Source organism: Enterococcus sp. C76 (genome assembly GCF_040886985.1).
In the GTDB taxonomy this organism is placed as follows: Bacteria; Bacillota; Bacilli; order Lactobacillales; family Enterococcaceae; genus Enterococcus_B; species Enterococcus_B lactis.
The window spans coordinates 1-57671 of record NZ_JBFOEY010000006.1; the positions used below are offsets into that span (position 1 = coordinate 1).

A 57671-nucleotide genomic window follows, 5' to 3' on the forward strand; every position below is an offset into this window, starting at 1 on the left:
TAAATATGCGCCCATAGCTCAACTGGATAGAGTGTTTGACTACGGATCAAAAGGTTAGGGGTTCGACTCCTCTTGGGCGCGTCGATACGGAATAGTATATTCCGTATTTTTTTTTGTTGATTCTAAAGGATTTATTTAACAAAAAGCGTTCTTCTTTCTTTCTATTACCAAATTCGTTATAATTAAGGTCAATATTAGTCAAAGGGAATGAATAAGATGGCACATCAGAATACCTCGGATTTAATTGAATCATATATAAAGAAAATTCTGGAAAATAGTGAAATGATCGAGATTCGAAGGATTGAAATGGCAGACCTCTTTAACTGTGTTCCTTCTCAAATCAATTATGTGATTAATACCCGTTTTACCATCCAACGCGGTTATTTAGTAGAGAGCAAACGCGGGGGTGGCGGTTATATACGAATTGCGAAAGTAAGAATTTCAGATAAAAAACAGTTACTTGAGCAGATAAATCAGTTGTTTGATGATACAATCAGTGAGAAAAATGCTTTTGCTATTATTCAAAAACTTTATGAAGACCAAATAATTACAAAAAAAGAAGGAAACTTGATGTTAAGTGCAATTGCAAAAAACACATTGAATTTCAATGAATTTGAAGATCATACACGTGCTCGGATTCTCCGAGCATTTCTGGAACGTTTAAGTTATGAAGATGGGAAGTGAGATTAGATGGAAGAACTTTTTACTGAAAGAGCCCAAGCGGTATTAGAAATTGCACAAGAAGAAGCAAAACGATTGAAACATCAATCAGTTAGTTCAGAGCATGTTTTACTAGCATTAGTAGTTGAACAAAATGGAATTGCTGGAAAAGTATTACGTGAAATGGATTTGAATGAGACAGAAATTTATGAAGAAATTGAACATCTGATTGGTTATGGCGGTATCCGTTCTTACCCTAAAGGAGTCTTTCTTCCATATTCTCCAAGAATGAAACAAGTTTTTGCTTTAGCTAGCAGCGAAGTAAAGAAAACGGGTTCTCAAAAAGTTGGAACAGAACATATTTTGATGAGCTTATTAAAAGATGAAAGTATCATGGCTACTCGAATCATGATCAACTTAGGTATCAGCCTTTCAAAAGCCCGACAAGTTCTGAAACAAAAAATGGGACTAGCTGGTGATTCGGGTGGAAAGGGAATGAATCGTCGTAGAAATATACAAGATAAACGGCAAACACCGCAAGGAACACCTACACTGGATTCATTAGCACGCGATTTGACGAAATTAGCAAAAGAAAACAAGTTGGACCCAGTTGTTGGTCGTTCTAGAGAAGTCAAACGGCTTATTCAGATTCTTAGCCGACGGACAAAGAACAACCCTGTACTGGTGGGCGAACCTGGTGTAGGTAAAACAGCCATTGCTGAAGGACTAGCGCAAAAAATCATTTTAGGAGAAGTACCAGAAGACATGCAAGAAAAGCGCCTGATGATGCTTGATATGGGATCTTTGGTTGCTGGTACGAAATATCGCGGTGAATTTGAAGATCGAATGAAAAAAGTCATCGACGAAATCTATAATGATGGTCAAGTAATCTTATTCATTGATGAATTGCATACCTTGATTGGTGCAGGTGGAGCAGAAGGAGCAATTGATGCTTCGAATATCTTGAAGCCGGCGTTAGCTCGAGGAGAATTACAAACGATCGGAGCAACGACCCTAGATGAATATCAAAAATATATCGAAAAAGATTCTGCATTAGAGCGACGTTTTGCACGAATTCAAGTAGATGAACCAACTCCTGAAGAAGCGGAAGAGATTCTTCAAGGATTACGTTCAAGATATGAAGAGCACCACGGGGTAGAGATTACAGATGAAGCTGTGCGGGCAGCAGTGAATCTTTCTGTTCGTTATATCACTTCTCGTCAACTACCTGATAAAGCTATTGATTTGATTGATGAATCAGCAGCGAAAGTCCGTTTGGATCAAACCGATCACTTAACAAAATCAACTGTAATCAAATTAGAAATTGATGAATTAGTACAAGAAAAAGAAGCAGCAATCCAAAAACAAGACTTTGAAAATGCTGCGCAATTACGTAGACAAGAAAAAGCACTACGTAAAAAGCTACAAAAAGTTTCTGCAATCGAAGCAAAACAGGAACAAGGATATGCTGATCGTGTAACAGAAGAAGATGTTGCTACAGTTGTATCGGAGTGGACTGGTGTCCCTCTACAGCAGTTGGAGAAAAAAGAAAGTGAACGTTTGTTAGAATTGGAAGGTCTCCTGCATGAACGTGTGGTTGGTCAAGATGAGGCTGTCAAAGCAGTTTCACGCGCCATCCGTCGTGCACGAAGCGGCTTGAAAGATCCTGACCGTCCAATTGGGTCATTTATGTTCCTTGGACCAACTGGTGTCGGAAAAACAGAATTGGCCAAAGCACTTTCAGAAGTCATGTTTGGAAGCGAAGATGCCCTGATCCGTGTTGATATGTCAGAATTTATGGAAAAATACAGTACAAGCCGATTAATCGGATCTCCTCCAGGATACGTAGGGTATGATGAAGGTGGACAGTTGACAGAAAAAATTCGTCAAAAACCATATTCAGTGATTCTCTTAGACGAAGTGGAGAAAGCACATCCAGATGTTTTCAATTTACTTCTGCAAGTATTGGATGATGGTCATTTAACAGATTCTAAAGGTAGAAAAGTGGACTTTAGAAATACGATCATGATTATGACTTCAAATATCGGAGCGACACAAATCCGAGAAGAAAAAAATGTCGGATTTAATGTCCAAGATGTCACGAAAGATCACAAAGCCATGCAAAAACGTATCTTAGAAGAGTTAAAGAAAGCTTTCCGACCTGAATTCTTGAATCGAATTGATGAGACTGTCGTCTTCCATTCATTGAGTAAAGATGAAATCCATACAATCGTCCAAATCATGAGTAAAGCGATTATCAAGCGATTGAAAGAACAAGATATTCAAGTGAAAATCACCCCATCTGCAATCGATGTGATCGGGAAAGCCGGATTTGATCCTGAATATGGTGCACGTCCAATCCGTCGCGCACTTCAAAAAGAAATTGAAGATCGATTGAGCGAGGCGTTGCTTGGCGGAGAGATTCGTTTAGGTGACCACGTAACAGTAGGTGCTTCAAAAGGAAAGATCACATTGAATGTTCGCGGACCTAAAAAGGAAACAGTAGGTTCCCTATAGGTACTTGGTCTAGGTAGCTGAATTTTTATAATAGTAAGACTTGATTAAGAGGTTGTGACAAGTTTTTTGTCACAATCTCTTTTTATATTTGGACAGAATATATCGAACTTTATTTTGACTTTTTGTGAAATAATTTTCAAAAATCCGACTTTAAATAGAAGAAGTATTGGAAAGTTTTTAGAGCTATGCTACTATTATGAAGTTGTAGGAGGAGGAAATTATGATCGAACTCATAACCACAGTAGAGACTATCAAACAAGCAGAACAGTTGCTTGCTGCAGGTGCAGACACACTATATTTCGGTGAAGAGCAATTTGGATTGCGTCTGCCTGCTTCATTTACACGAGAAGAACAGCGACAATTAGTAGAATTAGCACACAAGCATGGTAAAAAAGCAAATATTGCTGTAAATGGGATCATTCATCCTGAAAAAATGAAAAATGTACCTGAATATTTGGCTTTTTTAAAAGAAATAAACGTAGATGTGATCACAGTTGGTGATACAGGTATCATTTATACGATGAAAAAAAATCCTGAATTGCGTATACCGTATATTTATGATGCTGAAACATTAGTAACGAGTGCACGTCAAATCAATTTTTGGGCGAAAAAAGGCGCAGTTGGCGCAATACTTGCTCGTGAAGTTCCTTTTGAAGAGATGAAGGCGATGGAAGAAAAACTCGACATCCCTGTAGAAATCCTTGTGTATGGTGCTACATGCATCCATCAATCCAAACGTCCACTGCTACAGAATTACTATAACTATACGAAGCAAGACGAACAAAAAGATCGTGAAAGAGGTCTTTTTATCTCGGAACCTAAAAAAGAAGAGACACATTATTCTATTTATGAAGATAGTCATGGCACACATATTTTTGCCAGTAATGATCTAAATCTCTCGAATGAATTGAATGAACTTTATCAGCATCATTACCGTACATGGAAATTGGACGGGTTATTTACTCCAGGCGAAAATTTCGTGAATATCACTCAACTATTCGCCGAAGCAAAAAAACAAATTTTAGAAGGCAGCTGGGATCAAGCAAAAGCAGAAAAATTGACGAGCGAAATCAACAAATTACATCCTGAAAACCGTAAATTAGATACAGGATTCTTTTATATTGATCCTTCTGCTATCAAATAAGGAGTATGATGAATGAAATGACAGTAAAAAGAAAATTGAAACGTCCAGAAGTCTTAGCGCCAGCAGGAACACTGGAAAAGTTAAAAACAGCGATCCATTATGGAGCAGATGCAGTATATATTGGCGGAAATGCGTATGGTTTAAGAAGCCGTGCAGGCAATTTTACTTATGAAGAAATGGCTGAAGGGGTTGCTTTTGCAAAAGAACACGATGCAAAAGTGTACGTGGCTGCTAATATGGTCACCCATGAAGGAAATGAAGAAGGCGCTGGGGAATTTTTCCGCAGTCTGCGCGATGTCGGTATTTCTGCAGTGATCGTTTCTGATCCAGCTTTGATCGAAATTTGCGCGACAGAAGCTCCAGGTCTGCCGATCCATTTATCCACTCAAGCTTCAGCAACCAATTTTGAGACATTGGAATTCTGGAAAGAGGAAGGGTTGGAACGTGTCGTTTTAGCTCGTGAAGTTTCAATGGAGGAAGTGGCAGAGATCCGTAAAAATACGGATATCGAAATCGAAGCATTTATTCATGGAGCCATGTGTATCTCTTATTCTGGTCGCTGCACATTGTCCAACCATATGTCAATGCGGGATGCGAATCGTGGCGGATGCTCTCAATCTTGTCGCTGGAAATATGGATTGTTCGATATGCCTTTTGGTCAAGAACGAAATAGTTTGACTGATACAGGAGAAATTGAAGAAGAATTCTCGATGAGTGCAGTTGATATGTCCATGATCGAGCATATTCCAGAATTGATTGAAAACGGCGTAGACAGCTTCAAGATCGAAGGAAGAATGAAATCGATCCATTATGTATCTACAGTGTCAAACGTCTATAAAGCAGCTGTAGACAGCTATATGGAAGATCCTGAAAACTATGTCTGCAAACAAGAATGGATCGACGAGTTATGGAAAGTGGCACAACGAGAGTTAGCTACAGGCTTTTATTACAATACACCAACTGAAAACGAGCAATTATTTGGTGAACGTCGTAAAATCCCAGTATATAAATTTGTCGGTGAAGTATTATCTTATGATGAGGCAACACAGATTGCTACGATACGTCAGAGAAACTTATTCTCTGTGGGGGATGAAATCGAATTTTATGGTCCAGGATTCAGTCATTTCAGTCAAACAGTCGAAATCATGCATAATGAAGAAGGCGAATCCATTGACCGAGCACCAAATCCAATGATGGTTTTGACCATGCCAGTCGCACAACCAGTAAAACCTGGAGATATGATCCGGAAACGCAAATAAAGAAAAGCTGATACATCCTTGTTTCAAGCATCTTCGCATACAAAATCCAAGAAAAGTGTTACACTTGTTTTCTGTAGAAAAAGGATCGTTAAATAAAGGTTTTGATTGATCTCTTCAATAAGGAGGAACAAAATGCAAATATATGATTACATCGTAATTGGTGGCGGCTCTGGCGGTATTGCTTCAGCAAACAGAGCAGGGATGCATGGCGCAAAAGTTTTGCTGATTGAAGCAAATGAATTAGGCGGAACCTGTGTCAATGTCGGTTGTGTACCTAAAAAAGTCATGTGGCAAGCAAGTACGATTTTGGAAACAATTGAACGTGATGCTCCAAGTTACGGCATCCAAGCAGATTTAAAAAGTGTCGATTTCGCCGGTCTAGTAGAAAGACGAGAAAAATATATTGATTTTCTACACGGTGCTTACCAAAGAGGATTAGATAGCAATCATGTCGAGGCTATAAAAGGATATGCTACTTTTATCGATAGTCAAACGATCGAAGTAAACGGTGAAACTTATCATGCGCCTAAAATCTTGATTGCAACTGGAGGCCGTGCAAGCAAGATGAGCATTCCTGGTGGTGAGTACGCCATTGATTCAAATGGATTTTTTGAATTAAAGGAATTACCTAAGAGAGCAATTGTTTTAGGTGCTGGATACATCGCAGCTGAACTTTCAGGTGTATTTCGTGGTTTAGGTAGTGAAGTCATGTGGGCATACCGAAAAGAACGTCCACTTAGAACGTTTGATAACATGCTTTCGGACAATCTGATCCAAATGTACCAAGAAGCTGGGATCAAGACTTACGCACATCATATTGCTAAAGAAATCACTAAAAATGATGACGAATACACGGTGTTATTTGAAAATGGCGAAACCTTAACTGGCGATTGTGTCCTTTTTGCAGGCGGGCGTGTACCGAATACTGAAAATTTAGGTCTGGAAAATACAAATGTCGAATTGGACGAAAAAGGATTTATTAAAGTAGATAAATACCAAAACACAACGGATGAACATATTTTTGCGGTTGGTGATGTAATCGGTAAATTAGACTTGACTCCTGTTGCAATCGCAGCTGGCCGACGTTTGTCGGAACGTTTGTTTAATGGGAAGAAAGATTCTTATCTGGACTATAATCTTGTTCCGACAGTTGTCTTTACGCATCCACCAATTGCAACGATTGGATTGACAGAAGAAGAAGCATTGGAAAAATACGGAGAAAATGACCTGAAAGTTTATCGTTCACGCTTTACTCCAATGTACTTTGCTTTGAATGAATATCGTCAAAAATGCGAAATGAAATTGATTTGCGTCGGAAAAGAAGAAAAAATTGTCGGCTTGCATGCTATTGGTGTAGGTGTCGATGAAATGCTACAAGGTTTTGCTGTGGCTATCAAGATGGGCGCAACTAAAGAAGACTTTGATAATACAGTAGCCATCCATCCAACAGGAGCGGAAGAATTCGTAACGATGCGATAATTTAATACTAGCAGTTCCAGCAGCTTTTTATTGAATAAACCAATGTAAAACCAGAAAATCAGTATACTGATTTTCTGGTTTTTTGTTTTTTAACTATTTATGTAAGATTGCTTCGATATTTTCCCAAAACGAATAAGTAGGGAAGTTGGATATTTTGATCATCTTCGTATTCAGCTGGTTCCTATCTAAAGGAAAGTCAGTCAAAACCAAATCATATTGATTGATCAACCGATAGTTCAAATCAAAAAAGCTATCCTGATATTCTTTTATTTCTTTTATCTCAGGAAATTTTTTAGTTAACAATTCCTTATATAAGAAACAAACTTTCGGTTCTTGAGAAGAAAGGATCATGACTGTATATGTCTTTTTTTTTGGAATGATTCGATCAATAAGAGCTGGAGACAGCAAAACCAGTTCTTCCAGCAATTCTTCATATAATAGACGATTGGTTAGAATAAACGAATAATTTTCTTCCACCAATGCTTGTTCATAAAAAGAAAGAATGAGTGGATCCGATTTCAAGACGATCACAAAGAATTGTTTAAAGGAATTGGGTAGAAAAGGTAAAAACTCCTTCTTGAAAGAAATCAAATGATACAAGTAATTTAATTGCTGATCAGATAACATCGTATCAGTAGATAAAGAACGATAGAAATTTTGTGACAAGTTTCTTAATTTTTTGATTTCATGAGCTGGCGCCTTTACAGAAGCAAAATGGATCATTTGGCTGATTGGACGCAAAAGTTCACTAGCTGTTTCTTTAGTTAAATAGAAATGATAATTTTTCTCCATAACGGAGCAAAATGTAATGTTATTTTTCGTTCGCTCAAAAAATAAATCAATATCCATTTCGAGAGGTTGGCTTTTCAACTGATCGGATAATTTATGTTTCTTTCCGATCCGGATAATAGAAATCAAAAAATAATAAATCAAAAACAGCTGTTTGTGGCCAGATAGTTTGTTTAATGGAGGATAAAGTTTCATGTATCGTTTGATAGCTGCAGACAATATTTGGTAATGAGGAAGTTGATCCGGTGTATAGATCTCCTCAAATAAACTGCAGTAAAAAAAACGTATTTGTCTCTCCTCACCTTGAATATGTACATATGGAGTAGTGTGGATTCTAAAAAGAAATCCTCGCTTTTGAAAGGATTCATTCAGAAACATAATGATTCTGCGAATACTTGCTGTACTTAGAAATAACTGATCAGCTAGTTTAGCAATACAAGGTTCTTGCATCAAAATGATTTTCAACAATTGTATATGGCTTGAATGTTTTAAGATAGTACTCGTGATGCTTTCTAAATTATATTCACAAGTTAATCTCAAAGAAACTTTCTGATGCTCGTTGATATGAATAGATGCCGGAGAATGAACAAAATTAAATGCAGCAATATCAGATAAGAGTGTTTTTTTTGTTACAGCAATTTTCTTCGCTAAGTCTTCTAAATAAAATGAATCCATACTCAAAAGCATGGCTAATCTTAACTGTCTTTCTGATAATTTTTCAAGCATAGTTATATCTTCTGTCATATTTCCATCTGCGTTTTTTAAGAAATAATAGATAAAACGCTCCTTCACTTCCTTTCTTTTCGGTCGTTCTTAATTATTATCCCATGTTATAGAGAAAATTGATTCATTTGTATGTTTGTTCAACAATTTTAAGCAACAGGCAGAATAAACAGCAAAAACAGAATGCTTTTACCTCGTGTTTTTGTTAATTAAAATAACTAAATAACCATAAAATAAATAGTTTGATATTTTGTATTTTAGTTATTTTTAATTATGTATTTATAAATCCTTATTGTACTCTCTATATTTACAGTAAAAAAATAAAACATAAATAAAAAGCTTAGATAGAAATATCATGCTTATGTTCTTTAGATTATTGTTATTTAAAATAGCAAATATAACTACTAAATGAAAATTAAACCAACTATACTTTTAATTATTTTATATAAAATTGTTTTTTTATTTATATCTTCGAGGGTTGAAAATGATATTTCAAGGGAGTTGCTCTTCATTCGATTTTTTGTTTCCGAAAATAAAAGATCGTTTTCTTTTATTTTTTTGATACATACTCCCTTAGATATAGTTATTTATACTGTTTATCCAAAAATAATAATTATAACATACAAAAACAGTTTTTAAGAAACAGGTTTTCCAAAATAGAAAAAAAATAATACTAAATTCTAGCGTAAATAACTGTAGGATAGATTTAATAGCAAACGAGAAAAGGGGAAGTAAAAAATGGTAGGATTTTTGGAAAAACAACTAGAGAGACAAATCATGCTGATCTGCTTGTTAAGCATGGATATGGCTGAGATCAACGACCTTGCGGAAGAGCTAAAAGTGACGGATAAAACAATTATTGCAGATATTGATAATTTTAATTCTTCTTGTTTTCCTGCGTACATCGAGGTCAATCAGTATAAAGAAGTAACGTTGAAAATACCCAGTAACCTCAATTTAGATGATATTTTTATCAAGATCCTAAATAATTCTATCTATATAGAAGTCTTAAAATACATTCTGATTTCAGAACCGTCTTTAACTGAGATTTCAGCTAAATTATTTTTGAGTAAGACAAGTGTCAGGAGAATCATTACCAAAATAAATACGTACTTTTCAAAAGAAAGATTAGATATACAAATCATCTTAACCACCAGACTACAAATCATCGGTGATGAAATCTATATTCGCAAATTTTTCTCAAGTATGTTCAAAGAAATCTGCAAAGAAAAAGATCTTCCTTATTTTGAAATGATTTATAAAATGTTGAAACGCTGTTTGATCAAGCAAGGACGGGATGCTAGCTCTTCTAAAATCATTTATACAGTTTATTATATTTTTACTTCGATCATTCGAATCGGGAACGACCATCTGATTCCCAAAGAGGAACTGGCAGATCGGCCAGCTGTCGTTGACTCAATTATGGAAACGATCAAGAGCGATACCGTCTTCTGCACGCTTATCAATCAAAATTATAAATTTGTGATCAGTAGAGAAAATATAGAAAATATTTTGAGCCCATATCTCAGTCTGCTTTTTACCAATCCAGCTGAAACAGATGAGTATATGCTCAGAAGAGTAGAACTGTTTCTTAAACATTTCTATTATCTTTCCAATATCAATGAAACGGTCACACCTGAAAAGGTTTTGCATTTTACCAGTTTTATTACCTTTTATAAAGAATTGACTTTTTTCAAAGTCAGCTATGCAGATATCTTTTATAAGAAAATCCTGAAGAAAAAAGTCCAGATTTGGGAAGCTTATCAAAGTGCATTGATCATCTCTAACTTATCCTCTGTACGGAAAAATGAACTTTTGTTAAAAGAATTACTGTTGGAGCTGATTGTCTCTTCGAATGAATTACTGCATCGAGTGGAGCCAAAACTAAAAGAACGGTCTATTTTGTTATTAAGTTCACAAGAAATGGGACTTCCTATTTTATATAAGAACTTGATTTTGAATAAGTACCCTTCTTTTAAGAAAGTCGATATTTATGAAAAAGATGTTTTTTCTTTAGACTATACACTGATCAACCAATATGACCTAGTATTGACCGATGTGAATTTGAATTTGAATCGCATATCTTCTGCCATTCTGAAAATTTCTAAAGTACCGACGGATGCTTTCTGGCATAATTTGGAAACGTTTCTTCATTCCACATGAGAAAAGAGTTGCCAATAAATTATTATTTCGGAAAAAGTAGGTGTGGTATAGACAATTTTCAGCGTTAAGATAAAAATAAAAACACTGGAGGAACGAAAATGAAAGAGTTAATCGGTTTATTTTGTATTTTATCCTTTACGTTCAGAATATTGGCCTCAATGATCAAAGCATTGTATTACGTGGCAAGAACCCTTGTTTTATTACCAGTTGCAGGATACAAGTGTTACAAAGAATGCAAAGCCAACAAAAGAGAGAGTAATCTTTCAGCTATTTCATCTACATCATCAAGGGAAAGCAATAGACAATATGGGACTATTGCCAATCGGATATCAGATGCTTCCAAGGATGCAGACAAGACAAATAAGTTAAAAAACGAACCGATTTTACCCAAGAACAAGCAATTTGTCGTTAACCACAACAATATATAGAGTAAAAATCTGAGAGGAAGTAAAAAAGATGCTTACACCAATCAATCAAAAGTTATTTGAACTTCTGGAATATGACCTAAAAGACGAAAGATTTACAAAAGATCTGTCTATTATCGACAAAGAACAACGAAGTAAGACCACTAATATCGATATTGATATCAACGGGTTGAACGAATCCCTTTCAATAGCAATTAACAAAAAGTTCGAAACTCTAACGGAAGAAAAAAAGTTATATGGTTATCTTTCAGAGGAAAAGAAACTTCAAAGCATCATCAATAAGATAAATGAAAAGCCATTCGTTGAGTTGGAGCAAGAAAGAAAGACATTCGAGGAGAAGCTTGAAAAAGTCACTGGCCATCAAGAGAAGATCAAGCAAGAAAAAGGCACGGTTGTTTATACATCCGATCAAACGTTTAACACCGAAACCTATCAGAATGAGAAGCTGATTTTGTCTCGAATAAATGTGACAGAAAACAATCGTCTGATCGGCAACATAAATGATTCTATCCTAGCAGCTGAAAAAAGAGTAAACATACTAAGAGAGGAATCGAGGAAACTAAAAAACCATTTATCTCAAAATTTAGAGGTAATAGAACAGAAAATTAAAGAACTTAAACCTATGCTACTCCCAACACCTAAAGAAGAACGGCGAAAAAGTTGGGAAATAAATAACGATGTGGTAATTGTACAGCTCGAAAAACTAGAAAAAGAAAAAACAGTAATTGAATCACAAATCAAAACCATTGATGTTGCAACTTCACGAACTGTTCCTATCGCACAAGTAGAATTCTCCAAAGATCTGCCCAAAAAGGAAGATATCCCAAAAGAGCAGCCTAGCCAAATAGTCAAAGAAAGTGTACCTTTTCATCGAGCTGATAGTGAAAAGGTGCAGCCGAGGATTCCAGTGCCACCACCTATGCCACGTGATCCATTATGGCAGAGACAAGAAACACAAAAGTCAGAGAAAGCACCTCATCCTATTGAGCCGAACGTTATCATTCAAGAGCAACCTAGCCAAAAACGGGAAAATGGACCTCGTCCAAGAGCTGCTAGCGATCCTGGAGAGTCTCGGACAGACGTACCAGATAGTGGTAAAAAGACGCAAGATACACCTGAAAGAGACAAGAAAGAGGAGCCGGATAAATCAACTAAAGATGCTTTACATACAGCAATCGGCGAAAACTTAAAAGCTAGACAAGAACTGCTCCAAGTGACGATTGAAAAACAAAGAGAAATACTTGGTATCATTCCTAAAAAAGCAAAACATTTACCAGAATTAAATGCGATAGATAAGAAGATCCAAGAAAATGAAGCCGAACTCGCAAAACTGAAGACCCAGTTAGATGACCCTAAAACGTGGAAGCCCGAAATGATCCAACTGCCAAAGGGGCAATCCGCTACTGTTGAAAATATCAAAGCAGATACTGACAAGATCAAAACAGATATCGAAAAGATCAAAAGCATGGATATCAAAGATTTAAAAAAAGAACTATTCCCACATTCTAAAAAAATGCGTTGGCTCCGCCGAGCGTTGCATCTATGGCCTTTGGCGGCATACCCTTTATTTGTGAGTTGGGCAGTGATGATTTTACCAGCTCTGACGGTTAGTCTCTATGCGGCACCAGTTGCGATTACTGCTTTTTCTTTCTTTTGTGCCAGTTATTATGTCCCTAAATTGATCAATTATGCGAGGAAAAAAATAGCCAATCGACGCGAAGCTCAGAAAGATAAAGAAGAACTAAATAAAGGACTGACAAAAGAAAAAGAGCAGCCAGAAGTAACAAAAGAAGTAACAAAAGAAGCAGTCAAAGAAACAGAAAAAGAAGCAAAGAAAACAGATATAACGACAAATGAAAAAGGCAAAGAAACGCTTAAAGGAGAAAAAACGGCAGAACCAAGTCTAGAACCTTCCACGAAAAAAGATTGGAAAGCCAAAACGAAAGATTTCTTGAAGAACAATTGGAAGACACTAGCGATCATAGTAGGCGGAAGTACGTTGATTGCAGTAGCTTCTGTATTCCTCATGCCAATCATCGCACCAGGACTAGTTGGGGCCGGTATATTTACCCTTGGAACTGTAGCGTTGATGGGGACTTCTGTGGGTATCGGGGCGCAACTGATCGACAAATTTGGATTGAAAAAAGTAGAAAATCATTTGAATAAAAGAGAAGAGAAAAACTTTGATCAAAAATTAGAAAAAGCACTTCGTACATTTGACCTCTCGAATCAAAAAGAAGAGAAAGTGAAAGAGGTACAAGAAGTAACTAAAGATTCAAAAATGAAAGAAGCAAAAGAACAAGGCATCTCGTCAGATATTTCTCGAACAAGCCTAGTAGTTTCTCAGGATGCTTTAGGTGCCAAAAGAAGCTCAATAAGTTCTCAAAGTTCTCAAAGTTCTCTTGGATCCATAGACTCCAACTTGTTTGCATACTCAAAAGATAACCAACAAGTAAAAGAACCTAACAAAGTAATTCCTATAAATCAAAAATTGACAGAGAATAATCGAAATGCGTCTTCTCAAGTTTCACCAGTAACAGGGTCACGTCAATTTCAAGATTTAAAACAAGATGCAGTTGTTAGGGCAGGTAATCAAAACGGAAAAGATGATAGCAATAGAAACAGCCCAGCACGTACCAGAAGCAACAGTCAACCAACTCCAAAAAAGGAGCAGATAGTCCATTAAATGAAACAGAAGAAAAAATGAAAAGGAGAGTCATGTGAAAAATTCACGCTTTATAATTTTTAGCCTCCATCTATTGGTCTTTAGCATACTTTTTTATTTTGGAAATCGGATCGTCTTTCTGTTCTTAAGTGAAGGATTTGCTTCATTGGAGCTAGCAGATAGGATCATGGAAGCAATCAATCAGAGCTTTGCAGAAATAGCGGAATTCACCATCCATATCGAATTCGCACAAATGTCATTACTGTCAGGCTTTGTGTTTGGGATTGCTTATATATTGCTCGTTTTATATAAGACATTTGATAGTAAAAATACCAGACCAAACGAAGAATATGGAAGCGCGCGATGGGGGAAGCCTGGAGATATCAGACCATTTATCGATAAAAAGAAAGACTTCAATATCTTATTGACGAAAACAGAAAGTCTGTCTTTATCTGGTCGAATGAAGATCACAAAAAGAGACAACTTCAACCGTAATAAAAATATCGTCGTGGTAGGAGGAGCCGGAAGTGGTAAAACGCGGTTCTTTGTAAAACCTAATCTGATGCAGATGCATTCTTCCTATGTTGTCAGTGACTCCAAAGGATTGTTGTTGATGGAGACAGGAAAAATGTTTGAAGAAGCGGGGTATAAGATCAAGATTTTTGATTTGATCAACCGGAAAGCAACCGACTACTATAATCCTTTCAAATATCTCAGAAATGAAGATGATATCTTAAAGATCATCAACAACTTGATCAAGAATACAACTGATCCGGATAAAAAAGGTGGAGATGGATTCTGGGAAAAAGCAGAGACGGCTTTGCTGATGGCCATTTTTAGTTATCTGATCCAAGAGGTCGTGGAGGAAGATCGTACATTAGGAAGTGTGATCGAATTAGTCCGATTAGCTGATATTGATGAAGACGTACCAAACTTTGTCAGTCCGTTAGATGTTTTATTCCAAGAATTAGAAGAAAAGGACCCGCAGAATTTTGCTGTTGCACAATACAAAATCTTTAAATTATCGGCAGGAAAAACAACGAAAAGTATTTTAGTCAGCTTGGGGGTCCGTCTGGCACCATTTGACATACCAAGTGTCAGACAGCTTGTTTCCAAAGACACACTAGCATTGGATACGATTGGAGATCAGAAAACTATCTTGTATATCTTATTACCAGATACAGACACGAGTTTCAACTTTCTGGCCAGCATGATGTACCAGCAGTTATTTGACATGCTAGTTTACAAAGCAGACAACGAATACAAAGGACGGCTGCCTGTTCACGTACGCTGTATTCTTGATGAATTTGCCAATATCGGTCAGATCCCAGATTTTGAAAAAGTGATATCTGTTGTCCGAAGTCGGGAAATCTCGACAAGTGTGATCCTGCAAAATATCAGTCAGCTGAAAACATTGTATAAGAACACATGGGAAACAATCATCGGGACAAGCGATACCTTCTTGTACTTGGGAGGGATGGAACAAAGCACCCATGAATATATCTCTAAATTATTGGGTAAAGAAACGATCGAACAACGAAACATCAGTGTGACGAAGGGGGCAAATGGCTCATTCAATGAAAGTTTCCAAAAACTAGGAAGAAACCTGATGGACCCTGATGAAGTCGCAAGTTTGAAAGGTCAAGAATGTATTCTGAAAATTCGAGGAGCCCATCCGTTTCTATCTTCAAAATATGACATCACTAAACACAAGAATTATAAAAAACTCGGAGACGTCACAGAGAAATATATGTATACGCGAGATTTTTCCGAGCAAGAGGAGCAGTTGCTTCCTGGACAAGAGGAGTTGCCTTATGAGTCAGATGAACTGTTGCTCTCAGACTTTGACGAGACATTATACGAAGCAGATGACACGATTGATGAGGAAGCTGATTTGTATGATGAGTATCAAGAAGAACATGACGATAACTATGACGAGGAAGCCTTGAGAGAGACAGTTTGATTATGAGAGAGGTTGTGACAGAAGTGGTAAGCTTCAAGAAATAAGAAGGTACTTCTGGAACTCTTTCCTCATGTGAAAATGACTAAGAAAGGTGTTTTCTGAAACGTTCCAAAATTTTCTGAACTTAGAAATAACTGTGAGAGAGTAAGGGAAAATTTTAGCTATACTGAAATTAGGCTTTAAAAATAAAAATCAATTAGCAAAGGAGATTGTAATTATTATGGATTCAGGATTATTACAACAGGTATTTACATTAGTTTCACGTTTTACTTTAGTTGGAGGCGGTTTGTGGCTGATTTGGGGAACAATTATTTTGGCAGGTGCCTTAAAAGATAAAAATGGCCCTCAGCTACAGCAGGGAATTTGGCAAATTGTAGGTGGCGGTTTGATCTTAGTGGCTGCAGGCTGGTTTGCTACATCCTTTGATATGAGTTCTTTGTTGCCATGAGTTTGAATACAATGAGGATGATAGGAGTTTAGCGTATGCACACAGCGATAATGAGTCTCTTCAATCAGATTATTACTTATCTGAATGGAGATGATTTGCAAGCTATGTTGAGTCAGGATCTGCAGTCTTATATGTATGATGCATACAGTTTGGTTATGCGGCTGCAGCAACATGTAGTAGGACCGATTGCCTTATCAATATTGGCTATTTTTGTTCTTTTGGAGTTCCAGAAGATCTCAATGAAAGTAGAAGGGGCAGGTGGTGCCCCTATGCTTGGATTCGAGATGATTATGAAAGCACTGATTAAATTCGTGCTTTGTTACATAGTAATTTTAAGAATTCAAGACATACTAGATGGAATCATCATTATTACCAGCAACTTGACTGCCAGAGTGATCGAGATCGGAAATGATGGTGTACTGAATAATGTGGCAGATCGGGTAAGTTCAGCAGTCGCCGACCTCTCATGGTGGGAACAACTAGTTATTCTATTAGTCATGTGTATCATGTTTTTGGTTTCACTTGTTGTGCGAGTGTTGATCCAAGTGACGATCTATCTAAGATTCTTGGAACTTTATATTTTTTGTGCGATGGCACCAATCCCGATGGGGGCACTTCCAAACCAGGAATTTTCAGCAATGTCGAAAAGCTTTTTCAAGAATTTTGCGGCCACGGGACTACAAGCAACATTTATTGGCTTGGTCTTAGTTATCTATCCGCTTTTGTTTATAAAAATCATGGAAGAAGTCGGTAGCGGAATCTGGGGGATCATCATGGGATTGACCATTTATATGCTTGCTCTACTGCTTTCAATCAATAAAACAAAAGGATGGGCAAAAACATTGCTCTCTGCATCATAAGGAGGATTTATGGCTGTCGAAGTAAAAGTACCAAAAGATATCAAAGAATACAAAGAAAAAGTAATCGCTGGTATGACTTTAAAGCAGTTACTTTGCCTAAGTATCGCTGCTGGAGTAAATATCGTGATCAGTCTGATTTTCATCGCGTGGTTGAAGATCCCGATGGAAATCACCAGTTGGTTGATGATCCTTTCATCGATACCAATCGTTTCGTTTGGCTGGTTCAAGCGCAATGGATTGACTTTTGAAGTATATATCAAACAGTTCTTCAAGTACCATTTTTCACCCGGTGTGAGGCTGAAGCAGGAGACGAAAATGGGAGAGAAAAGCAAAAAAGAAGAGAAAGAACAAACTGGAGAAGCAAATATAGAAGCAAATATAGAAGCAAATAAAGATCTAGGCGGACAAGAAACATGATGAAGTTGAAGTCACTTACTCAAACGAGGAAATTAAAGAAAAAATTGAAGAACAATGAACCAAAAACACAAAAAGGCGGGAAGAAAACAAAAGAAATAAAAGAGACAGATCCTTTGCGAGCTACTTTTACGTTTCAGGAAATCTATCCTAGTGGCATTTGTCAAATCGACGAGATTACCTTTTCTACAACGATTGAATTAGAAGATATCAATTACCAGTTATCTTCAGAAGAACATCAAATCGAGATTTTTTCTCAATACTGTGATTTTCTGAATTCTTTAAGTAGTAAAACCAAGTTGCAACTGACAGTTTATAAAAAGAAACGTCCTTTGGCAGACTTGCAAAAAGTCCTTTACTATCAGGAAAAAGGTGATTTTTTAGATGACTATCGATCAGAAATGAATGAAGTCATCTCTAGAAAATTGGACGAAGAAAAAAATGGGTATCGAAAATGTATTTTGTTCACTTTTGTCCAGAAACATACAAGGATAGAACATGCAGAAAAAGAATTAGAAATGGTGGCTGATCGCTTTGCAATGTTTGCCAGTCGATTAGGAAGCAAGATCAAGCGCATCGAAAAAACAGAATTATTGACAATCCTCTCAGAGATTTTAGGGACAGATGACAAAAGAGAAAAGCAAAGGGTCGAAGATGTATTGCCAGAAGTCATTGAGATAAAAGAAAACAAAAACTATCTAAAAGTAGATACGCATTATGCAAAAACGATTTATCTCCAAGAATATCCATCTGAATTAGCTGATACATTTTTATATGAACTACTGGAGATCCCTAAAGAATTAGTGATCACTCTTCATATCGACCCGTTAGAACAAGATGAAGCTTTTGATTTGGTAAAAACAAAGCTAGCCTTTATGGAACAGCAAAAAGTCGATGAACAAAAAAAGGCACTGCAAAACGGATATGATTACGAAATGCTTTCTTATGACCTTTCGTATTCATTAACAGAAGCAAAAGGCTTGGTAGATGATTTGCAAAATAGAGGTCAGAAGCTTTATGCGATGACAAGCTCGATTCATTTTCGGGCAGGAACAACCCAACAGCTGGCGGAGATCCAAGACGAAGTGAATGCAGTAGGACGTCGTTTTGGATTCAAGATCATTGAATTAGAATTTATGCAGGAGAATGGACTAAATGCGACACTCCCGCTAGGAATAAATTCGATACCGCTAGATCGTACGCTATCAACAGCCAGTACAGCGATTTTTATTCCTTTTACGATCTCTGATTTGATCCAAGAAAACGGGAAATATTATGGAGTGAATGCTATTTCCAAAAATATACTCTCACTAGACAGAAAGCTATTGAAAGCTCCTAACGGCTTTGTGCTAGGTACACCAGGGTCAGGAAAAAGTTTCTCAGTCAAGCGTGAGATCGTGAATGTCTTACTGCGAGATGCAGAAGATGAAGTCATTATTATTGATCCAGAGCGGGAGTATTCGGTCATCGGTCAGAATTTCAATGGTGAGATCATCAAAATATCCAGTGATTCTGCAACGACTATCAACCCCATGGACATCAATGACAATTATGGAGATGATACTGATCCGGTTGTATTAAAATCAGAATTTTTGATTTCTCTTTTCGACTTGATCATTGGAGGGGCTCTAGGCTTGAGTTCAACACAAAAAACGTTAATCGACCGAGTCTGTCGTAGAACGTATGAATTAATGAGCGGTGATACACCCACTTTTGTGGATTTCTATAACATATTGAAAGAGCAGGAAGAAGAGGAAGCGAGACAGCTAGTCATGGATTTGGAGATTTATATTGAAGGAAGCTTATCGGTATTTTCTGCAAAAACCAATGTGGATATAACCAAACGTCTTGTGATTTACGATATCAAAGACTTAGGGAAACAATTAAAGACAATGGGGATGCTGATTGTTTTAGACCAAGTATGGAATCGAATCACGGAAAACAGGGAACGTGGTGTACGTACGTGGCTGTATATCGATGAAATGCAGTTATTGTTCACCAATGAATACTCTGAAAATTATTTCTTTGAATTATGGAGCCGGGCAAGAAAATGGGGGGCCATTCCAACAGGGATTACTCAGAACGTGGAGACATTGCTGCTATCGGATCTTGCACGAAGAATGCTGTCTAACAGTGACTTCGTTATGATGCTCAATCAGGCTAAATCAGACAGGACGCAGCTCGTTCGATTATTCGATATCTCGGAAGAACAGGAGAAATACGTAGTCAATTCTCCAGAAGGCTATGGATTAATGGTATTTGGGGATACCACTCTCCCGTTTTATGATCATTTTCCGAAAGATACGAAGCTGTACAAAATGATGTCGACCAAGCCTGGAGAAACATAATAAAGCAAAAACAAGCAGAAAGGATATGTGATAGTGGCTGATTTGGAAAATCCAAGAGGAAATATTGAACTGGATAACGAAAGAGAGGATGAGAAAGGAAGCATCTCCACTTCCAAGTCTAAAGCAGAAAATATTATTTTAAATAGAAACGGTGAGAAATCATCAAAAACAAAAGTCTTCAAAACGAGTAGTGAGAAAAAGAAAAACATTCGGTTGAAGAAAAAAAACGGGAAAAAAGTAAAACTGATAACTTCGAATACGCGTAAAAAACGCCTTCGTGCCATGCTTCTCGAAAAAAGAATTGTCGCAGTGCGCAATCCAAAAATCGCGAAACAGCAAAAGTTATTTCGAAGAAGACAATTACTTTTAAAATCAAAAAAAGAGCTAAAGTTGGAAAATGCTCGCCAAACGAACCAACAACATATCATCCAACGGGAAAAACCGAATGAGCAGACTTATCGGAATAGTGTGATTTCTGATAAAAAAAGCACGCAGACAACACAAACGATTATTCGTAAGCAAAAGTTCCGTAAACAAGCTTTACAAACAGACCTGTCATATAAAGGCTATGTCAGTGAGGCGCAAAAAGCTTCTTTGAAGCAAAATCAGACTAAAATCAACAGACAGTCCAAAACTGCTCAAACATATAAGAGAAAACATCAGCGTTCGACTCTCTCTGCTCAATCGAAGCAAACGGGTCAAACCAGCCAGAAATATAAGAGACAGTCTGGTCGAGCAAGCACATACAGTGTGAAAAATCTAAAACATAAAGTAGACCGTTCATTACAACGAAATATTTCGCCTAAAAATCGTTTTCGTTCACAGATAAAGGAATTAGTGATCGATAAGGTAGGACGAGATGGGGACGGCAACTTGAATTTAATCGGGTTATTGATTGCACTGTTTATTTTAGTACCGATATTGTTGAAACTGATTATCATCATAACCATCGTGGCAATAGTCATTACGGTCATCACTGTAATTATCACGATTTTCATGTTTATTGCTAGTTTATTCGTCGTGAAGACAGAAGATATGGCGTTGGAAGAAGCTTATCGCTATGTCACTCAACTAGATGCTCTTAAAAATAGAAATGTCTACAATGCTTACCAAAATTTGATCAATGACGAAGCATTCGATGAAGTATACTTCCATGTCAACGGTGTCCAATCTGATCCAGAAACATTTTTATACTCATCAAATGGCGACAGTTACTTATACTATTTGAATGCAAAATTCGAAGATTACGATATCGATGAATTAGCAATAGCGAAATATCGGGAAAGAATCGGGCAAAAAACTGGTCACTGGATTCCTTGGACTAGTCGAGGAACTATCTATGCCATATTCAAAGATGCCCCCCATCCATTGACGCAAGAACCAGTCCGTGTCAATCGAGTCAGAGATGAAATCCTTGCTATCCATGATATGGTATATAACTACAGTACGCTTGCTGAACTAGGAAAAGAAATCGAAACAACAACAGTAACGATTGACGAAGAAACTGGGGAAGAGAAAGTCGAAGTCAAAAGAGAAACAAAAAATATCGTGACGATCAACATCAATATCCAGACATTAGGGGAAATGCTAGATTCAGACCCGGAAGTAGATGTCTATACCCTGCGAGGAATGTTCCCTTCCGATGATGACCCTTATTATGGTAGGGTATCTGCATTCGATGAAGAGGAAGTTGATAAATATTATCCAATCAGTGATTTAGATCGCTTTGAAAACAAAATCTTTTTACTTAATCCATTCGGGGCCACTCATTACGCAAGTGTAATCGAAAATTACGGATATCGTGGACGAAATCCAGACGATCAACATGTAGATATTGTCTTGGAAGCCGAGCCTGGCACACCTGTCTATGCGATGGGGGAAGAAACCATCGGTAGTATTTTAGGAGACGGAACTGGTTTACGCACGTGGGTTTATATCAATGAATTCTCATTTTATCTGCATTATCGAAATATCGATCTTGTACCTGGACTACGTTCAGGGCAGCGATTATCTGCAGGTGATCTTATTGGATATACTCGTTCTGATAATGGTGGTAATTTGCTTATGGATATGGAACTTTATCGTTTCTGGCACGCAGATCCGCCACTATATCCAGCAGTATATATCGATAATCTTTCTTTTGCTCATGAGACGAATCTCGGTTATTTCCGCAGTGGCGGAGGGTTGAGAGGGGAACTGATCAATCCACCAGCTTCTGTTACGAAATGGCGGGAGAAAGTGGCTGAAGAAACAAAGAAGAATGATATCGAAGGGTATGAAAATGCGATTTTATCCATTATCTGGGTAGAAACAGGCGGGAATGAGAAAGAATTTCCTGATATCATGCAAGCCAGTGAATCACAAGGAAGACCGCCAAATTCCATTAGGAGTCCAGAAGAATCCATCGAAGTTGGCGTACGTTATTTTGCTCGTCTTCTGAAAAAAGCACAGGAAAACCAGAAGAATGAGCGAGCTGCCGTCCAGGCATATAACTTTGGAGAAGGTTATTTAGATGACTTGATCCGAAGAAATAGTGATTACTCCTTTGATGACAGCAGAATCTTTGCCCGAGATAAAAGTAATGGAAAAACCGTTCCGTATCACAATCCTACTGCGTTGCTGTTTGGTTATACGTGGCGATATGATTATGGAAATATGTTTTATGCGCAACTTGTAACGAATAATATCATGGTCGAGAGTGGACGGATGGTAGAAATAGCTAGAGAAGAGTTAGGGAATTTGAATGGTGATAAATATTGGCGCTGGTTTGGTTTTGAAAATCGTGCAGAATGGTCTGCGATGTTCGTTTCATGGGTAGCAGATCAAGCAGGTTACATCAGTCAAAATAAAGTATTGAAGACGCCAAATGTATTAGCGATGAGAGACTGGTTCTACGAAAATGAAAAATTCAAACGTCATGATGAAGAGTATTTACCACAATCTGGTGATCTTATTTTCTTTGATTGGTCAGGTGGAAGAACTGGCAAGGATTTTGTCGGAATTGTGGAATATGCAGGGGGCGGAATGGTCCAAGTCATCGAAGGAAATTCCGACAATCGAGTAAGAAGAAGAACCTATGCTTTAGATAGCATAGCTATCTCGGGGTATGGCACCCCATAATCTTATTTTTAGGAAAGGTGCGAAGATGCTTAAAAATTTTTTAGAGACAAAAGCTGGAAGAAACATCATTATAGGTATAGCTGTTCTAATCGTGGCAGTAATTACTCTTGTCACTTATTCACTGATGAGTGGAAAACCAAAGGAAACAGCCCAAGCAAATGATAAGACAGAACAAACTCAAGAAAGCAAAGAAACGATCGGACGTTATAACGGAACAATCTACAGCGGAACATGGTATTCGAACCGTTCGGATGATATGTATATCGAGTTAGATGCAGATGGAACTTACTGGGCTTCTTCCTGGATTCCTAAAGGCGAATACTACCTCAAGGACCAAAATATTATGGTTTTAGAAGCAGAAGATGGAAAAACAAAGGAGTTCCAGTTACAAACACGGATGGGTAGCACAGTGATGTATCTGAAAGAAGGAGAAGAAGAGATCTTCTTATATCCGAATGAAGACATCAAACAAAAAATGGAATCAGAAAATGCAGAACAAATCGAAGCGGCTGAAAAAGCAGTGAACCAAATGTGGTCTGATATCCTGACGCAAGGTCACTGGGAGAACAAAAATTCAGATCGAACATTCAAGCTGGAATTCAAAGATGGAGAATATATTCAAACGAAAATCGAAGGTGATGATCAGGAAACGGAGACATTCCAATATACCATAACAGGAATAGTTACGGAACAAAGCGGAGCTACTGTTTCATTAAGCCGAACAGACGGAAATGATAGAAAACAAGATATTAATTTTAAGATAACAGAAGAAGGATCAAAATATATCTTGGCAGGACCAGTAGGGACCTTCAAGTGGAACTCTTACTATGAAAAAAAATATGACGATGTCACACTAACGCAAGATGGGGCAACACGCGACGATTTGCCCGAACGGACGATAGAGACAACAGATGAAGAAGGGAACAAGGTCATTATCACAGAAAGAGATGTGACGAACTGATGGATGGAAATAATGCTGCGAAAGATAAAGAAGTAGAACTCACGGAAAGAGGGTTTCTCTATCTCGCTAAAAGCACTCCCCGTATTTTATTATTTGCCGTGAAGTCTCTATATAGAATTGGAAGAGGAACGATCAATCTTGTGAGAAAGAAAAGTTTTCGCGAGACTATTAAAAGCCTACCTCGTGTTCCAATAGTTATGTTTAAACTTTTATATAACGCTAGAACAAGAAGTATCGATTTTGTGGAAAAGACGCGTGGAAAACAAAAAGAAGCCAAACAAGAGAACAAAAAAAATGTAGCAGTCCAAAAAGAGAGCCAGACCCAAAACCATGACTTGAAAGGCAAAACGGTGGGATTATCTGAAAAAGCACATCAAGCATCTAGACCCACATTTAAAATCAATGCTAAAAGAGGAATAGCTAGACCTAGAAAAGTCAAAACGCCAGAAATTACTGTGAACCGGAATATCGAAACCAGAGAACTAGGATCGGCATCGCAAAAATCAGGTACAAAAGCAGAGAGAAATGAACGAACAAGAAGTAACAAAGCTGCTAGATCTCGGGGACGAAGCCAACAAATGCAAAGCAATCGTATTGCTCCAACTCGGAAACGTCAACGTTCATTAAGTGAGATTACAGCTTCCGCAACTAAGGTAGCCAAACAAATGAATGAAAAAGTGCTTAATGAGAAAAAAATTTCAGCACCGTCACTATCTAGATAAGAGAAACAATCGAAAAAGCTTAGGAAGAACGAGATTTCCATCTCTTCCTAAGCATTTTCTAAATCAAGCGTATAACAGTTTGTATCTCAAGAACAATAGACAAATGAAACAAGACGCAATGGTCAACAGCGCATGACTCGATTTAGTGAATAAAGCGGAGGTTCATGATGGATAAACGAGAAAAAGCTTATTTACGCAGTAGTAAGAACATACTGAATAATCACTTTACTTATATTTTAGATAACGTCAAAAAAATAGAAAAAACGTTAAACAAACAACAGAAGGAAATGACGAAAAGAATGATTGATCCTCCTAAAAAGCAAGTGTTGTTTAATGAATATAATCAAACAAAAGAAACTTATAAGGTATGGAATCAAAGATTAGCGGATGTCGAAGAACAGATTCTAGATGTAAGAAAACTATTGAATGACAAAAATGATTATCAGTATAAAAGCAAGACGATGAAAAGAAAAGGATATGTGGTGGGCACAGCCAAATCTTATTTAAGTCATAACGTTGAACGATCAATGAATGATATCCGGAAGACAACAAATTTTGGGATTAAATTATACAAGCAACAAGTGAATAAAGAACGCCCGCCTAGTAATTTTCAAATCACGTTAGAAGACATTATTAAAGCTAGAGCAGCCCTTAAAAGTACCCCAAATAATCCTAGAGAAAATCAAGTCATAAAAAAAAACGGTTGTCGGTAAAACAGCAAAGCCAACATGTAGGCTTAATAAAACAAAAAGCGAGGTCTGAAAAAATGTCTAATAAAAAGGACTTAAAAAAAGAAAAAGAATTGCTGAATGAGAAATTCAAAAGTGTTTGTGAAGACTGGCAATCAATATACAAAGAACTGATTAAGGGACAAAAAGAAATACAGAAGGAAGGGGTAGCTCTAGAAAATCCTGAGTACAGAAACGAATTTAAAAAAGCTTTTCAATCTAACGAATATAAAAATGGAATGTCGATTTATAATCAATCTGTAAAGCTAATTAAAGATTATCAGAACAATTTGATTGATTATGGAAAAATTTGTCATCAAATGCATGATCTTGAGCAACAAATATATGGAAAAAGAAAAGAAATCAAGGATAAACCAAGTTATATAAAAAGCAGTAAAACATTTAAACGGTTGAACTATAAAGAAGGATTTGCTGTAAAAGCTTTAAAAAACAGTTATAAAAAATTTTACCCTAACGAAGTATCATCTGTTATCAGTACGATCAACGATCTTGCTGATACTGCAAATGTCAAGTTACACCTTCGCAGTGCAGAAAAAATGTCCAATGAATTGAAGGAATTACTACCAGGTGTGCGTAGAAAAGGAGAGATTATTAAAGATAGTGAAACCTTAACCGTTAAATTAAAACAAGCTGAACAGAAAGTTGAGCAAAAAAATCAAAAGCTACCAGTTCAAAAAAGTCCTCATCCAGTTCGCTGATACGAATCAAAAAAAATAAGGGGCTGTGACAAAAGTCTTGTCACAGCCCTTATTTCCGAATAAACGGTGTTCCAGAAGTAGCTTCTTCGGAAATAAGCCAAAATTTCACAAAAATTTGAGAAGCAATTTTCGTAAACTCCTTCTTATTTCTTGAAGCTGACTACTTCTGTCACAACCTCTTCAAGTCGTTAAATGGCTTGTACAACGATCGTTAGTAATAAACCCAATACATAGCTAGCATTGAATAAGACCATATTTTTGATGGAATAGCTGAAACTGATAGGTTGGGGTAATGTTTGCTTGAATTGATCTAAATGCTTCTTCACAATTGGAAAAGTCAAGAAGGTGACTAAGATCGGCCATTCATAGATACCACTTAACAATCCCATCAAAATCACAAAATAGCAAGCATACATCAATAGCTGGAATAAGACTGTTCCTGCTGGGCGTCCGATATAAAAAACCAGTGTATAGCGATGATTTTCAATATCGCGGTCAAGATCTCGCAAATTATTAGCTAACATGATATTGGCAATCGTAAACACCAGGGGTAAAGAGGCTAAGACAATTGCTGCTATAGCCCAAAGGTTTCCTACCAAAGCAAATTGCCCGGATGAAAAGTTGATCGTCAGATCATAGACATCCGAACCGAATGTATTGACATAAACGACCATGGCAAAAATCCCAAGTCCCATAGTCACCCCGCTGAAGATTTCCCCTAAAGGCATTCGAGACAAGGGAATGGGACCGAATGTATAGAATACTCCGATAAAACAACAGATAAATCCCATCAAAAGCAAAAGCCAACCCGTATTGATCGTTAAAATAATGCCAATAACAAAAACAAATGCGATCATCGCTAAAATCATGTTTCGGATCAATACAGGGGATAGATTTCTGCGACCAATGACGTTTTCTTCATACTTATATACTTCAGAATGAGCTTTTTCATAATCCATGTAATTATTGATCGCGGTAGTCGCTAAATCAAAAACTAGCATCCCAATAAAAAATAAAAAAGTGTTTAGCCAATGTATCTCGTGAAAAAAAGCGATAGAGAATAATACCCCTACCGCAAAAGGAAATACACTAGCCACCTTTGTTCGTATTTCAACTACTTCTAAAAAGATTTTTAGTGTCATGGTTCGTGCTCCTTATTTTAATTCAGAACGGTCACCCATCGTGTAATGGGAATCCTCAGATAATTGGAAAGTGTCTTTAATTGGATCGGTCACATATACTTTATCATCTTTCGTTACGAAGATTGCTTCCGTCCCATTGTTCAATTCGCTTTCGACATATTCCAGACCTTTTTTCACACCCATTGAAAAGACTGCTGTAGACAGACCATCACCATCGATCGATTTATCTGTTATGATCGTGACACTTGCGATATCGTTGTCGAACGGGTAACCCGTTTTTGGATCGAACAAATGATGGTATTTTTTGCCATCTACTTCTAAATAGCGCTCGTAAATTCCAGAAGTAACTAACGTTTTGTTCCGTTCTTTGATAGAACCTAGAACAGAGCCACGAGCCATATTTGGATCTTGGATGCCAACTGTCCAGTCTTGATTTTCGCCTCTTGGGCTGTGTCCTAAGACATAGACATTCCCACCTAAGTCAACGATAGCAGTAGTCACACCTTGTTTTTTCAAGACTTTCACTACTTCGTCCGTAATGTAGCCTTTGGCGATTGCACCTAAGTCGATGATCATCCCTTTTTCTTTTAGATAGACCGTTTTTTCTTTGTCATTTAGTTCGATCTTATGATAATCCACTAATTTCAATGCCTGATCGATTTCTTCTTGTGAAGGTTTTCTGGCGTCATCAAAACCGATTCGCCATAATTGAGTGATCGCACCAATTGCCATATCGAATCCGCCTTGAGAATCTTGGCTGTATTCATAGGCTCGTTTGACTAACGTGTAGACGTCGTCAGAAACTTTTACTGGTTTGATACCAGCTTGTTCATTCACTTCATCGATCTCGGAACCTTTTTGATTGATCGTGATTTTATCACCAAGTTCTTTTACTCGATCAAAGGCAGGTTTCAATGCTGATTCTTTGCCTTCATCATACACACGGATACGAACGTAAGTCCCTAACAAGAACTGTTCATCAGAGTACGGATCTTTTAAGATCTTGGTAGATGCTGAACTTTCAGTAGTTGTATTTTTTGCTGAATTAGTGCAGCCAGTTAGCACCATAAAAGAGATGCTCAGTGTGATTAAGGAAAATAGTAGTTTTTTCCGCATTGTTTTCCTCTCTTCATTTTGAAAGGTGAGACGACTGCCTAACCTGGCTATCGTCCCACCCTCCAACTTTTATTCGTATGATTATGTGATTATTTTTCTGTTACGATATTATCTACTTCGATTGTTTGAGTGTCGCCTTTTTCAGCTGCATTCACTAATTGTTGTGCGTACATGATGAATGAATGTGAGCTGTGTGTAGCACCTGTAACAACTTCTACATCAGCTGGTGAGCCGTCTTCTTCACCCATTGCTTTGACGAATTCATCGTTAAGAGTAGGGATGTAAGTTTTTGGTTCTGTCCCGCTTTTGGCTTTCATGTTTTCATTGTATTCTGTATCATCTTGTTTTGATTTACCGTCTTTGTCGATATAATCAAAGTTTGATTCAGTTACTTTGCCGCCAGCAACTGTCATTTCGAATTGCACACGGTAGCCGTTAGAGTAGTTCTTTTCTTCTAGCTTGTAAGTGCCGTCTTTCAAATCAGCACCATTGTCGATTTCGATTGTATCTGTGTTACCAGCTTGAGCAGCTTGGATCAATTGTTGTGCGTAGTTTTGGAAGCTTTCAGATGAGTGAGTAGCTCCAGTTACGACTTCCACACCGCTTGCGCTTTGTGCTTTTAAGAATTGGTCATTCAACTCAGGAATGTATTTTTCTGGATTTGTGCCAGATTTAGCTTCCATGTTTTTGTTGTATTCTGCATCTTTTGTTTTTGATTCGCCGTTTTCATTGACGTTATCATATTTTGATTCAGTGATTTTGCCGTCTTTTACAACCATTTCAAAGACTGCGCGGTAACCATTTGAATAATTTTTTTCTTCTAATTTATATGTGCCGTCTTGCAAGTCTCCGCCAGCAACAACTTTTGCAGATGATTCCGTTGTGCTTTTTGCAGTCGAAGATTGTGCTGTAGATGATTCAGAAGAAGAATTTGAACTTCCGTTGTCATCTGCGCCGCAAGCGCCTAACACTAGAGCTGAAAATGCTAACACGGCAAATCCAGTTACAAAACGTTTTTTCTTCATTTTAATACCCCACCATTCCATTTTTAGTCCACAATTTTTCTTTGTGATTCATTATACATTCTAATCTTTTTAGCCTATAAGTCAACTATTTTCGATAAATAACCCATGTAATATTTCAAACGTTTTCTTTCAGCAAAATTCGTGAAAAAACGCTTTATTTTAAAATTTGAAAAAAATCCAAAAGGAGTTAGACAAAAGAACAGAACATCTATATAATATATGGAGATTGTGTAATAAGTATCAAACTAAAAGAATTATCATATATTCATTATATAGATAGTCTATAAGGAGCGGATGATCAATGGCAAAGCAAAATATTGTCGTTGTAGGAGCAGGATATGCCGGTGTTTCAGCTACAAAATACTTGGCAAAGAAACTGAAAAAAGAAGATGTAGCAATTACTCTGATCGATCGTCATTCGTACCATACTATGATGACCGAGTTGCATGAAGTAGCTGGCGGACGTGTAGAACCAGAAGCAATCCAATACGATCTGCAGCATTTGTTTGCTCGTCAAAAGAATGTACAGCTTGTCACAGACACAGTTGTCGGTATCGATAAAGAACAGAAAATCGTCAAGACCAAATTAGGTTCCTATCCTTTTGATCAGCTGATCCTTGGAATGGGCGGAGAGCCGAATGACTTTGGTACACCTGGTGTCAAAGCACACGGATTCACTCTTTGGTCATTTGAAGACTCTGTAAGGATTCGTGAACATATTGAGAAAACAGTAGCAAAAGCTGCATTGGAACCAAATGATGAGTTGCGTAAAGCCATGCTGACTTTCGTTGTCTGTGGTTCTGGGTTTACCGGTATTGAAATGATTGGGGAACTGATCGACTGGAAAAATCGCTTAGCCAAAGATTATAAGTTGGATCCAAACGAGATCACACTGATGGTCGTAGAGGCAATGCCAACGATCTTGAATATGTTAGACCGAAATGATGCTGCAAAAGCTGAACGCTATTTGCGTAAGCACAATGTAGAATTATTATTGAACGCACCAATCGTAGAAGTGGCTGCGGATCATATCAAGCTGAAGGATGGACGCAATATTCCGACCCACACACTGATTTGGACAGCTGGTGTTAAAGGAACTTCTGATGCTGCTGATTTTGGATTAGAAGCAGCACGCGGACAGCGGTTGATCGCCAATGAATACATGCAGGCAAAAGGCTACGAAGATAAAAACATCTATATCATCGGTGATTTAGTCTTTTATGAAGAGTTCCCAGGAACACCGACACCGCAGATCGTCCAAGCTGCTGAACAAACAGGACACACAGCCGCAGCGAATATCGTGGCTTCGATCAAAGGCGGAGAAAAGCATAAATTTAAAGGGAACTATCAAGGATTTATGGTTTCTATTGGTGCCAAATGGGGGGTAGCTAACCTATTTGACAAGATCCATCTAAGCGGATTTTTAGCTATCGTAATGAAACATATCGTGAATTTGAAATACTTCTTTGATATTCGTTCTGGTTATTATATGTTCCAATATTTAATGCATGAGTTTTTCCATATCAAAGACGATCGCAACGTGACTCGAGGACATTCTTCTCGTTACGGCAACGTCTTATGGAGTGTGCCACTTCGTATTTTCTATGGTTTAGTTTGGTTCGTTGAAGCTTCTAAAAAAATCATTGGGAATGGTGAAGTGTTCAAACCAAGTACATGGTTTGGTGAAGGATCATGGTTCACTGGAAACAGCGTATTCCCTTGGACATGGGAATATAATGTAACAGATGTTGCCAGTGGTGCTTCTGCTGCTGGAGACGCAACGACAGCTGCTAGCGGAGCAGGGGCAAGTGCCGGAGAAGCAGCGACTCATGCTGCACATTTCGGTTTGAGTTATGCATACGGAGAAGAACCAATGGCTGTGATTGAGAAGTCACCAGACTGGTTCACAAAGATCATGCAAGTGATCATGCCAAATAATGATGTAGCGATGTTCTTCCAAAAATTCATGGTATTCTTTGAAATCGCCTTGGCATTAGCATTGATTGCTGGATTATTCACATGGCTATGCAGTGCGACAACGATCGTATTAGTGGTCACGTTCTGTTTATCAGGTATGTTTTACTGGGTAAACATTTGGTTCATTTTTGTTGCTTTCGCATTGATGAACGGTTCCGGTCGTGCGATTGGTTTGGATCGCTGGGTGATTCCATGGCTACAACGTACACTAGGCAATTGGTGGTACGGTAGACCAAGTGCCCAATACGGCAAGAAATAAATAGATAAAAATAAATGAACAACGTTACTTGAATGCAAGATTTCAATAGAAAGGGGCTGAGGCAAACCGTCGCAGCCTCCTTTTTATGTAAAATAAAGGAATAAGATGCCCGAGATAAGCCTCCACGCTTAAAGCAAGGCGCAGATGTCATAACCTCTGATAAACGGTATTCCAGAAGTAGCTTCTTCGGAAATAAGACGAAATTTCACAAAAATTTGAGAAGCAATTTTCATAAATTCCTTCTTATTTCTTGAAGCTGCCCACTTCTGTCACAACCTCTTGATATAAATGGTGTTCCACCTGCTGCTTCTCGGTAATAAGCCCTAAGAATCAGAAAACATGGAAAGCTGTTTTCTATTCTTCGTTCTTATTACTCAAAGCAAGGCGCAGGTGTCACAACCTCTTGTTTTTATGCTAAAATTGGGTGAGTTAATCTGGAAAAAGGAGAACAAAAATGAGCCTTAAAGAATTTGCTGAAAAAAGTCTGCTCAAACCTTGGGATGTTTTTATAATTTTTCTTTTGACTGTTCTTTCTTTTTTACCAGTCATGATTTTTGGTCTTCAGCAAAACACCGCAACAGCAGAAAAAGAAGCGGTATTGCGTGTGGATGGCACAGAAATCAAAACATTCCCTTTGATGGCTGGAGAAAAGAGCTACACATATACTTACAAAGATAAACACGGAGATTATAACTTGATTGAGATAGATGGCGATCGAGTACGGATAAAAGAAGCAGATTGCGATGACCAGATCTGCGTACGTCGAGGCTGGGCAACGAAAAATGGCGAAACCATTGTTTGTTTACCACATAAATTAGTGATCGAGGTCCGATCAACAGATGGGGGTGACGAAGACAGTCTGATTTATTAGACCTTCACACACCATGAGCAAATTACAAAAAATGATTTATATTTCGCTACTTGTTGCACAAGGAGTGATCATTGGCTTACTGGAAAATATGATCCCTTATCCTTTTGCTTTTGCGCCTGGGGCAAAACTGGGATTAGCCAACCTGATCACGATCGTTGCGATTTTTACCATGAAAAAACGGGACAGCTTCTTGTTATTGTGGCTGCGACTATTTCTGACTACCTTGCTAGGTGGAACGATTTCTACGTTCCTTTATAGTATGAGCGGTGCGCTGCTTAGTTATTTTGGGATGTTATTGGTCAAGCAATTAGGTCCCAAACGTGTCAGTATCATCGGAATCAGTGCGGCCGGCGGGTTCATGCATAATGTCGGTCAGCTTTTGATGGCCTCTTTCATTGCGCAATCATGGACAGTCATGCTGTACTTGCCAGTCCTTTCCGTTCTGGGAATCTTGTCAGGAATCGCTATCGGGATCGCGGCGAATTATCTTTTACGACATGTGCAGACACTGCAACGATTCCAAAAAGATTATGAGCAAGGAACCAAACAACAATGGAGCCCGATGTTTACTAAAAAATAATCGTCACACAAGGAGTTTTTTTATGAAGCTACATCCAATGTGGGAAAACTATCCTGCTTTAAGTAAAGAATTGACAGAAACACTAAAACGGATGGAAGAAACTGTCCGTCTGAAAAACAAACCTGTCGAACAAGCAATCAAAGAAACGATCCATGCCGGCGGAAAACTGTTGCGACCTGCCTATCAGCTACTGTTCTCACAATTTGGACCAGAGCAAGACCGGGACAAAGCCATCGCTTTGGCAGCTTCCATCGAAATGCTCCATACGGCCACACTGATTCATGATGACATCGTTGATGAAGCAGATCTGCGGCGTGGTCAGCCTAATATCCGTAGTCAGTTTGGGAATGTCGTTTCTGTCTATGCAGGAGATTATTTATTCGTCTGCTGTTTTAAACTATTGTCTGATTACTCGACTTCCCTGAAAAGTCTTCAATTGAATTCTCGCAGTATGGAAAAAGTATTGAACGGCGAATTAGGGCAGATGGATGATCGCTATAATTATGAACTTTCTGTAAAAGAATATTTGGAGAATATCTCAGGTAAGACAGCTGAATTGTTCCAACTAAGTTGTTCTGTTGGCGCTTTTGAAAGTGGAACAAGCGAGCGTTTCGCAAAAAAAGCAGGAGATATCGGACTTTCTATCGGGATGGCCTTCCAGATTATCGATGATATTTTGGATTATACAAAAGAGAGTCAGGAAATCGGGAAACCTGTACTAGAAGACATGCGTCAAGGAGTCTATTCTTTGCCATTGATCTATTCTTTGCAAAAAAACAAACAGAGTTTACTGCCTTATTTAGAGAAGAAAACGGAAATGACAGAAAAAGATGTTGAAGCCGTACGCAAAATCGTTGAACGTACAGGAGGTGTGGGAGAAGCTAAGAAATTAGCAGCAGCCTACACCGAAAAGGCGTTGAAAGAAATCAAGAAATTACCTGATACCTCTCTTCGAACGAGAGAAAACCTTTTTTCCCTTACTCAATTGATTCTAGACCGCAAAGACTGAATAGAATTTGGTGCAACACGTGGATAAATTCCTAAGGATGAAATCTGCGTGTTTTGGATTACTTGAAATGGATTTTTTGATGTTAACAAGCAAAAATAAAGAGCAACGTCGCTAACTGACGTTGCCCTTTATTTTTTATCTCGGATCATTTTTTTTATCTTTTCGACTTCTTATGACTCATGAAAGTGATTCTTAAACCGATTACAAGTAATATAACGCCTGCGACTGTTATCCAATTATTTGATTGACTTCCAGTTTTAGGAAGTACTTTTTTTGATTTGTTTAAATGATCATCGCTTGTTTTATTAGTTAAGTTGACGTTCGTCTTGTTATCCGAACTTGTTCTTGGGAAAGAGACACTTGCATGACGACTATCACTTGTGATAAATGTTGTATCTGCCGTATCGGTACTGTCACTTATTGTTCGAGTAGTATCTGAGCTATCGCTTGTAGTCGTTGTACCTGTACCATCACTTGATGTGGTAGTTGTCGTATCTGTATTGTCGCTTGAATCTGCCGTATCGGTACTGTCACTTGAAGTGGTAGTAGAATCCGTGCTATCGCTTGTAGTATCAGTACTATCACTTGTTGTTCGAGTTGTATCCGTGCTATCACTTGAAGTTGTTGTGTCAGTACTATTACTTGTGGTAGTTGTATCTGTGCTATCGCTTGAAGCAGTTGTGTCGGTACTATCACTTGTGGTAGTAGTATCTGTGCTATCGGTTGTAGTCGTTGTGTCAGTACTATCACTTGTGGACGTTGTATCCGAGCTATCGGTTGTAGTCGTTGTGTCGGTACTATCACTTGTGGTAGTAGTATCTGTGCTATCGGTTGTAGTCGTTGTGTCAGTACTATCACTTGTGGACGTTGTATCCGAGCTATCGCTTGTAGTTGTTGTGTCGGTACTATCACTTGTTGTAGTTGTATCTGTACTATCACTTGTTGTAGTTGTATCTGTACTATCGCTTGTAGTCGTTGTATCTGTGCTATCACTTGAAGCAGTTGTATCTGTACTATCGGTTGTAGTCGTTGTGTCGGTACTATCACTTGTGGTAGTAGTATCTGTGCTATCACTTGTAGTTGACGTATCGGAACTATCACTTGTTGTAGCAGTTGTATCCGTACTATCAGTTGTAGTCGTTGTGTCGGTACTATCACTTGTGGTCGTAGTATCTGTACCGCCTGTACCATTGTCGCTGATAAATATTTCGTTAGGATCCCAACGATTGGTAGCCGCATCTAAAATCACATTTGTCCCTATAATCGTACCGTCTTGGTTTTGAGTAATGTGAATAGTGGCATTAGGCGCAAGTATCGTACCTTGAAAAGGAGCACTGATTGTCAAATCAGTCATCTCATTTCCGAAATTCCAAGAGATATTCGCATCCGAAAAATCTTCTGTTTCATGATTGGAACGATCGTTGTATTTGATTGGCGACTGTACGTTCAATGCAGAAGAACTGTTGATGACATTGAATACGACTACTTGATCACTTGGATTAATGATTTGAAGTGGCGTATTCATCGTTAACACTTCTGCGTCGATATTTACCAATAAAAATCGAGAATCTGATAGACCAGTCAAATCAATGGTTCGATTATTCATGTCTGGAAAATCCGCAGCAGTATATGTTTTAGCTGGGGTGGCAGTTGCAAGGTCATTTGCTGCTACATTCAATCTAGCAAACTCTTGCTCGAAATCAATATATTCGTTTCCATCACGGTCTTTATAGAAATCATCTGGAGTTAAGTGATCAAGCCTTGCTCCATTAACCGTAGGATGTCCATCTTGTAATGCTACATCCACATTACTACCAACGACAAATTTATTCATTCTTGTGTCGCCAGTAGGGATTCCAGAAGAATTAATGAAAGAATCAGTTTTTTGTATATAATTGATCTCTTGGTTCAATAAGCCTTCATGAAGCTCTGTCCCAAAATTATTATTTGCATCCAGTTCATGTGTTGCTATATTTCCGTCTGTATGGGCATTAACCGTTGTCTTGTTTTTGGCAAATACATGGAATTGACCAGCAATTCCCAGCAAACCATAGTTACCAGTTAAATCATTATAGACATTCCCAGGATCTTTAGGAAATGTCTCCGCTGAAACGGCCACACCATACGAAAAGATGTTGAACAATAAAGTAACTAATACTAATAAACTTACCCTTTTTTTCATCTTTTCCCTTCCTTTCATTTCAAACATTTTCCTATTATACTCTTTTTTTCCTAGGCTTAAACTGTTCGTTTAAAAAATCATTATTTATTTAAACAATATTAATGAATCATTCATTTTGTTGATTTTTGTTCAAGTGGAAAATAGAGAATATCTTTCTCTTTCAATCTCCAAACGATCATGCTAGTGACTGGAAAGTGTAAAAAGTGAGGGGGTGTAGTAACATATAAGTAGAAATCCTAGAGTTAGGAAAAAGCAAGTAGGATAAATAAAAAGGAGGAAAACAGATGAATTATTTAGATATGTTATGCGAGAGTGTGGACCGAGCATACGAGCGATTTGAACGCTTGTTTGAAGGCGTCTCTATTGAGGAGGCCAACCGATTTCCAGTGGAAGACAGAGCTCCGCAAATCAAATCAATGACTTGGCTGGCTTGGCATACCGCTCGAGAATTGGATTTCCAGATTGCTGATTTAGCCAGTACCTCTCCAATTTGGCACAGCCAAGACTGGGAAAGCCGATTTCCGATGACGATAGCAGATGACGAACAAGATTGGAAGCACAGTCTGGAACAAGCAAAACAAATCCAAGCTAATCAAGTAGAAGACCTGCTAGGATACTTGCGGGCTGCTTCTGATTCTGCTATTTCTTATTTAAGAGGGTTAGAACCTTCCGAACTAGATGAAGTAATTGACAAGAGCTGGACACCACCAGTCACACGTGGGATGCGTCTCGTTTCTATTATTGATGACGCTGCCATGCACTCTGGTCAGGTGATCTATGCGAGACGTTTATTGGGATTGAAAGACTAAGGCACTAAATAAAAAAGAACTTACGACAAAAACAAGTCGCAAGTTCTTTTTTGATTTCAGTTGATTGGCATCCACGATCTGTATAGTAGTAAGGAATGTACTAAATAATAGTGAAGCCGTCAAGTAAACGTGATTTTCTCTTTTTCATTTCAAATCCTTCCACTTTTCATTGTAATCGGTTACTATTTCGTCCTAATAAATAATCCAATAAGAAGGAAGTTTATTTAACTTTTCTGGTCATCCACATATTTCTATAAAAGGAAAAAACTGTTCTGAGGGTGTGTTCTTAGTCTGATAAAGTATTAGCAGGTAGGCAGTTTTATCGATAAAAACATTATGGAAAAACAAAAACAGAGCCATTTGTTTTTATAGAAAAAACAGAAAAGTTCTATCGATAAAAAACGGCAAAGGAGGAAGATATTCTGGTCAAACGACACAAAAAAAAGATCATCGCTTCCCTAGTAGTACTGGTAGTTGCACTCGGTGGCTTTTTTGTCTATGACCATTTCTGGAAAGAGCCGGAAGTGATCATGAATTTAAATAGCGGCGATCAATCATTTATCAAGGACATGTCAGAAGAAGAGTTGCGTGATTTTCTGCAAGATCAAGCAGACGAAGATTATGTTCGGCTGAAGTTGGATACGACGATGCATTTTGATACCTCTGACAAACCTGGGTCAGTCAATATCCAAAACCCGCCCAGTAATGAATACGCCATCGAAGTGACAACTTATATCGAAGGAGAAGACGATGAAATCTACATTTCTGGAGTGATCCAGCCAGAACAATATGTAAGTGAAGGCAAACTGTTGCGTAAAGTAGCTAAAGGAACATACAAAACGATCAGTACGGTCCAATTTTTGGATTCCGAAAAGAATGTAGTCGGAACATCTTCTGTCGTTGGAAAGTTAACAGTTGAAAGTTAACTGATAGCAAATATATATTTTTTAGGAGGAAAAGAAATGAGAGTCTCAAGAAAAATGTTGTTGCCGGCACTTGCATTAGTAAGCAGTGCGGCAATCGGGCAAACGGTAAGCGCTTATACATGGGTGGGTGGCGAACCTGATCCGAATACGGTTTACGAATCAGTCCAAAAACAAGATAACGCAACGATCCCAGCAGAAGGCACTTTTAAAGAGTGGGACCCAACTGATCCAGGACCAGGACCTGGGCCAACGGATCCAGTCGATTGGATCGATGTATCAATCCCGACAAAAGTCTTGTTCGGACAAACAGATGCGACAGAGGGTAAGGTCGTAGCACCAATCTATCAAATCAGAAACAATTCGACAAAAGGCGTGAAAGTCTCTGTGGGCAATTTCGTCAAAGGGCAAGATGCAGACAAAGTGCCGGAATTAGTGTTGAACATGGATAGTGTCAGCAGCAGTACATCTATCTCTTTAGTCAACCCAACGACTGCTCCGCAATTTCCACGCGAGTTAGTGACATTGCCGAACCAAAACGATGTCACAGAGTTTACTTTCTCTGGTAGCGTCGGAGCGAATTTCCAATTTGGGGAAGCCATCAACCCTAAATATGAGCTTGTCTTGCAATTTGAAGCAATAGGGGTATAAAAAAATGAAAAAAACAGGGATCCTTCCGCTGTTTTTCCTTCTGGGGTTTATCTGTCTATCAATAAGCGGTTTGGCAGATGCAGCAGAAAAAGAAAGCACGATCGAAGTTAGCGGACTGATCTATTCAGAAAAACCAACGGAACCTGGAACAGGTCCAAGTACAGATCCTGGAACAGGATCAAGTGCTGGGCCTGATACAGGCTCAACTGCGGATTCCGCAACTGATTCGGGAAAAAGTACCGGTGGAGATACGTCAGGAACATCCGGTTCTAGCGACACTAAAGGCAATCTGCCTCAGACGAATGCTGTAAGAACAAGCAGGTGGGTAACGGCAGCAGGTGTGCTGCTTCTCCTCGGTTCTCTTTCTTTATTAAGTAAAAAAGCCTTGCCTGGAGACACAGATGTTTAGACAAGCGTGCAAATACAAAAGAGAGAGGAGAGAAAAATGAAACTATTCAAAATACTAGCAGTTTTTACCTTACTGTTTTCCAGCATCAGCCCGACTACCCTTGTCTACGCAGTCTCATCTTTGACGCCTGAAAGTAGCGAGACAGCAAATGAAGAAACACCGACAGAACCAATAGCCGAACCGCAAGTGGAAGAAGCTCCTGCAGTAGTCGATCCTGTAGCAGAAGAATCATCCACGGAACCAACCACACCCGAACCGTCAACCGTCGAACCGCAAACAGAGCCAGCAGTTCCCGTACCAGAAACGGCTGTGCCAAGTCCGCAGATTGATCTTCCCAATCTTCCCCAATATCGCGGAGATTTGAGAAGGAATGGAGAAAGTTCCTATCAGGCAGCAGCCCAGCCTGGATTCAATGCGGGAGTCAGCAACTTATCGGAACTGGGTCCCAATGTAGGTGACAGTATTTCCTACAGCTTTACGATTCCGACTCATTCTCTCGTATATGGGAATGGCACTGACTGGATCGCGTATATTGTTGGTAATGGTAATATCGGTGTTAGATTTGTTGATAGGATGTACTATGGTCGATCGCCAAATCATACAAGTGATTATTCAACGACTTATCAGATCGGTCGCACGGAAGTCGTCGAAGTCGGGGGCGCTTCTGGTGATCTTAGTATTACGTCGAATCACACGATAAACAATAATGATTTCACGATGACGATGTCAGGGACGATCACTAGAACAAGAGCTAGCAACCGTACCGATTATCAGTTAACAGCTGGGATCCATAATCTTGTATTAGGTTCTACTGCCGTAGCTTCTGGTGGTGAGGTCCCTCCTACGCCTATAGAAGATGTGCCGATCAATTATCTGTCGATTGGGAACTTCACGGTCAATACTAGGGAACCAGAACCTACTGTAGAGATCACCGCCAATCCTGCCAATCCTTTTATTTTGGGTGTGCTTCCTCAGGAACACAAAGATAGTCTGATAGTAAGGGTTAATGGGAGCCTGTTGCCTTCTTCTGGCCCAGATAGTTACGAGATCATTGAGACTAACTTAGGTAGCTTGGACGTGGTAGGGACAGTAGGATCAAAAAGTGCATGGGTGAGAATCCGTTATACGATGGATGGAACCGTTCATGAGAGTGAAAGAATACATTTCCAAATGCCTGTCGTATGGGGAGACAGTATCGTGTTTGGTGGAAGTGATCCAATAGCTATGAGGACAGTGGCTGCTTTCACCTTACATCATCGTGGAACAAGTCCAGTGATTACTGCAGTTACAGGAAGAAACAATTCGGGTTTAACTAATTTTGTGATAAATGAAAATTATTTAGGTCAAAATTACTATAATTTTTCTTGGTACAACTTGAGTCAAAAAAATATTCTTGATTTGACAAATGATTCCGCGGATCGAGCAGTCTCAGCAAGAGGAAATGCTAGAAACCAAGATATCTTGAATAGCTGGAATACACAAATCAACTATGGTGATGTCGTCCGTTCATGGGTGGCAGACCCAGAAAAGAACGCAGTGACAAATTCAATGACAATAGATGCGCCATTTGTCTTTAATGGTGGAGAAGTCTACTATGAAATCACTACGAACGGCTACCGTAAATTGGACATCAACACATTGACACCGACAGAACAATCGATTGAACGTGGCGCTTCGCAAGCATCTTTAGATAGTCAAGTCAGTCGATTTCTAGACACTTCTGGCAAGGAGAACCTTCGAGTAGTGAGATTCCTGGATTATCCAGATACTTCTACTTTAGGAGAAAAGACTGGAACAATCCAAGTCGAAGAAACCTTATCGACAGGAAAAACAGTGACATACGACTACACAGTACCATTTGTCGTGACTCCTAAACTTGAAGTAACGGCTAAGCCTGATAGTAAGGTATTGCTAGGAACAGATATGAATACAGTTGATCTACGTCAGTTTTTAGATGTCGAGGTAGATGGAGAGCAACTTGATGACGACAAATATGAAGTAGAAATGACTGCTGCACCTATTGCTACAGATACCGTGAGCGTTGGAAGAGCACAATCGATTCGAGTCACTGTGAATGGGACAACTCTTTCTCAAGATACATCTATCAATATAGGTGTTATATGGGGAGACAGTATTGCGTTTGGTGGTAGTGATCCAATAGCTATGAGGACAGTTGCTGCTTTCACCTTACATCATCGGGGGACTCGTCCATCAATTACTGCAAGTAGAGGAATAAGACCTAACGAAGGCAACTTCATTATAAATTCGGGTTACTATGGGAGAGATTACTATAATTTTTCTTGGTATGACGTGAGTCAAAAAAACAATGTAGATCTAACGAACGATTCTGCTAATCAAGCAGTAACAGCGGAAGGAGGAGAACGACAGAATGATGTTTTAAACCGCTGGAGGACACAAACGGTCAACTATGGTGATGTCGTCCGTGCTTGGGTAGCAGATCCAACAAAAAATGCAGTGACAGAAAACGAGCAATTTGTCTCTAACGGCGGAGAAGTCTACTACGAGATCACAGCAAACGGTTACCGCGCGTTGAATATCAATAAATTGACTACATCAAGTCATATGATTTTACAAGGGATGACAGAGAGTGAATTAGACAGCCGATTAGCCGAGTTCTTAGATGTATCAAGTGTAGAGAACATCAACTTGGATAGATTTGTCCAGTATCCAGATACTTCTGTCATCGGTACGACAAGTGGAACGATCCGAGTAACAGAGACTTTATCTACAGGAAAAACAGTCTCCTATGACTATGAGATCACCTTTACAGTTGAAAACGCCCCTCCAACAGCTGATCCAATTGCGCAAGAATTGTATTTAGGAGAATCATTGCCAGATTCGCCAATGGATCTGCTAGAAAATGTATCAGATGACAGAGACGATCCGTCAGAGCTGAAAGCCACTTATCTAAACCGACCAAACATCGACCGCGTTGGAGAGATGACCGCTAGCGTTCAACTGGAAGATTCAGTGGGAGCTGTTTCAGTCATCGAAGTGCCGATTACTGTCAAGTGGGGAAGTACGATTTCTTTAAGAGGAAACAGTAATATTACTGTTGGAGCATACAGTTTGACGAAAAATGGAGATGGCACACTACATCTTCATTCGACATTTGGGGACAACAGCGTGTATCGAGATCGTCAAGTCCATCCTGATTATGGAAGTAGTGATTTTTATCATTTGGAAGTGTTCGACGGAGAAACCAGCATATATAAATATGCTGTCAGAGGAGACCAACTCATTGGAGATGCAATCAATGGATTCAATCACGGTAATCCTTTGGAGGTTTCTGTGGGTAACACGATCAGAGTTTTTTGTAGAGATTCTGATATCGATCGAAACAACTTAATGGTAAACGAAATAGAAAAAAATCACACTTACGAAACAGATTATGCTTACTATAGAGTGACAGAAGAGGGACTGGAACCAGCACCTGTTCTAGTAGCGAAATCACTGAAGCAAGACTTTGTCCTTGGTGAAAATATCACGGAGTTAAATCCCCACGATTTATTTGAATACATTGGGTTAAACAACTGCGTAATTTCTTCTGATAAATACGAAGTCGAACAACTCATAGGTTTTGATACTTCCTTGGTAGGTACTCGTAATGCTAAAGTAAAGATAACATCTACTGTAGCTAATATTTCATTGGAAGTAGAAATACCATATGAAGTGAAATGGGGAAGTACGATTTCTTTAAGAGGACTTAGTGATCGTACAGTTGGCGCCTATAGTTTGACGAGAAGCGCAGATGGCACACTACGTCTGCATTCGACATTTGGTGACAATAGAACGAATCAAGGTATGCAAGTCCATTCTTATTATGGAAGTAGCGTCTATTATTCCATCGAAGTGTTCGACGGAGAAACAAGCACATATCAGTATGAAGTCACAGGGAATGCGATTATCCGAAATGCAATCAATGGATTCAATCAAGGCAATCCGCTAGAAGTTTCTGCGGGGAATATCATCAAAGTCTTTCATGGGGAGTCCCACAGTCGAAGTCGATTGATGGTAAATGAAGTCGCGGAAAACTACTCCTTCGGTACACCTTTTTCTTACTACCGAGTAACGGACAATGGCTTAGTTCCGATCAAACACTTGGAAGCTGAAGCAGTCCCTCAGACATTTAACTTAGGTGAAAGCGTTGACGGACGTGACCTAAAAGAATTCGTTAAGGATGTGCAGGTAAATGGTGTAGCAGTGGATGCAAGTGAATATGAAATCTCGTTGCGTTCCGAAGTCAACACGACGTTGATCGATACGCGTGAAGTAGAAGTCGAAATACGCACGACGGACGGATTAGGCATCCTGAGAACAACTGTACCGTATGAAGTCAGATGGGGAAGTACGATTTCTTTAAGAGGGCTCAACAATCGTACAGCAGGAGCATACAGTTTGACGAGAAGCGTTGATGGTACACTACGTCTGTATTCAACTTTTGGGGATAACCGAGCGAACTTAGATACACAAGTTCATCCTTATTATGGAAGTAGTGTCTATTATTCGATCGAAGTACTAGACGGAGAAACAAGCACCTATCAATATGAAGTGCCTGGCAATATAAGTAACAGGAATGCAATCAATGGATTCAATCAAGGCAATCCGTTAGAGGTTTCCGCTGGGAATATCATCAAAGTTTACCATGCGGAATCCAACACCCGAAGCAGACTGATGGTAAATGAAGTTGCGGAAAACTATACATTCGGCACCTTTTTCTCTTATTATCGAGTGACTGACAATGGCTTAGTTCCAATCAAACAGTTGGAAGCTGAAGCGGCTCCACAAACGTTCAACTTAGGTGAAAGCGCCGATGAACGCAATCTAAAGGAATTGGTTAGAAATGTACGAGTAAATGGCACAGTCGTAGACGCAAGTGAGTATGAAGTCACCTTACGTTCAGAACTTGATACGTCATTGATTGGTACGCGTGAAATCGATATTGAAGTCCGTACAACTGATGGACTAGGTATCGTACAACTGACAGTTCCTTATGAAGTGAAGTGGGGGAACTCGATCATCGCCCAAGATCAGGCAGCAAACTCTGATAAGACAGTAGCTGTTCTGTCATTGACCGAAGAGAATAATTTGCCAAAACTGACAGCTACGCAAGGAGACGGACTTGATTCTTTCAGTCCAGTAGCCTCTGCACCACAAGCAGTATTTTATCGTGGTGATCTTACTTCGCCAAGATTCTCCCTTTTGACAAATAATTTAACTGTGGACGCACAAACACTGAGGAGCAACTGGAACAATGTTCTTAGACAAAATGAATTAGCCTATGGTGATGTGCTTTCTTTTGAAGTTTTTGATTCTGCGGGGAATAACCTACTTGGAAATAAAACAGCTGTCTCAAGAAATGAACAGTTAGTAAAAGAAGTAATCGGCTATCCGCAAGCTTTTTACGAAATGACAGCTAATGGGTTCAATCTTCTACGTATCAACCAATTAAAAGTAGAAACGCAAACCATTGAAAGTGGATTGACAGAAGAGGAATTAAGTCAAAATATCGAATCTTATCTGTCAACTGACGGATTCGATACGATCCATGTGACAAAGTTCATCCAATATCCTGACACAAGTAAAGCTGGAACAAGTAACGGGATCATCGAAGTAGAAGAAACATTAGCGACAGGTGGCACAGCTACGTATAACTATACGGTACCATTTATCGTGGAGAACTCGACGGAATGGATCGATGTCAAGATTCCTAAAAAATTGCTTTTTGGAACGACTGACGCAAATAAAGGAATGGTTTCTTCCCCGCTTTACTACATCGAGAACGCTGGGACGAGAAATCTAAAAGTCAGCGTGGAAGAAATCAACATCACGAACAATACAAATAACTTGGAGCTGTTACGTACAGCTGATGCAGATCCATCTGCAGAGAGGGCAGCAGCAAAACTTCGTATGAATTACAAGACGAGCAATATCCTTGTCGATCTTTATGAAAGTACACCAAATCAGATAGTTGCTGAGCTGGCGCCGAACGAACAAACCCAGTTTATGATCGAAGGGCAATACTTTGGAAACTATCAGCAAGAAATCAATATTGGGTTGGATATCCGCTATCGATTTGAGGTTGCTTCGTAAGGTAGAAAGCTGTTGATTTGAAGAAAATGATGTACGAACACAAAAGCCCATCAATCGATTGAAATCGGTTGATGGGCTTTTTGAGTATTATCGTGTAGGGTTAGGCTTTGACTGCGATGGACTTGATAGATTTGAATTCTTAGCTCTGTTACTAGCGTCTTGAGTTAAGTTATATAATTTTTTTTCTTGGGTGGGTTGTTGTGTGTTTTTTTCCTGATAAGAGGTTAGGCTTTTAGAAAGGCTCTGTTTGTAGTCCTCAACTGCTTTTTGTAATTTTTGAGGTGGATTTTCTAGTTTCTCCATCTCTTTCCTAGCATTCCAACCTAAAGATTGATCAGCTCTGAGTGCATTATCAATTTTTACTTGAGTAGTTACGTAATTTTGTATTGCATTTGTGATCTTATTTTTGTTAAAAAGTCTATTCATGAATGTATCTACCTTTTTACATTGTTTTAAATTATTTGTTTGTTTAGCTAGCAGCGACTTAAAATCATTTAAACTGGTCTCTTGTTTTGCCTCTTGTTTTTTAAATGATTGTTCTTTTTGCTTCTGTTGTGTCTTTTGTTTCGTCATTGTTTTTCTAGTATTATCAAAGGTCTTTAATATTTCTGGTGCTCGTGTTTTCAGTTCTTCTCGTAATTTTGATGCTTTTAATTCTGCCTTCGCATATACCTTGTTATCTTCAACTATTTTGTATTCAGGTGTATGTTTTCCATGTTTGGGTGTACTTTCCATAACATTTATATTATCTCGGAGTTGTGCTGCAAGATCTTTTGTTGTAGGATCTTTAATCTCATTGATCATTTTATCTAATAGTGTTTCTTGCCTATAATCTGGTGAATTTGCAATATCTTCTTTTGGCATGTCAATTCCTCTTTTCTTTTTTTATTTGTATCTTTGTATTCACTTTATCATGCTTTCTTTTTGTTTTTGTTCCGTCTTTTTCTAAGGTGGAAAATATCTGGTACGGTTTTCTGGTATTTTCCATAAAAAATAAAACAAGGTGCTTCTTTATGAAAAAAGATTCGTACCAATTTTTTTCAATCCTCATTTATCCTTGTTTTCAAAGGCTTTTTTTCTTCGTATCATTCTTTTTTATTTTTAGAAATTATGGTCCCAAGGCATGAAAAAAAACATGTTATAGTAAAAACATAAGTGAAGTTGGCAGAGGAATCAGCCGATTTTTACTGTCTATCTAAGCGAAAAACAGCTGTCCACAAAAATCAAATCGAGGAGGATGCATTTGAAAAAACTCATCACTAATTTAACACGTACAGATGTTTCGCCCCTGATTCTTCGGTTAAAAGGAGAGAAACATGCATTTACGTTTGAAGACATCGAAAAAGAAAGCGGGATAAAATTGACGAGCGCAGACAAATTTTTGATCCGTTCTGTCGCAGAGAAAAAATTCAAAATGCAAGTGGTGTGCGAAGCACCGGAGAACCAGCTGAAGTTCTTTCCAAAAGCAAAAGAACTTTCTTGATCACTCTATTTATTGTTCTATCTATGTAGCAAACAGGAAAAAATAACAAATATGTTATTAAAAGTGTTGCAATCGCATACAAAAAGATTAAAAAACAAAATAGTCCTTTATCATAGGAGATGGAAACACGAGAATGTCAGACAGGGGGGATGGGATGCGTTGATTTTTTAGTTGTAAGTTGGTTGCTACATAGATAATAAAGGGGGAGTAATTGGATTGAAAAAGAAAATCATTGGTAGTCTATTACTATCAACGCTAGTGTTGACGAGTATGATAAATATGTTCATCAATGAAGACTTGCAAGCGGAAAATCACGTGCTCAATATCAGTCGCACGCTTCAAGAAGAAAAGGTGAACGATCTCAATCCTGGGGGAGAAGATGGTATCGGCAATGCCTGCCACTGATAGTCATCGAAAACTATCGCGCAGGTTATATCGGCTCTATCGACATCGTTCCTCAATAAAAAGAACGATGAGGAGATAGATATTTTTTAGGAAACAAGCACATAACTTATGATCGCATAAGTATTTTCACACAGGACTAGCAAATAGTCCTGTGTGGGTATCATAAAAAAACTGAATAGAAACAATAATCAGCTTTACCACCATTGATAGAAAAGAGATAGAAAATCGAGAAAAGGAATCGGTCCTCTATCTCTTTTTGCTGTACAAACGCATGTTTCTCCTGTTTTTTGCATGGATTCCTTTAAAGAAAGTGTACCATGCTTTCTTGATACGTTTAGAACACCTTTTTCTAGAGGATAGAAAAAGGTAAGTCAGGAGAATAAGGAGAGTCGTTTGAAGAGAACTCAGAAAAAAGGACACTGTATGAGATCAGGTGTCCTTTTGTGAAATCTGCTATTATTGCGTACGGATAGATGTGAGACTGATTTCGCCAGAAGACAAACTCATTTCCTGTTCATTTGTTTGGACGATCAGTTCGCCATGATCACCGATTTCTTTTGCAAGTCCGACATAAGTCGTTCCTTTCTGATTGAACGACACGGTTTTTCCCAATACGAATGATTTTTCTTTATAGAAGTCCAATGCTTTTTTCGGTTGAGAAAGATAGGTGAACAATTCCTGCCAGATTTTGCTGATCAGTTGATTCCTTGTGATACTCGCTTGTCCGTCGGGAAAGACAGAAGTGGCTTTTTCTTGGAGATCAGCTGGAAAATGATTTTGAGGAACAGAAAAATTCAGCCCGATCCCGATGATGATATGACTGATCCTGCCGCTTTCCATATCACTGACTGCTTCAGATAAAATCCCACAGACTTTTTTTCCATCCATGTAGATGTCATTGACCCATTTGATCGAAGCAGAACGACCGGTAACAGATTCAATGGCTTTCACACAGGCACTGGCTGCGATGATCGTATATTGAGGCAGTTCATCAAACCGTTTGTCTGGATGGAGCAAGAGACTCATGTAGATTCCTCGTCCAGGTTCGGCAAAAAAAGGTCGTCCAAAACGTCCACGAGCTTGTTCTTGTGTATCAGCAACAAATAACTTCGAAACAGAATCTCCGTGAGCTGCTGCCAGTTTGGCATCTTTCATCGTAGATTCAGAAGTCAACATCGTTTGTATCTTCAAATCGGGAATAAAAGACCGTAGCTCTTGCTGGATTTCTTTTGCATCTAGTACGTCAGAGGGCAGGTAACGATACCCTGTAGGCCCGTGCTCAAAACGATAGCCTGCTTTTTCCAATTCTTTGATAGCTTTCCAAATACTTGTCCGGGAAACTTCCAGTTGCTGTGCTAACTTTTCTCCGGAAAGAAAATCTGGTGTCTCTTTCAATAAATGAAGTACTTTGTCTTTTGTTGTCATGGCACCAAGCTCCTTTCTCATCCATTCTATCAGGAAGAAGGAGAGAACAAAATAGTTTTCGAAGAAACAACAGTTGATACATAAAGCAAAAACGAAAGAAGAAAAGAGAAAAAAGAAGAGGGTGGGCGTTCATTTTTTGTCCCAGCCTCTTTCTGATTATGAAGATAAAAGTACTTGATCGTCTTTCAACGTCGTGCCGCTGTTTTGTTTGAACAACGCCAATAGTTGAGATACTGTGAGCTGCTGTTTTTCCTCTTGCTGGATATCGACGACGATCCTTCCTTGATGAAGCATGATCAGTCGATTTCCATAGCGGATCGCGTCTTCCATGTCATGAGTGACCATAAAAGCAGTAAGATTCTGCTCAGTGATCAGCTTTTCTGTCAATTCCATGACGGTTTTGGAAGTAGCGGGGTCAAGCGCTGCGGTGTGTTCATCTAATAAGATCAGTTCTGGACGCTGTAATGTGGCCATTAACAGCGTGATGGCTTGACGTTGTCCCCCAGACAGCAAACCGATTTCTGAGGATAAACGATTTTCCAAACCCAAATTCAGCCGAGCCAGCTGTTCTTTGAAAAACGTTCGGTCTTGCGGTTTGACACCACGGAAGAAGCCGCGCTTTTTTCCTCGTTTCATAGCAAGAGCAAGATTTTCTTCTACCGTTAAACGAACGGCTGTCCCTAGTTTAGGATCTTGGAATACGCGACTGATGGATTTCGAACGTTCGACAACGGATTTTTTCGTGATATTTTTTCCATTCAATAAAATCTGTCCCTGATCGACAGAAAATGTACCGGCGATGCTGTTCAGCAAAGTAGATTTACCAGCCCCATTTCCGCCGATGATCGTCACGAAGTCGCCGGGTTCTAAGGAAAGATTAATCCCTTTCAGGACATGGTTTTCGTTGATCGTTCCTTTTTCAAAGGTATGATGGAGATTTTCCAATGTTAAGACGTCATTCATTTGACACTACCGCCTTTCTTCTTTTGAGATAAATGGAATTTTTGCTGAATCTGCGGGAAAGAAAGACAGATCACTAGCACGAAAGCAGAAGCAAGTTTCGAATCACTTGGTTCAACATTCAGTTCGAAGACTAACGCTAAAATAAAGCGGTAAATGACCGCACCTAAAACGACAGTCAAGAGACGGAGAAATAGTGGCTGGTTACGTAACAAAACTTCTGCGATGATAATAGAAGCTAGTCCAATCACGATCGTTCCAATACCAGAATTCAAATCAGCAAAGCCGTTGTTTTGCGCAAGCAAGGAGCCAGAAAGAGCAATGCATCCATTAGAGATCATATAACCGATGATCTTCATATTATCGGTGTTGATCCCGTTTGCTTCGCTCATTGCCAGATTATCGCCAGTTGCACGAATAGCAAGTCCTGTTTCTGTACGTAAGAACAAAACAAGTAAACATACAACGATCAAAGCAAAAAGCAGACCGACGATCAGTACAGCGTTGTCTTTTGTTATGCCGAATGACTCGACCCAATGAAAGATCGTTGGCTGACCCAATAAAGAGATGTTCGGCGCACCCATCACACGGGAGGTGACAGAATATAAACCAGTCATGGTGATGATCCCTGCAAGAAGGGCGGGGATTTTTAATTTTGTGTGAAGCAGTCCGGAAACAAGCCCTGCTGCCGCACCCCCTAAAAAGCCTAGAAGACAAGCTGTCAATGGGTGATAGCCATTTGTAATACTTACTGCCGCGATCCCTGCGCCTAAAGGAAAGCTTCCTTCAGCAGTCAAGTCGGCAATGTCCAAGATACGGAAAGTGACATACACACCAATCGCAAGAAGGGCCCATAAGACCCCTTGCGATGCAGATGATAAGAAAAGAGAGAGCAGATTTGTCATGAGAATCCTCCTGTGTTTTATTCAGCTTCTTTGATGCTGTCTGGATTGATACCTAATGCTTTGGCCATGTCTTTATTGACATACAGTTCCAAATCATTTGCTGTTTCGACAGGAAGTTCACTTGGCTTCTTGCCGTCTAAGATTTTTGCTGCCATGATCCCCGTTTGTTTGCCCAAGCTTTCGTAGTTGATCCCTACTGTTGCTAGACCGCCGTCTTTGACTTGATCAACTGCGCCAGCAACGACAGGTGTTTTTGTTTCTTTTGCGACTTCACCGACAACACTTGCCGCACTTGCGAACGTGTTATCAGTAGGAATATAGATTCCGTCTACATCTTTAGCTAGACTTTTCGTCACTTGTTGGACATCATTTGTGGAATTTGCTGTCAGTACTTTGACTTTGACGCCCGCTTTTTTTAATTCTTTTTCTGCCAAATCAGCTTGGATCTTAGAGTTTGCTTCACCGTTGTTATACATGATGCCGATTGTTTTGGCGTCTGGCACGATAGTTAACAGTAAGCCGATTTGTTTTTCGATTGGCACCATATCTGTCGTGCCAGTCACATTGCCGCCAGGTTTTTCATTGGATGTGACTAAATGGGCTTGTTCCAAGTCTGTGACCGCTGTGACAGTCATCGGGATAGTGGTTGTTTCATTTAATAAAGATTGTGCTGCTGGAGTGGCGATCCCAAGTAGCAAATCAGGATCTTCTTTGACGAGCTTCTCACTCATGCTTTTCAGGTTGTCTTGATTGTTTTGGGCATTTTGATAATCGATTGTTAGATTATCGCCTTCTTTATACCCTTCTTCTGCTAATCCTTCTTTGAATCCTTTATAGGCAGCGTCTAACGAGTTATGTTGTACAAGTTGCAATACGCCAATTGTTTTTTTTCCATCTGATGCCTCTGCGGAATTGTCTTTTTGTGCGCAACCTCCTAAAGCTAGTAGCAGAGCAGCGCCTAATCCAATTAATATGTTTTTTTTCATTTCTTTTTCCTCCTTAATTTTGGGAAACAAAAAATCCATTCAGACAAAATGTCCAAATGGATTGAAAAGTCGGAAAATAAATTGAAAAGTAGAATGCTTGATACTTTTACTTTGTATTTTCACTGCTCAGCCACTTAGCATTTTGTCTACGTGGCTTTTTGCTGCAATACAAAGTTCTTTAGCCATCATAGATACAAACTGTCGTTTAACGTTTGTATCCATCATGATGAATACAAACCTATCTAAAGTAGCTAAAGTAAAAGTTATTCAGTTGTGTTGGTACGATTTGCTTGATATTGGTTCGCATAGAAGTTCCTCCACAAAATGAATTTTCTAAAGTATAACCGAGAAAAAATGGTCTGTCAATTAAGAATTGTCAGATAATTGAAAACATAAAATTGAAAACATTAAGAAAATATTGCGAAAAAGCAGAAGAAACGCCAGGAAGTGTTGACTTTTATAGAAAATAAGTGTAGTATATGAAGTTGCAAAAACTATCTGATGAAGAAAAGGCAGAAACGAAATATTGTCCGTTTCGGCTTTAATATAAGGAAACAAAAGTAGAAGCTCACGAAGTAAGGTTTCAAGAGAATGTTCTATTTTTGGTTTTTTTTTGCCTAAAAGCCGCAAAAAATGTCTGTTGTTACCTAAAAATAATATTTGAAATATTATTGTAACAATTGATCGGGTAGTCTTTTTGAATGACATTTTAGAGGGGTGAAGAGCTTGGCTGGACACGTAGTAAAATACGGAAAACATCGCGAACGTAGAAGTTTCGCAAGAATCAGTGAAGTGTTGGAATTACCAAATTTGATCGAAATTCAAACAGACTCTTACCAATGGTTCTTAGATGAGGGACTTAGAGAAATGTTTGAAGACATTTTGCCAATCGATGACTTCAATGGCAATCTATCTTTGGAATTTGTAGATTATGAATTGAAAGAACCAAAGTATACAGTAGCAGAAGCTCGTGCGCATGATGCAAACTACTCTGCACCATTACATGTAACATTGCGTTTGACAAACCGCGAGACTGGCGAAATCAAAGCACAAGAAGTATTCTTCGGTGATTTCCCATTAATGACAGAACAAGGAACATTCATCATCAACGGGGCAGAGCGAGTAATCGTTTCTCAGTTAGTCCGTTCACCAGGTGTCTATTTCCATGGAAAAGTCGACAAAAACGGAAAAGAAGGATTCGGTTCTACTGTTATCCCTAACCGTGGCGCTTGGCTAGAGATGGAAACTGATGCAAAAGACATCTCTTATGTACGTATCGACCGTACACGTAAGATTCCTTTAACCGTATTAGTTCGTGCGTTAGGATTTGGTTCCGATGATACGATCTTTGAAATCTTCGGCGACAGCGAAACATTACGCAATACAGTCGAAAAAGACTTGCATAAAAACGCAAGCGACTCAAGAACAGAAGAAGGTTTGAAAGACGTTTACGAACGTTTGCGTCCAGGCGAACCAAAAACAGCAGACAGCTCACGTAACTTGCTGAATGCTCGTTTCTTCGATCCAAAACGTTACGACTTAGCAAACGTTGGTCGTTACAAAGTAAACAAAAAATTAGATTTGAAAACACGTCTATTGAATCTGACATTAGCTGAAACATTAGTTGATCCAGAAACAGGCGAGATTATCGTTGAAAAAGGAACAGTCTTGACTCACCAAGTCATGGAAACATTAGCTCCTTTCATTGATAACGGTCTAAATTCAGTGACTTACTATCCATCAGAAGATGGTGTGGTCACAGATCCAATGACTGTCCAAGTCATCAAAGTATTTTCACCAAGAGATCCTGAACGTGAAGTGAACGTGATCGGAAACGGCTATCCAGAAGCAGCTGTAAAAACGGTTCGTCCAGCCGACATCATTGCTTCAATGAGCTATTTCTTGAACTTGATGGAAGGTATCGGCAATGTCGATGATATCGACCACTTAGGAAATCGTCGTATCCGTTCAGTCGGTGAACTTTTACAAAACCAATTCCGTATCGGGCTAGCACGTATGGAACGTGTGGTTCGTGAAAGAATGTCGATCCAAGATACTGAAACATTGACACCTCAACAATTGATCAATATCCGTCCAGTTGTGGCAAGTATCAAAGAATTCTTTGGTTCTTCTCAGTTGTCACAGTTCATGGATCAAACAAACCCTCTTGGCGAATTGACACACAAACGTCGTCTTTCAGCCTTAGGACCTGGCGGATTGACTCGTGACCGTGCCGGTTATGAAGTTCGTGACGTTCACTACTCCCACTATGGCCGTATGTGTCCGATCGAAACTCCTGAAGGCCCAAACATCGGGTTGATCAATAGTTTGTCCAGTTATGCGAAAGTAAATAAATTCGGATTTATCGAAACACCTTATCGTCGTGTAGACCGTGAAACAGGTCGTGTTACTGACCAAATCGACTACTTGACAGCAGATATCGAAGACCATTACATCGTAGCCCAAGCAAACAGCCCATTGAATGAAGATGGAACATTTGCTCAAGACGTTGTTATGGCTCGTGCTCAAAGTGAAAACTTAGAAGTATCTATTGATAAAGTAGACTACATGGACGTATCACCTAAACAAGTAGTTGCCGTTGCGACAGCATGTATTCCTTTCTTGGAAAACGATGACTCCAACCGTGCCTTGATGGGTGCCAACATGCAGCGTCAAGCAGTGCCGTTGATCAATCCTCAAGCACCATGGGTTGGTACTGGTATGGAATACAAATCAGCGCATGACTCAGGAGCTGCTTTGTTATGTAAACATGACGGTGTCGTTGAATACGTTGATGCTTCTGAAATCCGTGTACGCCGCGACAACGGTGCATTAGATAAATACGATGTGACAAAATTCCGTCGTTCAAACTCCGGAACAAGCTACAACCAACGTCCAATCGTTCATTTGGGTGAGAAAGTCGAAAAAGGGGATACTCTGGCAGACGGACCATCTATGGAACAAGGCGAAATGGCTCTAGGTCAAAACGTTTTAGTTGGTTTCATGACTTGGGAAGGGTACAACTATGAAGATGCGATCATCATGAGCCGTCGTTTGGTAAAAGATGACGTATACACTTCTATTCATATTGAAGAATATGAATCAGAAGCCCGCGATACAAAATTAGGACCTGAAGAAATCACACGCGAAATCCCTAATGTCGGGGAAGACGCATTGAAAGATTTAGACGAAATGGGTATTATCCGTATCGGTGCAGAAGTCCAAGATGGCGATTTGCTTGTAGGGAAAGTCACGCCAAAAGGGGTAACAGAATTATCTGCAGAAGAACGTCTATTGCATGCGATCTTTGGCGAAAAAGCTCGTGAAGTCCGCGATACATCATTACGTGTACCGCATGGCGGCGGCGGGATCGTTCACGATGTGAAAATCTTTACTCGTGAAGCTGGAGATGAATTGTCACCAGGCGTAAACATGTTAGTTCGTGTTTATATCGTTCAAAAACGTAAAATCCATGAAGGGGATAAAATGGCCGGTCGTCACGGAAATAAAGGGGTTGTATCCCGTATTATGCCGGAAGAAGATATGCCATTCCTACCTGATGGAACACCAATCGATATCATGCTGAATCCTTTAGGGGTGCCTTCACGTATGAACATCGGACAAGTATTGGAATTACACTTGGGTATGGCTGCACGTCAGTTAGGTATCCACGTAGCAACGCCAGTATTCGATGGTGCAAGTGATGAAGACGTATGGGAAACAGTTCGTGAAGCCGGTATGGCCAGCGATGCGAAAACTGTTCTGTACGACGGACGTACAGGTGAACCATTTGACGGACGTGTGTCTGTCGGTGTAATGTACATGATCAAACTTGCTCACATGGTCGATGACAAATTGCATGCACGTTCAATCGGACCTTACTCATTGGTTACACAACAACCATTGGGAGGTAAAGCTCAATTTGGTGGACAACGTTTTGGTGAAATGGAAGTATGGGCACTGGAAGCTTACGGTGCGGCTTATACTTTACAAGAAATCTTGACATACAAATCAGATGACGTAGTCGGACGTGTGAAAACATACGAAGCAATCGTCAAAGGTGAACCAATTCCAAAACCAGGTGTACCGGAATCCTTCCGCGTATTGGTGAAAGAATTGCAATCGCTAGGTCTGGACATGCGTGTCTTGGATATCGAAGAGACAGAGATCGAACTTCGCGACATGGACGATGAAGACGACGATTTGATCACTGTTGATGCTTTGACAAAATTTGCCGAACAGCAAACTGCCAAAGAATTAGAAAAGAAAGCTGCTGAACAAGTGGAAGATGAAAGAGACGATGTCATCCAAAACTTTGAAACCGCAGAAGATAATTTAGACTAATCCGGTCTATGAGCTGCAAGGCGGTCGAAGATCAGCCGTCTTGCGGTTTGCCATTAAATGAAATGGAGGGAACCCCTTTTGATCGATGTAAATAAATTCGAAAGTATGCAAATAGGTTTGGCTTCTCCCGAAAAAATCAGAAGCTGGTCTTACGGTGAAGTAAAAAAACCTGAGACGATTAACTATCGTACCTTAAAACCTGAACGCGAAGGGTTGTTCTGTGAGCGGATTTTTGGTCCTACAAAAGACTGGGAATGTGCCTGCGGAAAATACAAACGTATCCGTTATAAAGGAATCGTTTGTGATCGATGCGGAGTGGAAGTGACTCGTTCGAAAGTTCGCCGTGAACGCATGGGACATATTGAATTAGCAGCTCCTGTTTCACATATCTGGTACTTTAAAGGGATTCCTTCACGTATGGGTCTTGTATTAGACATGAGCCCACGCGCTTTGGAAGAAATCATTTATTTTGCTTCATATGTGGTTATCGAACCAGGAAACACGAATTTAGAGAAAAAACAATTGTTGACAGAACGCGAATATCGCGAAAAACGTGAACAATATGGACAAGAATTCCAAGCTGCTATGGGTGCAGAAGCGATCAAACAATTACTTGATAATGTTGATCTAGATGCAGAAGCAGCCGAATTGAAAGAAGAATTGAAATCTGCACAAGGACAAAAACGTACACGTGCGATCCGCCGTTTGGATATTTTAGAAGCATTCCGCGCTTCAGGAAATCAACCAAGCTGGATGGTTATGGATGTTATCCCTGTTATTCCACCAGATTTGCGCCCAATGGTTCAATTAGAAGGTGGACGTTTTGCAACAAGTGACTTGAATGATCTTTACCGTCGTGTCATCAACCGTAATAACCGTTTGAAACGTTTATTAGACTTGAACGCACCTGGAATCATCGTTCAAAACGAAAAACGCATGTTGCAAGAAGCAGTAGATGCATTGATCGATAACGGTCGTCGCGGACGTCCAGTAACTGGACCAGGTAACCGCCCATTGAAATCTCTTTCTCATATGTTGAAAGGGAAACAAGGTCGTTTCCGTCAAAACTTGCTAGGTAAACGTGTCGACTACTCCGGTCGTTCCGTTATCGTTGTTGGACCTTTCTTGAAGATGTACCAATGTGGACTTCCAAAAGAAATGGCCATTGAATTATTCAAACCATTCGTGATGCGTGAGCTTGTTCAACGTGAACTAGCTTCAAACATCAAAAATGCGAAACGTAAAATCGAACGTCAAGAAGACGAAGTATGGGATGTTTTAGAAGACGTAATCAAGGAACACCCAGTATTGCTGAACCGGGCACCTACGCTTCACCGACTTGGTATCCAAGCATTCGAACCAGTTTTAGTACAAGGACGCGCAATCCGTTTGCATCCACTTGTATGTGAAGCTTATAATGCCGATTTCGATGGAGACCAAATGGCTGTCCACGTGCCATTGAATGAAGAAGCACAAGCAGAAGCACGTATGTTGATGTTAGCTGCTCAAAACATCTTGAACCCTAAAGATGGTAAACCAGTTGTTACTCCTTCTCAAGATATGGTTCTAGGTAACTACTACTTGACAATGGAAGAAGAAGGACGCGAAGGCGAAGGAATGGTCTTCAGAGATCAAAACGAAGCTGTTATCGCATGGCGCAACGGATACGTTCATTTACATTCACGTATCGGTGTGAACCCTAACTCATTAGGTGAAAAACCATTTACTGAATGGCAAAAAGAACGTACGATGATCACAACAGTTGGTAAGATCATTTTCAACGAGATCATGCCTCCTGAATTCCCTTATCTGAATGAACCAACAGACTTCAACTTGACCGTCCAAACACCGGACAAATACTTTGTTGAAGCTGGTACGGATATTCCTGCACATATCAAAGAGCAAGAATTAGTATTACCGTTCAAGAAGAAAAACTTAGGGAACATCATCGCAGAAGTCTTCAAACGATTCAAAGTAACAGAAACTTCT

General features: G+C 39.1%; 41 protein-coding genes and 1 tRNA gene (1 of these 42 running past the window's edge). 32 read left to right on the forward strand and 10 right to left on the reverse strand.

Annotated elements, in window-relative coordinates; translation table 11 throughout:
• The first annotated feature begins 7 nt into the window (after nucleotides 1-7).
• The 6 genes from AB3I00_RS08940 (at nucleotide 8) to gor (ending at nucleotide 7059) form a co-directional block, all read left to right on the forward strand.
• Nucleotides 8-81 (forward strand) — tRNA-Arg (locus AB3I00_RS08940).
• Nucleotides 82-216: 135 nt separating this feature from the next.
• The gene (locus AB3I00_RS08945) at nucleotides 217-684 is read left to right on the forward strand and encodes a CtsR family transcriptional regulator (protein WP_002310600.1); all 468 of its coding nucleotides are present in this window, start codon (nucleotides 217-219) and stop codon (nucleotides 682-684) included.
• A 6-nt stretch (nucleotides 685-690) separates the two neighbouring features.
• Nucleotides 691-3177, forward strand: coding sequence for an ATP-dependent Clp protease ATP-binding subunit (locus AB3I00_RS08950; RefSeq protein ID WP_024634745.1), 2487 nt, complete (start codon nucleotides 691-693; stop codon nucleotides 3175-3177).
• Between the two features lie 220 nt (nucleotides 3178-3397).
• Entirely contained in the window at nucleotides 3398-4321 is a 924-nt protein-coding gene (locus AB3I00_RS08955; RefSeq protein WP_368025068.1) for a peptidase U32 family protein, read from the forward strand.
• A 5-nt stretch (nucleotides 4322-4326) separates the two neighbouring features.
• Nucleotides 4327-5580 (forward strand): U32 family peptidase, encoded by a 1254-nt coding sequence (locus AB3I00_RS08960; protein ID WP_016629233.1) that lies wholly within the window; start codon nucleotides 4327-4329, stop codon nucleotides 5578-5580.
• A 132-nt stretch (nucleotides 5581-5712) separates the two neighbouring features.
• Nucleotides 5713-7059: a glutathione-disulfide reductase gene (gene gor / locus AB3I00_RS08965; RefSeq protein ID WP_368025069.1), complete on the forward strand. Its 1347-nt coding sequence runs from the start codon at nucleotides 5713-5715 to the stop codon at nucleotides 7057-7059.
• Nucleotides 7060-7152: 93 nt separating this feature from the next.
• On the opposite strand, the gene AB3I00_RS08970 is transcribed toward gor, so the two are convergent.
• Entirely contained in the window at nucleotides 7153-8592 is a 1440-nt protein-coding gene (locus tag AB3I00_RS08970) for a helix-turn-helix domain-containing protein (protein ID WP_368025070.1), read from the reverse strand.
• A gap of 717 nt (nucleotides 8593-9309) precedes the next feature.
• On the opposite strand from AB3I00_RS08970, the gene AB3I00_RS08975 reads away from it, so the two are divergent.
• The 13 genes from AB3I00_RS08975 to AB3I00_RS09035 all read left to right on the forward strand — a co-directional run bounded on the left by AB3I00_RS08975 (nucleotide 9310) and on the right by AB3I00_RS09035 (nucleotide 26107).
• On the forward strand, nucleotides 9310-10734 hold the full coding sequence (locus tag AB3I00_RS08975) for a helix-turn-helix domain-containing protein (protein WP_024634748.1): 1425 nt from the start codon (nucleotides 9310-9312) through the stop codon (nucleotides 10732-10734).
• 98 nt (nucleotides 10735-10832) lie between these two features.
• On the forward strand, nucleotides 10833-11162 hold the full coding sequence (locus AB3I00_RS08980) for a hypothetical protein (RefSeq protein WP_368025071.1): 330 nt from the start codon (nucleotides 10833-10835) through the stop codon (nucleotides 11160-11162).
• Between the two features lie 28 nt (nucleotides 11163-11190).
• Nucleotides 11191-13845 (forward strand): hypothetical protein, encoded by a 2655-nt coding sequence (locus AB3I00_RS08985; RefSeq protein WP_368025072.1) that lies wholly within the window; start codon nucleotides 11191-11193, stop codon nucleotides 13843-13845.
• A 34-nt stretch (nucleotides 13846-13879) separates the two neighbouring features.
• The gene (locus AB3I00_RS08990; protein ID WP_086286372.1) at nucleotides 13880-15787 is read left to right on the forward strand and encodes a VirD4-like conjugal transfer protein, CD1115 family; all 1908 of its coding nucleotides are present in this window, start codon (nucleotides 13880-13882) and stop codon (nucleotides 15785-15787) included.
• Between the two features lie 220 nt (nucleotides 15788-16007).
• On the forward strand, nucleotides 16008-16235 hold the full coding sequence (locus AB3I00_RS08995) for a hypothetical protein (RefSeq protein WP_002310588.1): 228 nt from the start codon (nucleotides 16008-16010) through the stop codon (nucleotides 16233-16235).
• A gap of 35 nt (nucleotides 16236-16270) precedes the next feature.
• Entirely contained in the window at nucleotides 16271-17095 is an 825-nt protein-coding gene (locus tag AB3I00_RS09000; protein ID WP_024634752.1) for a hypothetical protein, read from the forward strand.
• A 9-nt stretch (nucleotides 17096-17104) separates the two neighbouring features.
• Nucleotides 17105-17512, forward strand: coding sequence for a PrgI family protein (locus AB3I00_RS09005; RefSeq protein ID WP_256924701.1), 408 nt, complete (start codon nucleotides 17105-17107; stop codon nucleotides 17510-17512).
• A complete protein-coding gene (locus AB3I00_RS09010; protein WP_070770390.1) occupies nucleotides 17509-19857 on the forward strand; it encodes a VirB4-like conjugal transfer ATPase, CD1110 family in 2349 nt (782 codons plus the stop codon). Before AB3I00_RS09005 ends, AB3I00_RS09010 begins: the two co-directional genes overlap by 4 nt.
• Nucleotides 19858-19890: 33 nt before the next feature.
• Nucleotides 19891-22977, forward strand: coding sequence for a lysozyme family protein (locus AB3I00_RS09015; protein WP_368025073.1), 3087 nt, complete (start codon nucleotides 19891-19893; stop codon nucleotides 22975-22977).
• 25 nt (nucleotides 22978-23002) lie between these two features.
• Nucleotides 23003-23938 carry a hypothetical protein gene (locus tag AB3I00_RS09020; protein ID WP_024634756.1) on the forward strand — a complete coding sequence of 312 codons (936 nt, stop codon included), beginning with the start codon at nucleotides 23003-23005 and terminating at the stop codon, nucleotides 23936-23938.
• A complete protein-coding gene (locus AB3I00_RS09025) occupies nucleotides 23938-24660 on the forward strand; it encodes a flagellar protein FliS (RefSeq protein ID WP_368025074.1) in 723 nt (240 codons plus the stop codon). Before AB3I00_RS09020 ends, AB3I00_RS09025 begins: the two co-directional genes overlap by 1 nt.
• Before the next feature lie 167 nt (nucleotides 24661-24827).
• On the forward strand, nucleotides 24828-25373 hold the full coding sequence (locus AB3I00_RS09030; RefSeq protein WP_368025075.1) for a hypothetical protein: 546 nt from the start codon (nucleotides 24828-24830) through the stop codon (nucleotides 25371-25373).
• A 53-nt stretch (nucleotides 25374-25426) separates the two neighbouring features.
• Nucleotides 25427-26107, forward strand: coding sequence for a hypothetical protein (locus AB3I00_RS09035; protein WP_368025076.1), 681 nt, complete (start codon nucleotides 25427-25429; stop codon nucleotides 26105-26107).
• Between the two features lie 188 nt (nucleotides 26108-26295).
• Here AB3I00_RS09035 and menA read toward each other — a convergent pair whose 3' ends face one another.
• The 3 genes from menA to pplA all read right to left on the reverse strand — a co-directional run bounded on the left by menA (nucleotide 26296) and on the right by pplA (nucleotide 29390).
• Nucleotides 26296-27249 (reverse strand): 1,4-dihydroxy-2-naphthoate polyprenyltransferase, encoded by a 954-nt coding sequence (gene menA, locus AB3I00_RS09040; RefSeq protein ID WP_002315803.1) that lies wholly within the window; start codon nucleotides 27247-27249, stop codon nucleotides 26296-26298.
• Between the two features lie 12 nt (nucleotides 27250-27261).
• Nucleotides 27262-28365, reverse strand: coding sequence for an FAD:protein FMN transferase (locus AB3I00_RS09045; protein WP_368025077.1), 1104 nt, complete (start codon nucleotides 28363-28365; stop codon nucleotides 27262-27264).
• An 89-nt stretch (nucleotides 28366-28454) separates the two neighbouring features.
• Complete coding sequence (gene pplA / locus AB3I00_RS09050; protein ID WP_002307821.1) at nucleotides 28455-29390, reverse strand: extracellular electron transfer flavoprotein PplA; 936 nt, start codon at nucleotides 29388-29390, stop codon at nucleotides 28455-28457.
• Nucleotides 29391-29691: 301 nt separating this feature from the next.
• Here pplA and AB3I00_RS09055 point away from each other — a divergent pair, with 301 nt between their 5' ends.
• The 4 genes from AB3I00_RS09055 (at nucleotide 29692) to AB3I00_RS09070 (ending at nucleotide 34086) form a co-directional block, all read left to right on the forward strand.
• Nucleotides 29692-31626, forward strand: coding sequence for an NAD(P)/FAD-dependent oxidoreductase (locus AB3I00_RS09055; protein ID WP_368025078.1), 1935 nt, complete (start codon nucleotides 29692-29694; stop codon nucleotides 31624-31626).
• A 454-nt stretch (nucleotides 31627-32080) separates the two neighbouring features.
• Nucleotides 32081-32497, forward strand: a complete 417-nt coding sequence (locus AB3I00_RS09060; RefSeq protein WP_002315806.1) for a NusG domain II-containing protein — start codon at nucleotides 32081-32083, stop codon at nucleotides 32495-32497.
• Nucleotides 32498-32510: 13 nt separating this feature from the next.
• Nucleotides 32511-33077, forward strand: a complete 567-nt coding sequence (locus AB3I00_RS09065) for a Gx transporter family protein (RefSeq protein WP_042957083.1) — start codon at nucleotides 32511-32513, stop codon at nucleotides 33075-33077.
• A 22-nt stretch (nucleotides 33078-33099) separates the two neighbouring features.
• Nucleotides 33100-34086: a polyprenyl synthetase family protein gene (locus tag AB3I00_RS09070; RefSeq protein WP_024634764.1), complete on the forward strand. Its 987-nt coding sequence runs from the start codon at nucleotides 33100-33102 to the stop codon at nucleotides 34084-34086.
• Between the two features lie 154 nt (nucleotides 34087-34240).
• Here the strand turns inward: AB3I00_RS09070 and scm are convergent, their stop codons facing one another.
• Nucleotides 34241-36268 (reverse strand): collagen-binding MSCRAMM adhesin Scm, encoded by a 2028-nt coding sequence (scm, locus tag AB3I00_RS09075; RefSeq protein WP_368025079.1) that lies wholly within the window; start codon nucleotides 36266-36268, stop codon nucleotides 34241-34243.
• Between the two features lie 284 nt (nucleotides 36269-36552).
• On the opposite strand from scm, the gene AB3I00_RS09080 reads away from it, so the two are divergent.
• From AB3I00_RS09080 to AB3I00_RS09100, 5 genes are all read left to right on the forward strand, one after another.
• The gene (locus AB3I00_RS09080) at nucleotides 36553-37077 is read left to right on the forward strand and encodes a DUF664 domain-containing protein (RefSeq protein ID WP_070770385.1); all 525 of its coding nucleotides are present in this window, start codon (nucleotides 36553-36555) and stop codon (nucleotides 37075-37077) included.
• Between the two features lie 530 nt (nucleotides 37078-37607).
• Nucleotides 37608-38003, forward strand: coding sequence for a hypothetical protein (locus AB3I00_RS09085; protein WP_202401275.1), 396 nt, complete (start codon nucleotides 37608-37610; stop codon nucleotides 38001-38003).
• Between the two features lie 36 nt (nucleotides 38004-38039).
• Nucleotides 38040-38651: a hypothetical protein gene (locus tag AB3I00_RS09090; protein WP_002315812.1), complete on the forward strand. Its 612-nt coding sequence runs from the start codon at nucleotides 38040-38042 to the stop codon at nucleotides 38649-38651.
• 4 nt (nucleotides 38652-38655) lie between these two features.
• Entirely contained in the window at nucleotides 38656-39060 is a 405-nt protein-coding gene (locus tag AB3I00_RS09095; protein ID WP_070770383.1) for an LPXTG cell wall anchor domain-containing protein, read from the forward strand.
• 36 nt (nucleotides 39061-39096) lie between these two features.
• On the forward strand, nucleotides 39097-45174 hold the full coding sequence (locus AB3I00_RS09100) for a putative mucin/carbohydrate-binding domain-containing protein (RefSeq protein ID WP_368025080.1): 6078 nt from the start codon (nucleotides 39097-39099) through the stop codon (nucleotides 45172-45174).
• An 87-nt stretch (nucleotides 45175-45261) separates the two neighbouring features.
• Here the strand turns inward: AB3I00_RS09100 and AB3I00_RS09105 are convergent, their stop codons facing one another.
• Nucleotides 45262-46038, reverse strand: a complete 777-nt coding sequence (locus tag AB3I00_RS09105) for a hypothetical protein (protein ID WP_368025081.1) — start codon at nucleotides 46036-46038, stop codon at nucleotides 45262-45264.
• 373 nt (nucleotides 46039-46411) lie between these two features.
• Between AB3I00_RS09105 and AB3I00_RS09110 the strand changes: the two genes are divergently transcribed.
• Together AB3I00_RS09110 and AB3I00_RS09115 are read left to right on the forward strand one after the other, a co-directional pair.
• Nucleotides 46412-46657 (forward strand): hypothetical protein, encoded by a 246-nt coding sequence (locus AB3I00_RS09110; protein ID WP_016629240.1) that lies wholly within the window; start codon nucleotides 46412-46414, stop codon nucleotides 46655-46657.
• 216 nt (nucleotides 46658-46873) lie between these two features.
• The gene (locus AB3I00_RS09115; protein WP_002315817.1) at nucleotides 46874-47062 is read left to right on the forward strand and encodes a hypothetical protein; all 189 of its coding nucleotides are present in this window, start codon (nucleotides 46874-46876) and stop codon (nucleotides 47060-47062) included.
• 456 nt (nucleotides 47063-47518) lie between these two features.
• Here AB3I00_RS09115 and AB3I00_RS09120 read toward each other — a convergent pair whose 3' ends face one another.
• From AB3I00_RS09120 to AB3I00_RS09135, 4 genes are all read right to left on the reverse strand, one after another.
• Complete coding sequence (locus AB3I00_RS09120; RefSeq protein WP_070770522.1) at nucleotides 47519-48487, reverse strand: biotin--[acetyl-CoA-carboxylase] ligase; 969 nt, start codon at nucleotides 48485-48487, stop codon at nucleotides 47519-47521.
• A 156-nt stretch (nucleotides 48488-48643) separates the two neighbouring features.
• Nucleotides 48644-49450: an ABC transporter ATP-binding protein gene (locus AB3I00_RS09125; RefSeq protein ID WP_368025082.1), complete on the reverse strand. Its 807-nt coding sequence runs from the start codon at nucleotides 49448-49450 to the stop codon at nucleotides 48644-48646.
• Nucleotides 49447-50352 (reverse strand): ABC transporter permease, encoded by a 906-nt coding sequence (locus AB3I00_RS09130; RefSeq protein ID WP_002320483.1) that lies wholly within the window; start codon nucleotides 50350-50352, stop codon nucleotides 49447-49449. Before AB3I00_RS09130 ends, AB3I00_RS09125 begins: the two co-directional genes overlap by 4 nt.
• A gap of 17 nt (nucleotides 50353-50369) precedes the next feature.
• Nucleotides 50370-51338 carry an ABC transporter substrate binding protein gene (locus AB3I00_RS09135; protein WP_368025083.1) on the reverse strand — a complete coding sequence of 323 codons (969 nt, stop codon included), beginning with the start codon at nucleotides 51336-51338 and terminating at the stop codon, nucleotides 50370-50372.
• A 726-nt stretch (nucleotides 51339-52064) separates the two neighbouring features.
• Here AB3I00_RS09135 and rpoB point away from each other — a divergent pair.
• Nucleotides 52065-55682: a DNA-directed RNA polymerase subunit beta gene (rpoB, locus tag AB3I00_RS09140; RefSeq protein WP_002310550.1), complete on the forward strand. Its 3618-nt coding sequence runs from the start codon at nucleotides 52065-52067 to the stop codon at nucleotides 55680-55682.
• A 78-nt stretch (nucleotides 55683-55760) separates the two neighbouring features.
• Nucleotides 55761-57671: the 5' portion of a DNA-directed RNA polymerase subunit beta' gene (gene rpoC, locus AB3I00_RS09145; protein ID WP_002295965.1), read on the forward strand. 1743 nt of this gene lie beyond the right edge of the window; 1911 of the gene's 3654 nt are visible here — the first part of the coding sequence; it begins with the start codon at nucleotides 55761-55763; its stop codon lies beyond the right edge, outside the window.

Coding starts and splice junctions, on each gene's coding strand:
- AB3I00_RS09135 (WP_368025083.1), bottom strand. CDS start 51,338: ATGAAAAAAAACATATTAATTGGATTAGGCGCTGCTCTGCTACTAGCT.
- AB3I00_RS08955 (WP_368025068.1), top strand. CDS start 3,398: ATGATCGAACTCATAACCACAGTAGAGACTATCAAACAAGCAGAACAG.
- AB3I00_RS09000 (WP_024634752.1), top strand. CDS start 16,271: ATGCACACAGCGATAATGAGTCTCTTCAATCAGATTATTACTTATCTG.
- AB3I00_RS08985 (WP_368025072.1), top strand. CDS start 11,191: ATGCTTACACCAATCAATCAAAAGTTATTTGAACTTCTGGAATATGAC.
- AB3I00_RS08945 (WP_002310600.1), top strand. CDS start 217: ATGGCACATCAGAATACCTCGGATTTAATTGAATCATATATAAAGAAA.
- scm (WP_368025079.1), bottom strand. CDS start 36,268: ATGAAAAAAAGGGTAAGTTTATTAGTATTAGTTACTTTATTGTTCAAC.
- AB3I00_RS09120 (WP_070770522.1), bottom strand. CDS start 48,487: ATGACAACAAAAGACAAAGTACTTCATTTATTGAAAGAGACACCAGAT.
- AB3I00_RS09060 (WP_002315806.1), top strand. CDS start 32,081: ATGAGCCTTAAAGAATTTGCTGAAAAAAGTCTGCTCAAACCTTGGGAT.
- AB3I00_RS09085 (WP_202401275.1), top strand. CDS start 37,608: ATGAATTTAAATAGCGGCGATCAATCATTTATCAAGGACATGTCAGAA.
- AB3I00_RS09090 (WP_002315812.1), top strand. CDS start 38,040: ATGAGAGTCTCAAGAAAAATGTTGTTGCCGGCACTTGCATTAGTAAGC.
- AB3I00_RS09005 (WP_256924701.1), top strand. CDS start 17,105: ATGGCTGTCGAAGTAAAAGTACCAAAAGATATCAAAGAATACAAAGAA.
- AB3I00_RS09030 (WP_368025075.1), top strand. CDS start 24,828: ATGGATAAACGAGAAAAAGCTTATTTACGCAGTAGTAAGAACATACTG.
- menA (WP_002315803.1), bottom strand. CDS start 27,249: ATGACACTAAAAATCTTTTTAGAAGTAGTTGAAATACGAACAAAGGTG.
- AB3I00_RS09110 (WP_016629240.1), top strand. CDS start 46,412: ATGCATTTGAAAAAACTCATCACTAATTTAACACGTACAGATGTTTCG.
- gor (WP_368025069.1), top strand. CDS start 5,713: ATGCAAATATATGATTACATCGTAATTGGTGGCGGCTCTGGCGGTATT.
- AB3I00_RS09010 (WP_070770390.1), top strand. CDS start 17,509: ATGATGAAGTTGAAGTCACTTACTCAAACGAGGAAATTAAAGAAAAAA.
- AB3I00_RS09080 (WP_070770385.1), top strand. CDS start 36,553: ATGAATTATTTAGATATGTTATGCGAGAGTGTGGACCGAGCATACGAG.
- AB3I00_RS09035 (WP_368025076.1), top strand. CDS start 25,427: ATGTCTAATAAAAAGGACTTAAAAAAAGAAAAAGAATTGCTGAATGAG.
- AB3I00_RS08980 (WP_368025071.1), top strand. CDS start 10,833: ATGAAAGAGTTAATCGGTTTATTTTGTATTTTATCCTTTACGTTCAGA.
- pplA (WP_002307821.1), bottom strand. CDS start 29,390: ATGAAGAAAAAACGTTTTGTAACTGGATTTGCCGTGTTAGCATTTTCA.
- AB3I00_RS08975 (WP_024634748.1), top strand. CDS start 9,310: ATGGTAGGATTTTTGGAAAAACAACTAGAGAGACAAATCATGCTGATC.
- AB3I00_RS09025 (WP_368025074.1), top strand. CDS start 23,938: ATGGATGGAAATAATGCTGCGAAAGATAAAGAAGTAGAACTCACGGAA.
- AB3I00_RS09065 (WP_042957083.1), top strand. CDS start 32,511: ATGAGCAAATTACAAAAAATGATTTATATTTCGCTACTTGTTGCACAA.
- AB3I00_RS09095 (WP_070770383.1), top strand. CDS start 38,656: ATGAAAAAAACAGGGATCCTTCCGCTGTTTTTCCTTCTGGGGTTTATC.
- AB3I00_RS09105 (WP_368025081.1), bottom strand. CDS start 46,038: ATGCCAAAAGAAGATATTGCAAATTCACCAGATTATAGGCAAGAAACA.
- AB3I00_RS09055 (WP_368025078.1), top strand. CDS start 29,692: ATGGCAAAGCAAAATATTGTCGTTGTAGGAGCAGGATATGCCGGTGTT.
- AB3I00_RS09130 (WP_002320483.1), bottom strand. CDS start 50,352: ATGACAAATCTGCTCTCTCTTTTCTTATCATCTGCATCGCAAGGGGTC.
- AB3I00_RS08995 (WP_002310588.1), top strand. CDS start 16,008: ATGGATTCAGGATTATTACAACAGGTATTTACATTAGTTTCACGTTTT.
- AB3I00_RS09045 (WP_368025077.1), bottom strand. CDS start 28,365: ATGCGGAAAAAACTACTATTTTCCTTAATCACACTGAGCATCTCTTTT.
- AB3I00_RS09020 (WP_024634756.1), top strand. CDS start 23,003: ATGCTTAAAAATTTTTTAGAGACAAAAGCTGGAAGAAACATCATTATA.
- AB3I00_RS08950 (WP_024634745.1), top strand. CDS start 691: ATGGAAGAACTTTTTACTGAAAGAGCCCAAGCGGTATTAGAAATTGCA.
- AB3I00_RS09125 (WP_368025082.1), bottom strand. CDS start 49,450: ATGAATGACGTCTTAACATTGGAAAATCTCCATCATACCTTTGAAAAA.
- AB3I00_RS09100 (WP_368025080.1), top strand. CDS start 39,097: ATGAAACTATTCAAAATACTAGCAGTTTTTACCTTACTGTTTTCCAGC.
- AB3I00_RS08970 (WP_368025070.1), bottom strand. CDS start 8,592: ATGACAGAAGATATAACTATGCTTGAAAAATTATCAGAAAGACAGTTA.
- AB3I00_RS08960 (WP_016629233.1), top strand. CDS start 4,327: ATGATGAATGAAATGACAGTAAAAAGAAAATTGAAACGTCCAGAAGTC.
- AB3I00_RS09070 (WP_024634764.1), top strand. CDS start 33,100: ATGAAGCTACATCCAATGTGGGAAAACTATCCTGCTTTAAGTAAAGAA.